60 protein-coding genes and 1 pseudogene (1 of these 61 running past the window's edge) are annotated in these 57,671 nt (G+C 43.0%); 46 read left to right on the forward strand and 15 right to left on the reverse strand.

Going from position 1 to position 57,671, the window contains the following annotated elements; all coding sequences use genetic code 11:
* Positions 1 to 119: 119 nt before the first annotated feature.
* Positions 120 to 1,592, reverse strand: coding sequence for an arginine decarboxylase (gene speA, locus Q5C82_RS16555; RefSeq protein ID WP_003221301.1), 1,473 nt, complete (start codon positions 1,590 to 1,592; stop codon positions 120 to 122).
* A 184-nt stretch (positions 1,593 to 1,776) separates the two neighbouring features.
* Between speA and Q5C82_RS16560 the strand changes: the two genes are divergently transcribed.
* On the forward strand, positions 1,777 to 2,043 hold the full coding sequence (locus Q5C82_RS16560; RefSeq protein ID WP_003221303.1) for a UPF0223 family protein: 267 nt from the start codon (positions 1,777 to 1,779) through the stop codon (positions 2,041 to 2,043).
* A 32-nt stretch (positions 2,044 to 2,075) separates the two neighbouring features.
* Here the strand turns inward: Q5C82_RS16560 and Q5C82_RS16565 are convergent, their stop codons facing one another.
* Positions 2,076 to 2,714 carry a YktB family protein gene (locus Q5C82_RS16565; protein WP_003221304.1) on the reverse strand — a complete coding sequence of 213 codons (639 nt, stop codon included), beginning with the start codon at positions 2,712 to 2,714 and terminating at the stop codon, positions 2,076 to 2,078.
* 239 nt (positions 2,715 to 2,953) lie between these two features.
* On the opposite strand from Q5C82_RS16565, the gene Q5C82_RS16570 reads away from it, so the two are divergent.
* The 3 genes from Q5C82_RS16570 (at position 2,954) to Q5C82_RS16580 (ending at position 4,531) form a co-directional block, all read left to right on the forward strand.
* Entirely contained in the window at positions 2,954 to 3,142 is a 189-nt protein-coding gene (locus Q5C82_RS16570; protein WP_003221306.1) for a hypothetical protein, read from the forward strand.
* Positions 3,143 to 3,279: 137 nt separating this feature from the next.
* Entirely contained in the window at positions 3,280 to 4,077 is a 798-nt protein-coding gene (suhB, locus tag Q5C82_RS16575) for an inositol-1-monophosphatase (protein WP_003221308.1), read from the forward strand.
* A 25-nt stretch (positions 4,078 to 4,102) separates the two neighbouring features.
* On the forward strand, positions 4,103 to 4,531 hold the full coding sequence (locus tag Q5C82_RS16580) for a hypothetical protein (RefSeq protein ID WP_003221309.1): 429 nt from the start codon (positions 4,103 to 4,105) through the stop codon (positions 4,529 to 4,531).
* A gap of 76 nt (positions 4,532 to 4,607) precedes the next feature.
* Here the strand turns inward: Q5C82_RS16580 and Q5C82_RS16585 are convergent, their stop codons facing one another.
* Both Q5C82_RS16585 and nprE read right to left on the reverse strand, forming a co-directional pair.
* Positions 4,608 to 5,522: a class I SAM-dependent methyltransferase gene (locus Q5C82_RS16585; protein ID WP_003221310.1), complete on the reverse strand. Its 915-nt coding sequence runs from the start codon at positions 5,520 to 5,522 to the stop codon at positions 4,608 to 4,610.
* Positions 5,523 to 5,953: 431 nt separating this feature from the next.
* Positions 5,954 to 7,519: a neutral metalloprotease NprE gene (gene nprE / locus Q5C82_RS16590; protein WP_003221312.1), complete on the reverse strand. Its 1,566-nt coding sequence runs from the start codon at positions 7,517 to 7,519 to the stop codon at positions 5,954 to 5,956.
* 287 nt (positions 7,520 to 7,806) lie between these two features.
* On the opposite strand from nprE, the gene Q5C82_RS16595 reads away from it, so the two are divergent.
* From Q5C82_RS16595 to Q5C82_RS16610, 4 genes are read left to right on the forward strand one after another with little or no spacing between them, the layout of a single operon-like run.
* Positions 7,807 to 9,744, forward strand: a complete 1,938-nt coding sequence (locus Q5C82_RS16595) for a hypothetical protein (RefSeq protein ID WP_079996352.1) — start codon at positions 7,807 to 7,809, stop codon at positions 9,742 to 9,744.
* Positions 9,734 to 10,003: a hypothetical protein gene (locus Q5C82_RS16600; RefSeq protein ID WP_003221316.1), complete on the forward strand. Its 270-nt coding sequence runs from the start codon at positions 9,734 to 9,736 to the stop codon at positions 10,001 to 10,003. Before Q5C82_RS16595 ends, Q5C82_RS16600 begins: the two co-directional genes overlap by 11 nt.
* Positions 10,003 to 10,524 carry an RNA polymerase sigma factor YlaC gene (gene ylaC, locus Q5C82_RS16605; RefSeq protein ID WP_003221318.1) on the forward strand — a complete coding sequence of 174 codons (522 nt, stop codon included), beginning with the start codon at positions 10,003 to 10,005 and terminating at the stop codon, positions 10,522 to 10,524. The genes Q5C82_RS16600 and ylaC overlap by 1 nt, the downstream gene beginning before the upstream one ends.
* Positions 10,521 to 10,814: an anti-sigma factor gene (locus Q5C82_RS16610; protein ID WP_003221320.1), complete on the forward strand. Its 294-nt coding sequence runs from the start codon at positions 10,521 to 10,523 to the stop codon at positions 10,812 to 10,814. Before ylaC ends, Q5C82_RS16610 begins: the two co-directional genes overlap by 4 nt.
* Positions 10,815 to 10,853: 39 nt before the next feature.
* Here the strand turns inward: Q5C82_RS16610 and Q5C82_RS16615 are convergent, their stop codons facing one another.
* Both Q5C82_RS16615 and Q5C82_RS16620 read right to left on the reverse strand, forming a co-directional pair.
* Positions 10,854 to 11,465: a hypothetical protein gene (locus tag Q5C82_RS16615; RefSeq protein ID WP_003221322.1), complete on the reverse strand. Its 612-nt coding sequence runs from the start codon at positions 11,463 to 11,465 to the stop codon at positions 10,854 to 10,856.
* A gap of 273 nt (positions 11,466 to 11,738) precedes the next feature.
* Positions 11,739 to 11,927, reverse strand: a complete 189-nt coding sequence (locus tag Q5C82_RS16620) for a YlaF family protein (RefSeq protein ID WP_003221324.1) — start codon at positions 11,925 to 11,927, stop codon at positions 11,739 to 11,741.
* A 112-nt stretch (positions 11,928 to 12,039) separates the two neighbouring features.
* Between Q5C82_RS16620 and typA the strand changes: the two genes are divergently transcribed.
* Together typA and Q5C82_RS16630 are read left to right on the forward strand one after the other, a co-directional pair.
* Positions 12,040 to 13,878 carry a translational GTPase TypA gene (gene typA / locus Q5C82_RS16625; protein ID WP_003221325.1) on the forward strand — a complete coding sequence of 613 codons (1,839 nt, stop codon included), beginning with the start codon at positions 12,040 to 12,042 and terminating at the stop codon, positions 13,876 to 13,878.
* Between the two features lie 55 nt (positions 13,879 to 13,933).
* Complete coding sequence (locus tag Q5C82_RS16630) at positions 13,934 to 14,251, forward strand: YlaH-like family protein (protein ID WP_003221327.1); 318 nt, start codon at positions 13,934 to 13,936, stop codon at positions 14,249 to 14,251.
* A gap of 58 nt (positions 14,252 to 14,309) precedes the next feature.
* Here Q5C82_RS16630 and Q5C82_RS16635 read toward each other — a convergent pair whose 3' ends face one another.
* Positions 14,310 to 14,519 carry a YlaI family protein gene (locus Q5C82_RS16635; protein ID WP_072183306.1) on the reverse strand — a complete coding sequence of 70 codons (210 nt, stop codon included), beginning with the start codon at positions 14,517 to 14,519 and terminating at the stop codon, positions 14,310 to 14,312.
* An 82-nt stretch (positions 14,520 to 14,601) separates the two neighbouring features.
* A complete protein-coding gene (locus Q5C82_RS16640) occupies positions 14,602 to 15,231 on the reverse strand; it encodes a YhcN/YlaJ family sporulation lipoprotein (protein WP_003221331.1) in 630 nt (209 codons plus the stop codon).
* A gap of 155 nt (positions 15,232 to 15,386) precedes the next feature.
* Here Q5C82_RS16640 and Q5C82_RS16645 point away from each other — a divergent pair, with 155 nt between their 5' ends.
* Positions 15,387 to 16,715 carry a PhoH family protein gene (locus tag Q5C82_RS16645; RefSeq protein WP_003221333.1) on the forward strand — a complete coding sequence of 443 codons (1,329 nt, stop codon included), beginning with the start codon at positions 15,387 to 15,389 and terminating at the stop codon, positions 16,713 to 16,715.
* Between the two features lie 2 nt (positions 16,716 to 16,717).
* On the opposite strand, the gene Q5C82_RS16650 is transcribed toward Q5C82_RS16645, so the two are convergent.
* Positions 16,718 to 17,203: a hypothetical protein gene (locus Q5C82_RS16650; RefSeq protein WP_003221335.1), complete on the reverse strand. Its 486-nt coding sequence runs from the start codon at positions 17,201 to 17,203 to the stop codon at positions 16,718 to 16,720.
* Positions 17,204 to 17,305: 102 nt separating this feature from the next.
* Between Q5C82_RS16650 and glsA the strand changes: the two genes are divergently transcribed.
* The 4 genes from glsA (at position 17,306) to pyc (ending at position 23,546) form a co-directional block, all read left to right on the forward strand.
* Entirely contained in the window at positions 17,306 to 18,235 is a 930-nt protein-coding gene (gene glsA / locus Q5C82_RS16655) for a glutaminase A (protein ID WP_003221337.1), read from the forward strand.
* Between the two features lie 97 nt (positions 18,236 to 18,332).
* Complete coding sequence (locus Q5C82_RS16660) at positions 18,333 to 18,614, forward strand: YlaN family protein (RefSeq protein ID WP_003221339.1); 282 nt, start codon at positions 18,333 to 18,335, stop codon at positions 18,612 to 18,614.
* A 199-nt stretch (positions 18,615 to 18,813) separates the two neighbouring features.
* Positions 18,814 to 20,025, forward strand: a complete 1,212-nt coding sequence (gene ftsW, locus Q5C82_RS16665) for a cell division protein FtsW (RefSeq protein ID WP_003221341.1) — start codon at positions 18,814 to 18,816, stop codon at positions 20,023 to 20,025.
* Between the two features lie 74 nt (positions 20,026 to 20,099).
* Positions 20,100 to 23,546, forward strand: a complete 3,447-nt coding sequence (gene pyc / locus Q5C82_RS16670; RefSeq protein WP_003221342.1) for a pyruvate carboxylase — start codon at positions 20,100 to 20,102, stop codon at positions 23,544 to 23,546.
* A gap of 440 nt (positions 23,547 to 23,986) precedes the next feature.
* Here pyc and ctaA read toward each other — a convergent pair whose 3' ends face one another.
* Positions 23,987 to 24,907, reverse strand: coding sequence for a heme A synthase CtaA (gene ctaA / locus Q5C82_RS16675; protein ID WP_003221345.1), 921 nt, complete (start codon positions 24,905 to 24,907; stop codon positions 23,987 to 23,989).
* 354 nt (positions 24,908 to 25,261) lie between these two features.
* Between ctaA and cyoE the strand changes: the two genes are divergently transcribed.
* The 6 genes from cyoE to ctaG all read left to right on the forward strand — a co-directional run bounded on the left by cyoE (position 25,262) and on the right by ctaG (position 31,269).
* Positions 25,262 to 26,179 carry a heme o synthase gene (gene cyoE / locus Q5C82_RS16680; RefSeq protein WP_003221348.1) on the forward strand — a complete coding sequence of 306 codons (918 nt, stop codon included), beginning with the start codon at positions 25,262 to 25,264 and terminating at the stop codon, positions 26,177 to 26,179.
* Positions 26,180 to 26,419: 240 nt separating this feature from the next.
* Positions 26,420 to 27,490 carry a cytochrome c oxidase subunit II gene (coxB, locus tag Q5C82_RS16685; protein WP_003221350.1) on the forward strand — a complete coding sequence of 357 codons (1,071 nt, stop codon included), beginning with the start codon at positions 26,420 to 26,422 and terminating at the stop codon, positions 27,488 to 27,490.
* Between the two features lie 32 nt (positions 27,491 to 27,522).
* A complete protein-coding gene (ctaD, locus tag Q5C82_RS16690; protein WP_003221352.1) occupies positions 27,523 to 29,391 on the forward strand; it encodes a cytochrome c oxidase subunit I in 1,869 nt (622 codons plus the stop codon).
* Positions 29,391 to 30,014 carry a cytochrome c oxidase subunit III gene (ctaE, locus tag Q5C82_RS16695; protein WP_003221354.1) on the forward strand — a complete coding sequence of 208 codons (624 nt, stop codon included), beginning with the start codon at positions 29,391 to 29,393 and terminating at the stop codon, positions 30,012 to 30,014. The genes ctaD and ctaE overlap by 1 nt, the downstream gene beginning before the upstream one ends.
* Before the next feature lie 2 nt (positions 30,015 to 30,016).
* Complete coding sequence (ctaF, locus tag Q5C82_RS16700; protein WP_003221356.1) at positions 30,017 to 30,349, forward strand: cytochrome c oxidase subunit IVB; 333 nt, start codon at positions 30,017 to 30,019, stop codon at positions 30,347 to 30,349.
* 26 nt (positions 30,350 to 30,375) lie between these two features.
* A complete protein-coding gene (gene ctaG / locus Q5C82_RS16705; RefSeq protein ID WP_003221358.1) occupies positions 30,376 to 31,269 on the forward strand; it encodes a cytochrome c oxidase assembly factor CtaG in 894 nt (297 codons plus the stop codon).
* A gap of 31 nt (positions 31,270 to 31,300) precedes the next feature.
* On the opposite strand, the gene Q5C82_RS16710 is transcribed toward ctaG, so the two are convergent.
* On the reverse strand, positions 31,301 to 31,663 hold the full coding sequence (locus Q5C82_RS16710) for a YugN family protein (RefSeq protein ID WP_014113688.1): 363 nt from the start codon (positions 31,661 to 31,663) through the stop codon (positions 31,301 to 31,303).
* Between the two features lie 139 nt (positions 31,664 to 31,802).
* Here Q5C82_RS16710 and Q5C82_RS16715 point away from each other — a divergent pair, with 139 nt between their 5' ends.
* The 8 genes from Q5C82_RS16715 to coaD all read left to right on the forward strand — a co-directional run bounded on the left by Q5C82_RS16715 (position 31,803) and on the right by coaD (position 36,545).
* Entirely contained in the window at positions 31,803 to 32,249 is a 447-nt protein-coding gene (locus Q5C82_RS16715) for a CBS domain-containing protein (protein ID WP_003221362.1), read from the forward strand.
* 84 nt (positions 32,250 to 32,333) lie between these two features.
* Complete coding sequence (locus Q5C82_RS16720; RefSeq protein ID WP_003221364.1) at positions 32,334 to 33,374, forward strand: CAP domain-containing protein; 1,041 nt, start codon at positions 32,334 to 32,336, stop codon at positions 33,372 to 33,374.
* A 258-nt stretch (positions 33,375 to 33,632) separates the two neighbouring features.
* Positions 33,633 to 34,031 (forward strand): YlbD family protein, encoded by a 399-nt coding sequence (locus tag Q5C82_RS16725; RefSeq protein WP_003221366.1) that lies wholly within the window; start codon positions 33,633 to 33,635, stop codon positions 34,029 to 34,031.
* Between the two features lie 14 nt (positions 34,032 to 34,045).
* Positions 34,046 to 34,285, forward strand: coding sequence for a YlbE-like family protein (locus Q5C82_RS16730; protein ID WP_003221368.1), 240 nt, complete (start codon positions 34,046 to 34,048; stop codon positions 34,283 to 34,285).
* Positions 34,286 to 34,404: 119 nt separating this feature from the next.
* Positions 34,405 to 34,854, forward strand: a complete 450-nt coding sequence (gene ricF, locus Q5C82_RS16735; protein WP_003221370.1) for a regulatory iron-sulfur-containing complex subunit RicF — start codon at positions 34,405 to 34,407, stop codon at positions 34,852 to 34,854.
* Positions 34,855 to 34,908: 54 nt separating this feature from the next.
* The gene (locus Q5C82_RS16740) at positions 34,909 to 35,181 is read left to right on the forward strand and encodes a YlbG family protein (RefSeq protein WP_003221373.1); all 273 of its coding nucleotides are present in this window, start codon (positions 34,909 to 34,911) and stop codon (positions 35,179 to 35,181) included.
* Between the two features lie 319 nt (positions 35,182 to 35,500).
* Positions 35,501 to 36,055, forward strand: coding sequence for a 16S rRNA (guanine(966)-N(2))-methyltransferase RsmD (gene rsmD, locus Q5C82_RS16745; protein ID WP_003221375.1), 555 nt, complete (start codon positions 35,501 to 35,503; stop codon positions 36,053 to 36,055).
* A 4-nt stretch (positions 36,056 to 36,059) separates the two neighbouring features.
* A complete protein-coding gene (gene coaD, locus Q5C82_RS16750; protein ID WP_003221378.1) occupies positions 36,060 to 36,545 on the forward strand; it encodes a pantetheine-phosphate adenylyltransferase in 486 nt (161 codons plus the stop codon).
* Between the two features lie 10 nt (positions 36,546 to 36,555).
* On the opposite strand, the gene spoVV is transcribed toward coaD, so the two are convergent.
* Positions 36,556 to 37,782 carry a dipicolinic acid transporter SpoVV gene (gene spoVV, locus Q5C82_RS16755; RefSeq protein ID WP_013307974.1) on the reverse strand — a complete coding sequence of 409 codons (1,227 nt, stop codon included), beginning with the start codon at positions 37,780 to 37,782 and terminating at the stop codon, positions 36,556 to 36,558.
* A 180-nt stretch (positions 37,783 to 37,962) separates the two neighbouring features.
* On the opposite strand from spoVV, the gene Q5C82_RS16760 reads away from it, so the two are divergent.
* Positions 37,963 to 38,745 carry a patatin family protein gene (locus Q5C82_RS16760; RefSeq protein WP_003221382.1) on the forward strand — a complete coding sequence of 261 codons (783 nt, stop codon included), beginning with the start codon at positions 37,963 to 37,965 and terminating at the stop codon, positions 38,743 to 38,745.
* A gap of 1 nt (position 38,746) precedes the next feature.
* Entirely contained in the window at positions 38,747 to 39,772 is a 1,026-nt protein-coding gene (gene ddcP / locus Q5C82_RS16765) for a protease DdcP (protein WP_003221384.1), read from the forward strand.
* A 16-nt stretch (positions 39,773 to 39,788) separates the two neighbouring features.
* On the opposite strand, the gene Q5C82_RS16770 is transcribed toward ddcP, so the two are convergent.
* Positions 39,789 to 41,036 carry a nucleotidyltransferase gene (locus Q5C82_RS16770; RefSeq protein WP_003221386.1) on the reverse strand — a complete coding sequence of 416 codons (1,248 nt, stop codon included), beginning with the start codon at positions 41,034 to 41,036 and terminating at the stop codon, positions 39,789 to 39,791.
* Positions 41,033 to 41,218: pseudogene (locus tag Q5C82_RS16775) on the reverse strand (hypothetical protein). Before Q5C82_RS16775 ends, Q5C82_RS16770 begins: the two are co-directional and overlap by 4 nt.
* 27 nt (positions 41,219 to 41,245) lie before the next feature.
* On the opposite strand from Q5C82_RS16775, the gene Q5C82_RS16780 reads away from it, so the two are divergent.
* From Q5C82_RS16780 to gerR, 3 genes are all read left to right on the forward strand, one after another.
* Complete coding sequence (locus Q5C82_RS16780; RefSeq protein WP_003221388.1) at positions 41,246 to 41,764, forward strand: DUF177 domain-containing protein; 519 nt, start codon at positions 41,246 to 41,248, stop codon at positions 41,762 to 41,764.
* Positions 41,765 to 41,785: 21 nt separating this feature from the next.
* A complete protein-coding gene (gene rpmF, locus Q5C82_RS16785) occupies positions 41,786 to 41,965 on the forward strand; it encodes a 50S ribosomal protein L32 (protein WP_003154457.1) in 180 nt (59 codons plus the stop codon).
* Between the two features lie 145 nt (positions 41,966 to 42,110).
* Complete coding sequence (gerR, locus tag Q5C82_RS16790) at positions 42,111 to 42,692, forward strand: sporulation specific transcriptional regulator GerR (RefSeq protein WP_003221389.1); 582 nt, start codon at positions 42,111 to 42,113, stop codon at positions 42,690 to 42,692.
* 56 nt (positions 42,693 to 42,748) lie between these two features.
* Here gerR and Q5C82_RS16795 read toward each other — a convergent pair whose 3' ends face one another.
* Positions 42,749 to 43,231, reverse strand: coding sequence for an N-acetyltransferase (locus Q5C82_RS16795; protein WP_003221392.1), 483 nt, complete (start codon positions 43,229 to 43,231; stop codon positions 42,749 to 42,751).
* Positions 43,232 to 43,390: 159 nt separating this feature from the next.
* Between Q5C82_RS16795 and Q5C82_RS16800 the strand changes: the two genes are divergently transcribed.
* The 12 genes from Q5C82_RS16800 to murG form a co-directional block, all read left to right on the forward strand.
* On the forward strand, positions 43,391 to 44,287 hold the full coding sequence (locus Q5C82_RS16800; RefSeq protein ID WP_003221394.1) for a 2-dehydropantoate 2-reductase: 897 nt from the start codon (positions 43,391 to 43,393) through the stop codon (positions 44,285 to 44,287).
* A gap of 70 nt (positions 44,288 to 44,357) precedes the next feature.
* Positions 44,358 to 45,977, forward strand: a complete 1,620-nt coding sequence (gene bshC, locus Q5C82_RS16805) for a bacillithiol biosynthesis cysteine-adding enzyme BshC (RefSeq protein WP_003221396.1) — start codon at positions 44,358 to 44,360, stop codon at positions 45,975 to 45,977.
* Between the two features lie 125 nt (positions 45,978 to 46,102).
* Positions 46,103 to 46,534, forward strand: a complete 432-nt coding sequence (mraZ, locus tag Q5C82_RS16810; RefSeq protein ID WP_003221402.1) for a division/cell wall cluster transcriptional repressor MraZ — start codon at positions 46,103 to 46,105, stop codon at positions 46,532 to 46,534.
* Positions 46,535 to 46,603: 69 nt separating this feature from the next.
* A complete protein-coding gene (rsmH, locus tag Q5C82_RS16815) occupies positions 46,604 to 47,539 on the forward strand; it encodes a 16S rRNA (cytosine(1402)-N(4))-methyltransferase RsmH (RefSeq protein ID WP_003221404.1) in 936 nt (311 codons plus the stop codon).
* A 38-nt stretch (positions 47,540 to 47,577) separates the two neighbouring features.
* Complete coding sequence (gene ftsL / locus Q5C82_RS16820) at positions 47,578 to 47,931, forward strand: cell division protein FtsL (RefSeq protein WP_003221405.1); 354 nt, start codon at positions 47,578 to 47,580, stop codon at positions 47,929 to 47,931.
* Positions 47,928 to 50,078, forward strand: coding sequence for a penicillin-binding protein 2B (gene pbpB, locus Q5C82_RS16825; protein ID WP_013307975.1), 2,151 nt, complete (start codon positions 47,928 to 47,930; stop codon positions 50,076 to 50,078). Before ftsL ends, pbpB begins: the two co-directional genes overlap by 4 nt.
* Before the next feature lie 133 nt (positions 50,079 to 50,211).
* A complete protein-coding gene (locus Q5C82_RS16830) occupies positions 50,212 to 52,152 on the forward strand; it encodes a stage V sporulation protein D (RefSeq protein WP_003221409.1) in 1,941 nt (646 codons plus the stop codon).
* A gap of 176 nt (positions 52,153 to 52,328) precedes the next feature.
* Positions 52,329 to 53,813: a UDP-N-acetylmuramoyl-L-alanyl-D-glutamate--2,6-diaminopimelate ligase gene (locus Q5C82_RS16835; RefSeq protein ID WP_003221411.1), complete on the forward strand. Its 1,485-nt coding sequence runs from the start codon at positions 52,329 to 52,331 to the stop codon at positions 53,811 to 53,813.
* A gap of 111 nt (positions 53,814 to 53,924) precedes the next feature.
* Entirely contained in the window at positions 53,925 to 54,899 is a 975-nt protein-coding gene (mraY, locus tag Q5C82_RS16840) for a phospho-N-acetylmuramoyl-pentapeptide-transferase (RefSeq protein WP_003221416.1), read from the forward strand.
* Positions 54,900 to 56,255 (forward strand): UDP-N-acetylmuramoyl-L-alanine--D-glutamate ligase, encoded by a 1,356-nt coding sequence (murD, locus tag Q5C82_RS16845; protein WP_003221419.1) that lies wholly within the window; start codon positions 54,900 to 54,902, stop codon positions 56,253 to 56,255.
* 60 nt (positions 56,256 to 56,315) lie between these two features.
* Positions 56,316 to 57,416, forward strand: a complete 1,101-nt coding sequence (gene spoVE, locus Q5C82_RS16850; protein WP_003221421.1) for a stage V sporulation protein E — start codon at positions 56,316 to 56,318, stop codon at positions 57,414 to 57,416.
* A 119-nt stretch (positions 57,417 to 57,535) separates the two neighbouring features.
* Positions 57,536 to 57,671, forward strand: partial view of an undecaprenyldiphospho-muramoylpentapeptide beta-N-acetylglucosaminyltransferase gene (gene murG / locus Q5C82_RS16855; RefSeq protein WP_003221423.1) — the beginning only. The gene runs 956 nt beyond the window's last position; only the first 136 of its 1,092 coding nucleotides appear in the window; it begins with the start codon at positions 57,536 to 57,538; its stop codon lies beyond the right edge, outside the window.

Below are 57,671 nucleotides of genomic sequence, written 5' to 3' on the forward strand. Positions count from 1 at the left end.
TATTCAAACGAAACTAAACAACCAATCACCGATAAACTATCGGCAATTGGCTGTTAAAAATGTGTTTTGATCCCTGTCTCGAAAACGGGGGTCAGTCCCTCAAGCCGCATGCTTTTTATTTATTGAATCGCTTTTTGTTCTTTAATGACCCGGATCATGTTTAAAGTTGAGTCTTCGGGTCCTTGAACAGGGAGACCTGCGTCAAGGTTCTTGAAAATGTAGCTGATGTTGTCTTCTGTAATAATTTCACCTGGAATAAAGATTGGAATACCAGGTGGATATACCATTACAAATTCAGCGATAATCCGTCCGGATGCTTCTTTTAATGGGATGACTTCCGTATTTGCGTAGAAAGCATCACGCGGAGTCATTGCCAATAAAGGAATTTCCGGGAGAAGAACTTCAGTTTGCTGATGTGTTACATCTTTTTCTGACATATGATGTGCAATCTCTGTTAAAGCCTCTACAAGCCGGTCTGCATCATTTTGGCTGTCACCAGGTGTGAAAATACACAAAATATTGTACAGATCAGAAAGCTCAACTTCAATATTAAAGGATTCACGAAGCCATTTTTCAACGTCATGACCTGTGAGTCCAAGACTTTTAACAGAGATAATCAATTTTGTCGGGTCATAGCTGTAAGCTGCTTTTGAAACAAGAATCTCAGAACCGACACAATAAATGCCTTCAATCTGATTGAGGCGATCTCTCGTCTGGTTGGCAAGCTTCAGTGTCTCCTCAGCAAGCTGATGGCCTTCTGTCGCAAGGCGTTTTCTGGCAACATCGAGAGAGGCCAGAAGCAAATAAGAAGTCGATGTTGTTGTGAGCATGCTCAGAATGGATTGCACTCTGTCTTTGGATACAAGGCCCTCTCTCATGTTTAAAATGGAGCTTTGCGTCAGTGATCCGCCCAGCTTGTGTACACTAGTCGCTGCTATATCTGCTCCTGCCTGCATGGCTGAAAGCGGCAATTCATCGTGAAAATGAATGTGAACGCCGTGTGCCTCATCAACAAGCACCGGCACATCAAACGAATGAGCGAGTTCTACGATGCTTTTTAAGTCGGCTGCAACACCGAAATATGTCGGGTTGATGACGAGAAGCCCTTTTGCATCTGGATGCTCGGTAAGCGCCCGTTTGGCAGATTCAAGTGTAATGCCATGGGAGATGCCCAACTCATTGTCAATTTCAGGATGAATAAAGATTGGGATTGCTCCGGAAAATACAATAGCTGTCATAATTGATTTGTGCACATTTCTTGGAATAATAATTTTATCTCCAGGTCCGCAAACAGCCATCACCATTGTCATAATGGCGCCGCTTGTTCCTTGAACAGAAAAAAATGTGTGGTCTGCGCCAAAAGCTTCAGCCGCCAGATCCTGGGCCTGTTTAATGATGCCTTTTGGCGCGTGCAGGTCGTCTAATGGTTCAATATTGATTAAATCTATGCTTAACGCGTTTTCACCGATAAATTGTCTGAACTCTGGGTCCATTCCTGCCCCTTTTTTATGGCCGGGAATGTGGAATTGAACAGGCTGTCTGCTTGCATGCTTTTTCAGTCCTGTGTATAAGGGTGTTTCATGTTGCGACAATTGTTTTCCCACCTTTGTAATCATACCTATGCATAATAGTGTGTATTAAAATCAGTTTCTCAACCGTTTTTTAGACGTAAAACAAATGAATTATATTATGAACTTGAAAGAATGTAAAGAACAATTTATGATCAAATGAAGATGCTTTCTCTTAAGAGAAGCAAATCTATAAGGAGTGAAGAAAATGGAATACCAATATCCGATGAATGAAGATTGGACAACCGAAGAAGCAGTTGATGTGATCGCGTTTTTCCAGCAGGTTGAGCTTGCATACGAAAAAGGTGCAGATCGTGAAGAACTGCTTAAAGCTTACCGCCGTTTCAAGGAAATTGTACCGGGAAAGGCTGAGGAAAAAAAGATATGCGGCGAGTTTGAAGAACAAAGTACATACTCTCCTTATCGCACGGTCAAACAGGCGAGGGAATCTGATCAGGCGAAGATTAAGATGTAAGAAAAAGAGCCGGGGATTACTCCGGCTCTTTTTTATGCTTGTGATACTTTTTGGGTGAAGCGGTACAGAAAAGCCAGTTGCTTAAAGGCATCATCGATACGCTGAAGGAATTCCTGGTTATTCATATTCAGGACTTCTTCTTTTTGAAGCTGGATGCCGCATAACAGCTCAGCTTTTTTTACAGTCTGCAAACGCTCAAACAGCGTCTTCAGCTGTTCCTTGTCCATTTCAGACTGCTTATGTACTCCCGGCTTTGTGTGATCTGCGGACCAAACGAAGCTGTCAGGGATATTCTTAGTGATGGTTTCCTGATTTGCTTCAAGCAATTTGCCATATTCTTCTTTGATAGGGGATTCATAAATAATCGCGAACCACACAAATACGTGGGTTTCCCATAAACCAATCTGAAAATGCGGCAGTTTTTTATAGCCTCTTTTGCTGTTTGCGAATGCGACCCAGCTGTCAGCAGGGGGATTGACGGATCTTCTTGCGTGCTTGGCTACATGAGGAAACATTTCGTCTCCGGTTAAAGCTGATAAAGTTGGGGCAAAATGTTCGCCTAGAGCTGTAAGTTTTGGACGGACCGTCTCTTTTAATACCTCCATGCGCGCGTCTAAGCCTTCTATTGTAAATGTGTTAAAGTCTTCTTCCGTAAAACGCATTTGTGTCATGGTTTTCCTCCTTCATTCTAAGTAAACATATTTTATCACAGTTCATACGAGCGTCAAAAAGATTGAGCGCGTTTGAAGAAAGGGGAAATGAGGTAATAAACGAATAGGTAAACACACAATTTTCAGAATCATGTTACGCGTAAATAGAACAATCATACGATATAAGAAGTAATCATTGTTGAATGGCAAAATGGGATGCTTTTTTACAAACAAATGATCTCTGGAAGGGGCGAAAGACAATGAGGCAAGTTGTAAAAGAGGGATTTAAGGAAGAGAAAAACAATCGTGTAGCTGTCTGGAGACTAGAGGTTGATTATGAATTGGCAACCCTATATGAAGCAATGCAAAAAGAAAATGATGAACAGATTGAACAAAGCAAAAACAAACTTGAGCGACTCAGAAAAGAATGGATTCGTCTTAACGGGTAACAAGCGATAGTGAAAACGAACCGCGTGAATGGTTCGTTTTTACGTGAGAAGGGATATTTTTCATTTTCCTTGCTTTTTCACCGCCGTTATCAGTATCCTATAAAATAAAGGTCTACATAGAAGAGAGGTACGCACGAATGGCAAATTGGACGGAAATTGATGAGATTGCAAAGAAATGGGTAAGAGAAGCAGGCACGAGAATTAAACAATCCATGAATGAAAGCCTGACAATTGAAACGAAATCAAATCCGAATGATTTAGTCACCAATATTGATAAAGAAACGGAAATGTTTTTCATTGAACGCATTCAAGAAACGTTTCCGGGTCACCGCATACTCGGCGAAGAAGGACAAGGAGATAAACTCCACTCACTGGAGGGAGTCGTCTGGATTATCGACCCGATTGACGGGACAATGAATTTTGTGCATCAGCAAAGAAATTTTGCGATTTCAATTGGAATTTTTGAAAACGGAGAAGGAAAAATCGGTTTGATTTATGATGTGATGCATGATGAGCTGTATCATGCATTTAGCGGAAGAGGAGCTTATATGAATGAAACGAAGCTGGCTCTTTTAAAAGAAACCACTATTGAAGAAGCGATTCTTGCCATTAATGCGACATGGGTAACGGAAAACAGAAGAATTGATCCAAGTGTGTTAGCGCCCCTTGTGAAAAGAGTCAGAGGCACACGCTCCTACGGTTCTGCCGCTTTAGAGCTGGCAAATGTCGCGGCAGGAAGAATAGATGCTTACATCACGATGCGACTTGCGCCATGGGATTATGCAGCCGGCTGTGTGCTATTAAATGAAGTGGGGGGCATCTATACGACCATAGAGGGAGAGCCGTTTACCTTTTTAGAAAATCACAGTGTGCTGGCCGGAAACCCCTCCATACATAAAATGATATTTGAAGAGTATCTTCATGCTCGAAAGTAGGCCATTTGAACAGGATGACCTCTGGTTGTTAGAGAAGCTCGCGGAGGCTCATCCTGTATGGAAAGAGGAGGAGTTTGGAGAGAAAGATGCAGAAAGCTATATGATCTCCTACTCCATGTACAACGGATCATGGCTTATATGGGAAAAAGACGGTCTGCCTGTTGCCGTCAGCTATCATCTCGAGTGGGCGCCTTCCAACGGAAAGCCGTGGCTTGGAACGGTGCTGATTGATCCGGCTGAAGAAAAAAAGGGGCATGCGAGGGTGATCATTGAACAGATCAGCAAATTGCTCGGAGCCAAACATAAAGCGATGTTTGCGGCAGTTCCCATTGACCGGAGTGAATGGATATTGTTTTTGAGCCAATGCGGATTTGAACAGCTGAAAACGGAGAAAGATGAGAAAGGCAAATCATTTATGATCCATGTGAAGCCTTTAGCAGAAGCTGCCGTATGATAACGGCAGCTTATTTTTTGTATGCCAGTACCATAAAGAGCCTCCCAAAAATCGAGAGGCTCTGATGAATAAAACATTATTTTTTTACTGCATGAATATAATGAATTGTTTCAAACGCTGACAAATCGTCTGTTCGATTGTTGAAAAATTGGTCATTAATATCGTCTGGTGCTAGATGTTCATAGATCAGTAAACCTGATGATTCTAACTGATTTTCAATTTCTTGATAAGTGAAACACGATTTCATCGGTTCTCCGCTGGCGGCAGCCATTTTCACCATATGTTCAACTCTATTTGACGTTCCTTTTGCTGTAAAGAGTGTTTCGTCAGCATAATCAAAAACGATAGAGCTTCCTGATGGGACATGAGAAAATAAATTTCTGATCAAGCTTGCATTTTCTTCTCTCGTTAAATAATAAGACACTCCCAGAAGGCTGAAGAATGTTTTTGTGTTTTCAAATCCTTCATCTATAAGAGGCTGATACGAAAACGCTTTGGTAAAATCCATAGGAACAAAGTGGAGATGCCCCGGAATTGTCAGATTTGCATCTTTCAGCTTATTTTTTTTGAATTGCTGTGTAGCCGGATGATCAATCTCGAAAACTTGTAAGCTGTTTTCCAATTCAGGATGCCGAAAACAGAAAGTATCCAGTCCGGCCCCAAGAATGACATACTGTTTTGCCCCCAGCATCAATTCGTTGTGTAAAACTTTTTCACAATACGCAGCACGTGCTAAGGGCGTAGGCGACAGCTGGATTTGGGTAACCCATTTTAATAGTTTTTCAGGATCATTTTGCAGATGTTCAGCCATCTCTTTGTTGAAAAACGATATTCCTTGAATCATATTCTCGCTGATGTTTGTAAACTCTTTTTCATTAATGAGGTCTTTTGCAATAAAATCATCAAAAATGAGAGGCGTGTCATATCGGCTATGATATGAACGGGCAAAAGCTGAAATCAAAGACGTTAAGCTGGACTCATTTTTCCTCATGAAATGATCCTCCCATAAAAAATAAGATTCCCCTGGCCAGGAGAATCTTATTATACTTATAAATATATTAATAGTAAATTATAGCACATAAAAAATTTTTTGTCAATATTTTTGCTCTTTCTTCGGTCGGATGATCTTTATTTATTTCACCTGAGCCAAGTGTCTGCCGGAAGAATCTCCCCTTAGCCCGGATCAATATTGTATGCTGCAGCGTTGGCTTACTGCTGTTTTTGATCTTTGCAGCTGAGCGGGGAAGACCGCGTATCGAGCTTCTCTGTACTACATGCTTACGACTGTGCTCCCATCTGTCGCAAATCAGCAACGGCTGCTGATTATCATCCTTTCGGGGTGAAAGATGATTCTTTCAACGAAGAGAAAAATCAAAACATGTAACGAAAAAAAGCCTGAGGGATCTCAGGCTTTTTCTAACATTACAAACCAACAGCATTCCAGGCTGCTTCCACTTTAGCGGCATCAGTTGAGCCGTAGAGGTCACGGGCAGACTGAATGAGAGCTGCCTTGGCATCTTTGAACGTGGAAGAAGGAGTGAGGTACGTTGTTAACGCACGGTAATAGATTTGCTGTGATTTAGAGACACCAAGCTTTGTAATAGTATTGTAAGCGGCTTTGTTTGGAATTCCGCTGTTTGTGTGTACGCCGCCATAATCGCCTTCATCTGTATTTGGGAGGTTTCTGTAATTGGCGTAATTGTCAGGCTGACCGTATTTTGTCGGATTGGACAAGCTGCGGAGAGCAGGCTGGCTGACTGTAATGTCTTCACCGATGTCCCAATCTTCTGTATCGTTAAAATAACCGAATACGTCAGAGAAAGATTCGTTTAATGCCCCCGGCTGATTTTCATAAATCAGGTTGGCCGTTTCTTGAGTGACGCCATGTGTCATTTCATGCGCTGTCACATCTAATGAGCCTGAAAGCGGAGAGAAGAATGAACCGTCGCCGTCACCGTAAATCATTTGGTCTCCTGTCCATGCAGCATTATTGTACCGAGTGCCGTAGTGAACGGAAGAAACGATTTTACTGCCTTTGTTATCATAGCTGTTCCGTTTAAATGTCGAATAAAAATAATCGTACACTTTACCGAGATTATAGTGGGCGTCAACGGCTGCCCGCTGTGATGAAGATGTAAATGTATTTGTTGTACTTGAGACAAGCGTTCCCGGAAGGCGGCTTTGTCTGTTTTGCAAGTCATATGTAATGATTTGAGTGCCTGTTGGTTTTGAAAGATCTCTTAGTACGTATTTTCCGCTTTCATAAGAGATGTTCAAAGGAACAGTTGCGCCCTTTAGTGTCGTTCCGCTTCCAGTGGCAGCAGCATGTTCTACTTTGTTTTGCTGTTTTAATATACTGCCTGTTTCAGCATCAACTAAGACTTCCCAGTTGGCAGGTTCAGGTTCGATATAGCGAATCGTCACGTCGTAAGCAAGACGATAGCTGCCGTCCTTTGTTTCTACAGCTTTTAACTCGGCTTTATTGCTGTTTTTGGCCTTTCCGTTGGAAACAGCGTCTGGTGATTTGCCGATGGCTTTGAAAGCGAGTGCCAGCGCTTTTTCAGAAGAGACTTTTTGGCTGTTTTCTGTTTTTGCAGCAGATTGATTGTGTAATTCACCATTGACCGCATAAACATTATCGGATTTATCAACGTGAACGATCACCTGTGAATCTTTAATAGGCACTCCATTAACCACAGGTGCATATCGAAAGTGCTTGTACCCAAGGGCATCAGTCGTGCTTTCAACAAGCTTTAGCCTTTTGGCAGGATCACCTTTGAAAATGTTGCTGTTCTTTTTCAAAAACTGTTTGACGGCCTTGTCATTTGGTGCAGAAAGCTCTGATTGTGCAATTGCATTTTTGGAGAGGAAATTTGTTTGATTCTCTTTAAGATGATGACTTTCAGCAGCCTGAACACCAGGAAGGCTGATTGACAAACTCATAAACGAAGCAGCGACAGCAACAGACAATTTCTTACCTAAACCCACAATAAATCCCCCTTTTTTGAAAATACTGAAAAATCTATATTGTTATATTAAACTAGCTTTCTCGAATACTCAACAAAAACTAACAAAACTAGACAAAATTGATAGAATTGTCCTGTGTTTATTTTTGTTGAATAATATCAAGATGAGTCAAGTGTCATGTGATGGGTCATTGCAAGTGTTGTGTCTATTTACATATCAAGGGAAAGATAAGACATGTTTGTTTCTTATTGAAACTTTTTGAAAAGCCGGCTGTCTAACCGAATGAGGCCTTAATAAGAAGTAAAGGATTGTTGTTCGTGTTGGAGTTATTCAGTCATTATGTATTGCATTTTGAACGTTATTTTATCTTAAGCAGACAAAGCACCTTGCTGATTCAATGGTCAATAGTTGTTCTGGCGGGTTTATATCTATTGGGGCGTCATCCTAAAATAAACCGGTACCGCACGATGTTCTTGGCAGGTGTCTTATTGCGGATTGTGTTGCTGGCCGGGGTGTCTGTTGAACTCATTCATCAGGTGCAGGCTACAAACTTTACCAGCGCTTACTTAAGAGAGGACGGCAATGAACTGCTGCCGCTGGTGCATTTTTTGTTATACGGGTATGTGCTGCTGACGGCTTTTCACTATATGCTGATGCCTCGTGATCATAGCGGAAAGGGCATGTTTTATACGTTCGATCTTGCCGTTGTCAGTTTGCCGATCGTACAAATGATATTCAGTTTCTTTTCCTATTGGAAGGAGTATCCTGATGGGGTCGAGCCAATTGAATTTATGTTCCTGTTTTTCATCATCATTTTTCCTATTGTTTTGAATGTACTGTTTTTCAAGCTGTATTGGAGAACAAATAAGATTTTACTAGGGTTATTTTATACGCTGATTATCGGACTGCTTGTCTTGCTGCTTGTCCCATTTTCCGGGCGAATCTCCATAGACTATGGTGCAGTAATGCCATATACGATTTATTTAACAATGGCGGGATTTTTGATGAGCTATCATTTGTTCCAAAAGTCAGGCAAAGTTTATGTGCGCGTGAATAAGTGGCTGACGATGGCTGTTATTGTGTTTTTTGTCTCGCTCTTAAATCCGATATATAACGCAGGAACCGCTGCTTTCGCTGTATCAAAGCCGATAAATGTCCAGGGTTCATTCAATTTTGTCGGGGAGCATATCTCATCTGAAAAAGCAGAACAGATTATAAAGTCATTTTTTCCTACGAATGAGACATTGTATTTGCATGATACAAAGATGGATGTGCATTATTTCTACTCATTTGAAAGCTTGAGCTATGAGGCAGAGGTGGATGAAGTATCACAGCTGATTAATAGCTATCAGTACTTGAAAAAGCCGCGGGGAAAAACACTGACTGATCAAGAGTACGTCCGGAAATCCGTTGCTTTCCTTGAACGGCATGGCCGTGTGTTAAACAAGGAGCACATCGAAACAAAGGTGTCTAAAGAAGACGGCCAGACAGCCGTTCGTATATATCTGAAAAATCAACTTCATAAAAAAGATAATGATGATGATGGAACGGTATTTTATTGGGAAAAGGAAACCTTAATGAGTTTTAGTGAAGACCCATCTATTTATCAGCTTGATTCTCTCCTGCATGTTCATATCACAGAACAAGACATACAAGGAAAAATGAAGAAAATGTTTACAGCTTTAAACATACCGAAACAGCCTTATCAGATTACAGATGTTGAAAGCAACGGCCTGCTTGGAGGCTTAGTGCATGTTGAAACAAAAGACGGAATTGTTGTGGAATTTGAAAGCGAATCCGGCAGTTTACAAAGTATTTCGCTTCCAATGAAAAAGAATATTTCACTGACAAACAACCAGCTGCAGCGGCAAATATTATCGGTCTTCGATGCTGATGTATCAGAAATAAAGATAAAGAGCAGGCAGGGTGATAAGGCGGTGTATTCTGATTCCTCTCATACGTATGAGTTTTTTGAAGATCAAGGGCAGCTAAACGTTTATGTTTACAGCGCACTCGATAAGTCATTCCCGTACACGTACAGTAATGGAAAATTGGCGTATGAAAAAGTAGCTTCTGTATACCGAGATGTCATTTACAAAAAACGTATGCGCCCGATTATCGTTCAAAGGGGGAATGAACGCCATTACGCATGGCTGATCATTATTCAGCCGTTTGGATCAAACCGCCATGATGCTTATGTGGTGGATGGAGAAACACAAGAGGTGATAAGTCTTTATGAATCATAAAGAAAAAGAGTCTGTTTTTTTAGATTTATATGACCTATATAAAGAAGGAGAGCTAGAGGATGAATCAATGGAATGGATGAAACAGCACGAGCCGTTATATCAAAAGAACGCGGAAAGGTTGAAGAGTGAAGTTTATTTAAAGAGAAGCCCTGGTGCTGAAGAAAAGAGCCAAATCAGACACATGAAAGTATACATGTCTTCCATGTACATCTGTTTCATTTTATTGGCCATTTGGATGACGGTGTGGTTTTACTTTTAATGAAGCATAGGGATTCTATTGAGGACTTGTATCGACAGTATTACAAAGAAATTTTGAATTATTTATTTAGAAGGACTCATCATCTTGAAACAGCCAAAGACTTAGCGCAGGACACATTTGTGAAAGCACTTAACGGCCTGGCTTCGTTTAGGGGGCACTCTTCCATCAGAACGTGGCTTTACACCATTGCACATCACACCTTTGTCAATTGGTACCGCAGGGATGTCAAATACCAATTTACTGATATCAGCAAAAATGACGGGTTAACGCAAACAACTTATGAGCAGCCTGAACAGTATCTGTCGCGGACGGTAAAAAGCGAAACCCTAATGCAGGAGCTTCTGCAGTTAAAAGATCAGCATCAATCCGTATTGATTTTAAGAGAATTCCAAGAGCTTTCTTATGAAGAAATCGCTGAGATATTGGGCTGGAGTCTTTCGAAGGTGAAAACCACACTTCACCGGGCCAGATTAGAGCTAAAGAAAAACATGACGAAAAGAAGAGAGGAGGAGCGGATATGACCTGCTTTCTAGTAAGAGACCTGCTCCCTCTGTATCTTGAAGATGATTGTAAAAGCGAAACGGAACACGTCATTGAAGAACATTTAAAGACCTGCAGCAGCTGCAGAGAAATGTATGACATGATGTCTGAGCCTTTTTTATTGGAAGGTGGACAGGCCGTTGAGGAGGCTTTTCTGCCGGAAGAAGAAATGCGGTTTAAACAGAGGTACTACGGTTTGCTAATCGTTAAAGCTGCCTGTTGGTTTGGAGCGGCGGTTGCCGTGATGCTGATCATCAAACTGCTGATATAAGAAAAGCGCTTGTCCGATTCCGGCAAGCGCTTTTTTAGATTAAGCTTGAGGGTGAATCATGTCATAGACTGCGGCAAGCTGTTCTTGTGACAGAGCACTGAAGAGTTTTTCATAAACGTCAGCTTGTAGAGGTGTCGCCCCTGCTTGTACCGCTGCATCTTTATCATAGCTATATACACCGTCTTGTAATACAATTGCTGCTTGAAGAATGTGAATCTTTAGGGAAACAGCGGAGAAAAATTGTTCAAGTGCGAGAGCTTCTTTTTCTGAGAAGCCAAGTTCAACTGCTTTTTCTGAATCAAATTTGTAATTTCCATCCTCGACATACACACATTGTGAAACAACGCTGAAAAATTCTGATGTCGACTCCCAGAGTGTTGCGATTACTCGAGCCTCTTCTTTTGTCATTCCTAACTCGACAGCTTTTTCGCTGTCAAAATAATACACACCGTCTTGTTCGTATATACATTGATTTAATAAATCAAAGAATGTATTGAGATCTTCGTTTGTGATGGTTTGATGCTGCACATGAACAGTGGTGTTATCAACCATTGTTTTTGCGCTGGCTGCATCAGGGCCAAACGTTAATAGAGCAGCTGAGGTCATTGCGGCAGTCGTTAGCATCGCTTTTTTTACAAATGTTTTTTTCATGTTTCTTCTCTCCCTTTTGTGAATTGTGCTACGAATTCCATTATAGGGAGAGATTGGCGTCGGAAAAATAGGTTTTATGGTATTTTATGTATATCGTTACCGTACTACTTTTTGCCGATCACATGTGTCATCGTTAGAACGATTGTCTATGTATGAATGCTGTTTTGCATCTTCCTGACTAAGAAACAGGGGAGATAAGACTTAATGAAATGAAAAACACCGCTTTCTTAGCGGTGTTTTTTTGATTACAATGTCTCCAGACGGGCAATGCTTTTAATCAAGCAAGCCTTGCTCGCGCATTTTCTTTTTTAATGTAAATCCGCCGCCCATTACGGCGCAAACAAGTACGATGCTGGCGATAATGCCTGCAGCGCTTTTTTCAGCGATAAAGACGCCGATCAGCATAATACTGAAAACCGCTGCAAATGCAAATAATAGTAAAAGCCAATTCATTTTTTTCATATTTTCCATCCCCTTTTACGTCTTATCATAAGTTTACAGAAAAACGTGACGCTTTTAAAGAGGATGTGTGGTATAATGTGAAAGTTATCTAATTTTATTAGGAGATGAAAAAGTGAAACTTCGAAATGATCTTCGCAACATCGCGATTATTGCCCACGTTGACCATGGGAAAACGACTCTAGTCGATCAGCTTTTACACCAGGCTGGTACGTTCCGTGCCAACGAACAGGTTGCTGAACGCGCAATGGACTCTAATGATCTTGAACGTGAACGCGGCATTACAATTTTGGCGAAAAATACTGCGATTAATTATAAAGATACACGCATTAATATTTTGGATACCCCTGGACACGCAGACTTTGGGGGAGAAGTAGAACGGATTATGAAAATGGTTGACGGTGTACTGCTTGTCGTTGACGCATATGAAGGCTGCATGCCTCAAACTCGTTTCGTTCTGAAAAAAGCTCTTGAGCAAAATCTGAACCCGGTTGTTGTTGTAAACAAAATTGACCGTGACTTTGCCCGTCCTGAGGAAGTTATCGATGAGGTTCTTGATCTGTTCATTGAGCTTGATGCCAATGAAGAGCAGCTCGAGTTCCCAGTGGTGTATGCTTCCGCGATTAATGGAACAGCGAGTCTTGATCCGAAACAGCAAGATGAAAACATGGAAGCTTTATATGAAACCATTATTAAGCATGTTCCGGCACCTGTTGAAAATGCAGAGGAGCCGCTTCAATTCCAAGTTGCCCTTCTTGACTACAACGACTATGTAGGCCGTATCGGGATCGGACGCGTATTCCGCGGTACGATGAAAGTCGGTCAGCAGGTTTCTCTTATGAAACTTGACGGAACGGCTAAGTCATTCCGTGTAACAAAGATTTTCGGTTTCCAAGGCTTAAAGCGTGTGGAAATTGAAGAAGCAAAAGCAGGAGACCTCGTAGCGGTTTCCGGCATGGAAGACATTAACGTTGGTGAAACGGTATGTCCTGTAGACCATCAAGATCCGCTTCCAGTGCTTCGCATTGATGAGCCGACACTTCAAATGACATTTGTCGTGAATAACAGTCCGTTTGCAGGCCGTGAAGGCAAATATGTAACGGCCCGCAAAATCGAGGAGCGTCTTCACTCTCAGCTTCAGACGGATGTGAGCTTGCGTGTTGAGCCAACAGCTTCTCCTGATGCTTGGGTTGTTTCCGGACGCGGTGAGCTGCACTTGTCAATTTTAATTGAAAATATGCGCCGTGAAGGCTATGAGCTTCAAGTTTCAAAACCTGAAGTTATCATCAAAGAAATCGACGGCGTACGCTGTGAGCCTGTTGAGCGTGTACAAATCGATGTTCCGGAAGAGCATACAGGCTCAGTTATGGAATCAATGGGTGCCCGCAAAGGCGAAATGATTGATATGATCAACAACGGAAACGGCCAAGTTCGTCTCATCTTTACAGTTCCTTCCCGCGGATTGATCGGTTACTCTACAGAGTTCTTATCATTAACACGCGGATTCGGTATTCTGAACCATACGTTTGACAGCTACCAGCCGATGCAGGCGGGCCAAGTCGGCGGACGCCGCCAGGGTGTGCTAGTATCAATGGAAAACGGAAAAGCGACATCTTATGGAATTCAAGGAATTGAAGACCGCGGTGTCATCTTCGTTGAGCCGGGTACTGAAGTATACGAAGGAATGATCGTTGGAGAGCATAACCGTGACAACGACCTTGTTGTTAACGTCAGCAAAATGAAACAGCAGACGAACGTCCGCTCTGCAACAAAGGACCAGACAACTACAATTAAAAAAGCGCGCATCATGTCTCTTGAGGAATCTCTAGAGTACTTAAACGAAGATGAATACTGTGAAGTAACTCCTGAATCTATCCGTTTAAGAAAGAAAATCCTCAATAAAAATGAACGTGAAAAAGCGGCTAAAAAGAAAAAAACAGCAGGATTGTCTTAATCTCTTGCAGAATTTGAAAAGATAGAACCCGCACTTTGCAGGGGAGGGAATCTTTTTGAATGACGTAAGCGAACGCCTGTCGTTCTTCGCCGCTCTATATCAAGTAGACCGGCAGCCTGCGGCAGGCATGTGGCTGCTGTACGGCACGATTTTTGTGTTGGCCGTTATTGTATTTAAGCTTGGATTTGCTAAACGGCTTCCGGTATTAAAATCAGCAGTGGTGTATGTATTTCTGGCTTTGGGCTGCACTGTTTTGACCTTTTTAGGAGTGTTTTTGCCCGTGGCCGAGGGATTGATCGTCGCTGCGCTGATTTTAATCATTTACAAAATTCGGCTGTATCAGTCGAAAAAGGGACAGTCTGCAAAATCATAAAAAGACTCAGCTGAGAAGCTGAGTCTTTTTTTGTGTTTTGTATGGTAAAGCGGCCGCTTTATTTTTTGACTTTTTCTTTTTTTTGCTGTCCCGGGTGAAAAGTGAATTTTCCCGTTTTCAGCCGTTCTTCTGTTTTTTGGGCAATCCGGTCGTGGCATTCCTGGCACATATATGTATGGATTGGGCGGTTTCGAAGCCGTTTCGCGATCAGGGTATCATCATCAATTGTTTCAATTTTATCGCAAATAGAACATTGGACCCTCATCATATCACCTCTTTCACTACCATGTATTATAGCACGGATCAGAAGCTGTCCAAAATAAGAAAAAGCTAAAGCGCGATGCTATAGCTTAATCATTGGTATTCTTTTTCATATGATGATCAGATTGATCGTTTTGCTCCTGTTCCATTTCCTGCTGCTGCTTTCTGTTTAATTGGTCATTTTGCTGCTTTGTTTGCGGCTCGTCTTCATTGTCAATCACATCGTTAGGCACTTCCGGAAGCACTCGGCCGACAATCGCAGCTAATTCATCTAGTATGCCTGTTACCGGACGGCCTTTACTGATTTCTCTGCTCATTTCATTCAGGCGGCTGACCGTATCTGGGTCAGCAATGACAACTGCGTTGGCGCCGTATCGATCATTTTTTAGAGCCTGCGCCACAGAATATTTAATCGTTTCCACTTTGCTTCTGTCCAAAGTATCATCGACATCAATCCCAACAACGGCATAACCTCCAAGCACAACGGCTGTTGCATCTTTGACATCTGGATTTTTTTCAGCAACGCTGACAAGATGCTTAGCAATATCTGTTCTTGTTCCCTTGTCTTTTGTCTCCTGAGTTGTGTCCTTTACGTGAATCGGTTTGGTTTCCTGCTGTCTTGTTGATTCTTTTTCAACATTCTGATCCTGTTTTCCTTGTTGGTAGGCACATGCGGACAGAATAAGCGTCAGCTGTATGAGAATGAAAAGAATTCGCACTTGCGGGTTCCCTCCTTGAAATGCATTCATTAATTTTATTGTTGAATTAACCTTCTATCTTTATGCACAAAAACATATATTTTAGCAGGCATTCACCTTTTTTCATCGTAAGAGAAGCAGGAAGAACTTTGACCCTTATATCAGGAGGCTGAGACTTGAGTAAAATTTATGTGTTAGATACGAATGTGTTATTACAGGATCCTAACGCGATATTTTCTTTTGAAGAAAATGAGGTTGTCATCCCTGCTGTCGTATTAGAAGAGGTTGATTCAAAGAAACGGTATATGGACGAAGTTGGGAGGAATGCAAGGCACGTATCTAAGCTGATCGATGCGCTAAGGCAAAAGGGCAGGCTGCATGAGCATGTTCCGCTCCACACGGGTGGCACACTGAGAATTGAACTGAATCATCGTTCGTTTCACCAGCTTCAAGAGATCTTTATTGAAAAGACGAATGATAATCGCATATTAGCCGTTGCGAAAAACTTAAGCCTCGAGGAAGAAACGAAGGAAAATGGCAGGCCGGTTATCCTCGTCAGCAAGGATGTACTTGTCAGAGTGAAAGCGGACGCAATCGGACTGCTCGCCGAAGATTTCTTAAATGACCGGGTTGTGGACAATGATGAAATGTACAGCGGCTATAAGGATTTATATATCAGCCAGCAGCTGTTCAGCTCTTTTTACGGGAAAAATCAAATTTCAGTAAATGATATAAAACAGCATGCGTTTTATCCGAATCAATTCGCATTAATGAAGGATGAGCTGGGAGGATCCTCCTCGGCAGTCGGAATTGCAGATAAAACCGGAACGGTATTAAAAAGACTCGTATTTGATGATGAACATATTTGGGGAATCAGACCGAAAAATGTACAGCAGACAATGGCATTAGAGCTTTTGCTGCGTGAAGATATTCCGCTTGTCACCCTGATCGGAAAAGCGGGAACCGGCAAGACGCTTTTAGCGTTGGCGGCGGGACTATTACAGACAGAAGACTTAGGAATATACAAAAAGCTGGTCGTGGCGAGACCGATTGTTCCTGTTGGCAAAGACATCGGGTACTTGCCGGGCGAAAAAGAGGAAAAGCTAAAGCCTTGGATGCAGCCGATTTTTGACAACTTGGAGTTTCTATTTAATGCGAAAAAACCAGGGGAGCTTGAGGCTATTCTGGCGGGTATTGGCTCAATCCAGGTAGAGGCGCTGACTTATATCAGGGGAAGAAGCATTCCAGACCAATTTATTATTATTGATGAAGCGCAAAATTTGACCAGGCATGAGGTAAAAACACTGCTGACGAGAGTCGGTGAGGGGAGTAAAATTGTCTTAATGGGCGATCCTGAACAAATTGATCACCCATATTTAGACAGTCTTAACAATGGTTTGGCCTATGTGGTTGAGCGGTTTAAAGGACAACCCATCTCAGGCAGCGTGAAGCTGTTAAAAGGTGAGAGATCAGGCCTCGCCCAGCTTGCCGCTGACTTACTGTAATACTAAATAATTTCGATTTCTTTTATATCGGCGATCGGCTGTTCGTGATCAACTGGATCTTCAAAGTAAACATGAACGGGGCCGCCTTCTTGAATCGGCTTGCCTGCCTCACTGAAATGGACAATACTGTTCAGAGCGATTTCCAGAGGAACGGCCGCCTTTTCCGAACTTGTGATAAATACGCATTGTGCCGCAGAGCTGAGCGGCTCGGCATTTTTCAGCACAGTCCCAAGTTTCATTGCAAAACTGCCGTTCATCAGTTTTTGCCTCTCGTATTGTTTTTCCGTCTTTAATGTCGGCGGCGCAATCCGTCCCTCTCTGATAACGCGTTCAGGATCAAGATCGGATTCATCCCCGGCTGATTGTAAATGTGAGTCTTGACTGTCCCCTTTGCGGTCAAACGAAAATTTGCGATCATCAAAAATCCATACGCTTGGATCAATGGTGATCGGATATGTAACATTGCCTTTTACTTGTATAACGCTCATGATATAACCCCCTTCTCTCAAAATTATAAAAGTTTTCGCATGAATTGTCACTTTGTGTACAAATTATGTGTATTGAAATGCTCAGGGAGCGAGGGTGGTTGCATGGTATGCCGGCATAATGACGAGCTTGAAGCTTTAGTGAAAGAGGCGAAAAAGGTGACGGACAAGGGGGAGGTAGCTAGCTATATTCCCGCCTTGGCAAAAGCCGATAAACACGATCTGTCAGTGGCGATTTATTATTCCAATAATATTTGTCTGTCAGCAGGTGACGTAGAAAAAACATTTACACTTCAAAGTATATCAAAAGTCCTCTCACTTGCTTTGGTATTAATGGAATACGGCAAAGATAAGGTCTTCAGCTATGTTGGACAGGAGCCGACCGGTGATCCGTTTAATTCAATTATCAAGCTGGAGACAGTGAATCCGAGCAAGCCGTTAAATCCTATGATCAATGCCGGGGCTTTGGTAGTGACAAGCTTGATTAGAGGGGAAACGGTGAAAGAGAGACTTGATTATTTACTTTCTTTTATTAGAAGGCTGACAAACAACCAAGAGATAACTTACTGCCGGGAAGTGGCTGAATCCGAATACAGCACATCAATGATCAATCGGGCAATGTGTTATTATATGAAGCAGTACAGCATTTTTGAGGATGATGTAGAAGCGGTCATGGATTTATACACGAAGCAATGCGCGATTGAGATGAACAGTCTGGATTTGGCGAAAATCGGATCTGTATTTGCGCTGAACGGCAGACAACCTGAGACTGGGGAGCAAATCATCCCAAAAGATGTCGCCAGAATTTGCAAAACATTTATGGTGACGTGCGGAATGTACAATGCTAGCGGGGAATTTGCAATTAAGGTCGGAATTCCTGCAAAAAGCGGCGTATCCGGAGGGATTATGGGCCTTTCACCCTACGATTTCGGGATCGGCATTTTTGGCCCAGCATTGGACGAAAAAGGGAACAGCATTGCAGGTGTAAAGCTTTTGGAAATAATGTCTGAGATGTACAGGCTGAGTATTTTTTAATTTATGTCATCTGCTTAAATCCTCTTGCATTTTCTGCTGATACCCTTTATGATAAATAGAAGAATTAGGTACTCGCCTGGGGAACGGAGGGATACTTTTGGCTTCAGAGATGATAGTTGACCATCGGCAAAAAGCTTTTGAACTCTTAAAAGTAGACGCTGAGAAGATTTTGAAGCTGATCCGAGTACAAATGGATAACTTAACGATGCCTCAATGTCCTCTATATGAAGAGGTTTTAGATACTCAAATGTTCGGGCTTTCGAGGGAAATCGATTTTGCTGTCCGCCTGGGATTGGTTGATGAAAAAGACGGTAAAGACCTTTTATACACATTGGAGCGCGAATTGTCTGCTTTGCATGACGCGTTTACAGGTAAATAAATGATAAAACTCAAACTTATTAACAGTTTGGGTTTTTTTATAACCGCTAATTTTCTCTCACTAAAGACGGTCTTTTTTTACACATTCCTTCCGAATCGTATAGAGATTCTTCGTCTCATTTGATAAATTGTAGTAAAATAAAAAAGATAAATACATAAAACCATAGATAATGGAAGTTGGAAGCAGGGAAGAGGATGTTATGTTAAAAAAAATGCTCAAATCTTATGATTACTCACTGATATTCGCAATTGTTTTACTATGCGGATTCGGTTTAGTGATGGTATACAGTTCAAGCATGATTACGGCTGTTTCACGATATAACGTAAGCAGTAATTTTTTCTTCATGCGGCAGCTGTTTGCTTTAATTGCAGGTGGCGCTCTTTTTATTCTCATGGCTGTGTTTCCTTACAAAGCACTGGCTCATCAAAAGTTTCAGAAGGGAATACTGCTTGTTTCTGTTCTTGCGCTTATCTCGCTGTTTGTATTCGGTCATGTTGCCGGAAACGCGCAAAGCTGGTTTAAAATCGGCGGAATGAGTATCCAGCCGGGGGAGTTTGTTAAACTGGTAGTGATTTTATACCTTGCAGCCGTATATGCCAAAAAACAAAGCTATATCGACCATCTGTTAACAGGAGTAGCTCCTCCGGTAGTCATGACGCTTGTGATTTGCAGTTTAATTGCCATGCAGCCAGATTTCGGTACAGCCATGATTATAGGGCTGATTGCGACGTGCATGATCTTGTGCTCCGGTTTCAGTGGAAAGACGCTGATGAGGCTTGTTTTGCTGGGCGGAATTGTTTTAATTTTAATCAGTCCAATTATCTATTTAAATCAAGACAAAATTTTAACTGAAGGCCGTTTGGCACGTTTTGAGAGTCTTGAAGACCCATTTAAGTATGCAAATTCATCAGGTTTACAAGTGATCAATTCTTACTATGCGATCGGCTCAGGCGGCATTTTCGGTCTGGGGCTCGGTGAAAGTATCCAAAAATACGGATATCTGCCTGAATCACACACTGACTTTATTATGGCTGTCATTGCTGAAGAGCTAGGTATTTTTGGGGTATTGTTTGTGATTTTCCTATTGGGCTTTATCGTAATAAAAGGGTTTTATATAGCCAGAAAATGCGAGGACCCGTTTGGGAGTCTTCTAGCGATCGGCATTTCGAGCATGATTGCCATACAATCGTTTATTAACCTTGGCGGAGTCAGCGGATTAATTCCGATTACAGGGGTTACGCTGCCATTTATCAGTTACGGGGGCTCTTCTTTGGTGCTGCTGCTGGCGAGTATGGGGATATTAGCGAATATCAGCATGTTTGTGAAATATTCAGAGAATAAGAAAAAGAGAGAGCCCTTGGGGCCGAAGGGAATGAAAAAGAAACAGCTCAAAAAAACTGTTTATCTGTAAAAAACAAGTGTGTACAGGGGAAGGGTATTCCGCTATGATAGATTATATTCCATTCGGGTAAGGGGGAGAAAAGTTTGTCACAGCAATCGATACAAAAAGTATTAGTAGCAAACAGGGGAGAAATTGCAATCCGAATATTCCGGGCGTGTACCGAGTTGAATATTCGTACAGTTGCGGTCTATTCAAAAGAAGATTCCGGTTCCTACCATCGGTACAAAGCGGATGAAGCATACCTGGTCGGTGAAGGGAAAAAACCGATTGATGCTTATCTGGATATTGAAGGTATCATTGATATTGCGAAAAGAAACAAAGTCGATGCGATTCATCCGGGATACGGTTTCTTGTCTGAAAATATCCATTTCGCGAAACGATGTGAAGAAGAAGGCATCGTGTTCATTGGTCCAAAGTCCGAACATCTAGATATGTTTGGTGACAAGGTAAAAGCGCGTGAGCAGGCAGAAAAAGCTGGAATCCCTGTGATTCCCGGAAGCGACGGCCCTGCAGAAACGCTTGAAGCAGTCGAACAATTTGGACAAACGAATGGTTATCCAATTATCATTAAAGCTTCATTGGGCGGCGGCGGCCGCGGTATGCGGATTGTCAGATCTGAAAGTGAAGTTAAAGAAGCATATGAGCGTGCAAAATCAGAGGCAAAAGCAGCCTTTGGCAATGATGAAGTGTATGTAGAAAAATTGATTGAAAATCCGAAACATATTGAGGTTCAGGTGATTGGTGACAAGCAGGGCAATGTCGTTCACCTTTTTGAGAGGGACTGTTCTGTTCAAAGACGCCACCAAAAAGTCATTGAAGTGGCGCCGAGTGTCTCTCTGTCACCTGAATTAAGAAACCAAATTTGTGAAGCGGCAGTTGCGCTTGCGAAAAATGTAAACTATATAAACGCGGGTACGGTAGAGTTCCTTGTTGCAAACAACGAATTTTACTTTATTGAAGTAAACCCTCGCGTACAAGTTGAACATACGATTACAGAAATGATTACAGGTGTCGATATTGTTCAAACACAGATCCTTGTTGCTCAAGGGCACACCCTTCACAGCAAAAAAGTAAATATTCCTGAGCAAAAGGACATTTCTACAATCGGCTATGCCATTCAGTCACGGGTTACGACTGAGGACCCGCAAAATGATTTCATGCCTGATACAGGAAAAATCATGGCTTACCGCTCAGGCGGCGGTTTTGGCGTCCGTCTTGATACCGGAAACAGCTTCCAAGGCGCCGTGATCACGCCATATTATGATTCACTTCTCGTTAAGCTTTCAACTTGGGCTTTAACGTTTGAACAGGCGGCGGCCAAAATGGTCCGAAACCTTCAGGAGTTTAGAATCAGAGGCATTAAAACAAACATTCCGTTCCTTGAGAACGTTGCAAAGCATGAGAAGTTCCTGACAGGGCAATATGATACGTCTTTCATTGATACAACACCTGAATTATTTATTTTCCCTAAACAGAAAGACCGCGGAACAAAAATGCTCACTTACATAGGCAATGTGACAGTGAATGGCTTCCCTGGAATCGGGAAAAAAGAAAAACCTGCGTTTGACAAACCGATAAACGTAAAAGTAGACATAGATCAGCAGCCTGCCAGAGGAACAAAGCAAATTCTCGATGAAAAAGGTGCTGAAGGGCTTGCAAATTGGGTTAAGGAACAGAAATCTGTCCTTTTAACTGATACGACATTCAGAGACGCTCATCAATCCTTATTGGCGACGAGATTCAGGTCTCATGATTTGAAAAAAATCGCGAATCCAACGGCTGCGTTATGGCCTGAGCTATTCAGTATGGAAATGTGGGGAGGCGCGACCTTCGATGTAGCCTACCGATTCCTGAAAGAAGATCCGTGGAAGCGTTTGGAGGAGCTTCGCAAAGAAGTGCCGAATACCTTATTCCAAATGCTGCTTCGTTCATCAAACGCGGTCGGCTATACGAATTACCCGGATAATGTGATTCAAGAATTTGTGAAGCAATCTGCTCAATCCGGTATTGATGTGTTCCGTATTTTCGACAGCTTAAACTGGGTAAAAGGGATGACGTTAGCCATTGATGCCGTTCGGGATACCGGAAAAGTGGCAGAAGCTGCGATATGTTACACGGGAGATATCCTTGACAAGAACCGTACGAAATATGATCTTGCTTATTATACGTCGATGGCGAAAGAGCTTGAGGCTGCCGGAGCCCATATTCTCGGAATTAAAGATATGGCAGGGCTGTTAAAACCGCAGGCCGCATATGAACTCGTTTCTGCTTTGAAAGAGACGATCGACATCCCGGTTCACCTTCATACGCATGATACGAGCGGCAACGGTATTTATATGTATGCAAAAGCTGTTGAAGCCGGCGTTGATATCATAGACGTGGCGGTCAGCTCAATGGCAGGATTAACGTCTCAGCCAAGCGCGAGCGGATTTTATCATGCGATGGAAGGGAACGCCCGCCGTCCGGAAATGAATGTCCAAAACGTTGAAATGCTGTCCCAATATTGGGAGTCAGTTCGTAAATACTATAGCGAATTTGAAAGCGGAATGAAGTCTCCGCATACTGAAATTTATGAGCATGAAATGCCTGGAGGCCAATACAGCAACCTGCAGCAGCAGGCGAAGGGAGTAGGCCTAGGCGACCGCTGGAATGAAGTCAAAGAAATGTACAGACGCGTCAACGATATGTTCGGCGACATCGTGAAGGTCACGCCTTCCTCTAAAGTAGTCGGAGATATGGCGCTCTACATGGTGCAAAACAATCTGACTGAAAAGGACGTTTACGAAAAAGGCGAACAATTAGATTTCCCTGATTCTGTCGTGGAGCTTTTCAAAGGAAACATCGGCCAGCCTCATGGCGGATTCCCGGAAAAACTACAAAAGCTGATCTTAAAAGGGCAGGAGCCGATTACGGTCAGACCTGGAGAACTGCTTGAACCGGTATCCTTTGAAGCGATCAAACAGGAATTTAAAGAGCAGCATAACTTGGAGATTTCAGATCAAGATGCTGTGGCGTATGCCCTTTATCCTAAAGTCTTCTCTGACTATGTGAAAACAGCAGAAAGCTATGGAGACATTTCGGTATTAGATACGCCGACATTTTTCTATGGCATGACATTAGGTGAAGAAATAGAAGTGGAAATTGAGCGCGGAAAAACGCTGATCGTTAAGTTGATTTCAATCGGTGAGCCTCAGCCTGATGCCACTCGCGTCATTTATTTCGAACTGAACGGGCAGCCGCGTGAAGTTGTCATCAAAGATGAAAGCATTAAGTCTTCCGTTCAGGAAAGACTGAAAGCGGACCGGACAAACCCAAGCCACATCGCAGCCTCTATGCCTGGAACGGTTATTAAGGTATTGACTGAAGCAGGTACAAAAGTCAATAAAGGTGATCATTTGATGATCAATGAAGCGATGAAAATGGAAACAACGGTTCAGGCGCCTTTCTCAGGAACAATCAAGCAGGTTCATGTAAAAAATGGCGAGCCGATCCAAACGGGAGATCTGCTTCTCGAAATTGAAAAAGCATAATAAACCGGAGTGTATATCATTTGATATACACTCTTGTTTTTTAGGAAAAAAGCGTAGGGAAATGAAAACTGTGAGGCTTGAAGACAATACAGCACTGTCACAAGCCATTTCATATTTAAAACAAAAACAGGCTTATCTGCTGCCAAACTCTCAGATACTTTGTAGTCTGATATGAGCCATAAATATTTTCTTTAAGGCACGATCTGTTTTTTGATATGAAGCATGGCAAAAGGGTTCTATATGCACATTTTTATCATGAAGCAATACTTATGCTTCGCAGGCTGTGATGAATCCATATGTTAATCACGATGACAAAAAATACGGAGCGCAGCGAGCCGCTCAATGATCATCAAGTCCAGCGGAGGCCATTGAAACGTATGAAGCGGCAAAAAACAGGAGACAAAAAAGACCAAAGCGCAGAAAGCTTTGGTCTAGAGTTATTATGATTGTTTTGATTCATAACGGAAGCGTGTAATCAATAATAAGAAGTAGCATAGAATGCCGAACAGGCAGGCAATAAAGAACGAGTGGGCAAGTGCAAAGCCCAGAGCCATTTCAGAGTATACGATCATAATACCGGACAGCGCCTGTAATGTAATAAAAATAAGACATGAGATCCATCCCCAAAAGATCTGCTTTTGATCTTTATAGGAAGTAATAGCATGAACAGCGGCCACAATAATCCATACAAACAACAGCAAGGCTGCTGCTCTATGGCCCATTTGCACCCATTCATGGAATTGAGTCGGAAGTCCATTGTTCAGCGGACTGCATAGCGGCACATCAGGACATGCCAGACTTGATTCAGTATGTCTTACATATGCGCCTGTATACACAACGATATAGGAATATATTAAAATCCCTATCATGTGAAATTGCATTTTTTTGCCGATTTGAAGCGGCTTAACCAGTTTTCTAACTGATTTATCTGCTTCAAATATGAGCAATGTCAAAATGAGCACTGAAGCAAAAGAAATCAATGAGATGCCAAAGTGAAGCGCCATAATCAACGCGTTTGAACCGAATACGACAGCCAATGCGCCAAGCAGTGCCTGTAAAAATAAAAAGATAATAGACATGATCGCGAGAAACGTTGTTTCACGGAAAATCGGCGTGATTTTTCTCCATGACCAAAACGCAAGGCTTAACACAAGGATAATAGAGATCCCGCTTGCGAATCGGTGGCTCCATTCAATAATTGAAGCCGGATTCATTTCAGGGAAAAAACGGCCGTGACACAGCGGCCACTGTCTGCCGCAGCCTTGGCCGGAACCTGTTTTTGTAACGAGAGCTCCCCCGATTAAAACAATAAGCATGACAAATGTTGTCAGAACACCGAGAGCTTTTAATGCTTTATTCATACAATATTCACCTTCTCAACATACTGCTGCAATTTTATATACGTTCCAAGTGTAAGCGAATATGTGTTTTGTGGCAATTCTTAGAGCCTTTTGTTCACAAAAATATAATAGAATGACGGCTTCCGGAAAATGTACACTTGATTATTCATGCTGGGTCTGATAGAAATAAGGTAAACGCACTGCCGATTTGGTGATTGCCTTCATCTTTGATAAAATTCATAAAAAGTTCACAAATAAATTCCGGTTTGTCGTTTAATATTTAATAGGATGTTTTTTTACAAGATGTTATCTTGTATGATAGAGTTGCAGGTTTTTTTATTCTCCTGCGTTAGGTTTGTAAGGGAGGTTTACGTTATGGCTAACTCCAGAATCTTAAATGATACAGCTATAGACGGACAAATTGAAGAAACAACGGCGTGGAAAGATTTTCTGTCCCTTATTAAAATAGGGATCGTGAATTCTAATCTCATCACGACTTTCACTGGAATGTGGCTTGCACTGCATATTTCCGGTTTGAGTTTTTTAGGCAATATAAACACCGTTCTTCTTACATTAATCGGATCTTCTCTGATTATTGCGGGCTCATGCGCGATCAATAACTGGTATGACCGGGATATTGACCATGTTATGGAGCGTACGAAAGTAAGACCGACGGTCACGGGTAAAATTCAGCCGAATCAGGCGTTATGGTCTGGAATTTTGCTGGTTGCTTTAGGATTGATCATGCTGCTGATGACAACTGTTATGGCTGCTGTTATTGGTTTTATCGGAGTCTTTACGTATGTTGTATTGTACACAATGTGGACGAAACGCCGCTATACGATTAACACAGTAGTAGGAAGTGTTTCCGGTGCAGTACCGCCGCTTATTGGATGGACGGCAGTGGAAGGAAATATCGGTGTCGTAGCATGGGTATTATTCATGATTTTATTTATTTGGCAGATTCCTCATTTCTTAGCATTGGCTATTAAGAAAACGGAGGATTACAGAGCTGCAAATATTCCGATGCTTCCTGTCGTATACGGATTTGAAGTGACAAAAAGACAAATTATTGTGTGGGTTGCGTGCCTGATGCCGCTTCCGTTTTTCCTTGGAAGCCTTGGCCTTCCGATTGTCATCCTCGGCTTGCTGTTAAATATTGGCTGGCTGATTCTCGGCTTAATGGGCTTTCGCTCCAAGAATATCATGAAGTGGGCAACGCAGATGTTCGTTTACTCGCTTAACTACATGACAATCTATTTCGTTGCCATGGTTGTCTTAACTCTTTTCTAAAAAATAGATACGTTGCTTGTTTTATTACTTCAAAATAAACGATGACAACTAGTAAATGCCGCCTTGACCTCTTGTTTAATCAGGCGGCTTTACTTTTATACATAGATGGCATTTTGAGTAAAAAAACTCATAATTTAAGAGAAGAGGAAATGTAAGTGCTTTATTGGTGATAGGCTGGATTGCGATAGATTTTGAATCTGCTTTCCGCCTTTGTATTGACCAGAAAAGGGGTTGGGTGAAATGGTAAAGCATTGGCGTCTTATTTTATTATTAGCCTTAGTGCCGCTTCTATTAAGCGGATGTGGAAAACCTTTTTTATCCACGCTCAAGCCTGCTGGCGAGGTGGCTGATAAACAGTTTGACCTGACAGTGCTCAGCACATTGATTATGGTGGTTGTTGTTGCAGTAGTATCTGTTATCTTCTTTTATGTAATTGTGAGATTCAGAAGATCACGGGTCGGTGAGAACACGATACCGAAACAGGTAGAGGGGAACAAAATTTTAGAAATCACATGGACCGTGATCCCGATTTTGCTGCTCATTATTCTTGTGATCCCTGTCGTATTATATACGCTTGAGCTTGCGGATACATCACCAATGGATAAGAAAGGTCGAAAAGCCGAGGATGCGCTTGTAGTCAATGTCCGGGCAAATTTATATTGGTGGGAATTTGAATATCCTGATTACGGCATTATCACAAGCCAGGAGCTGATTGTGCCGACAGACCAGCGTGTGTATTTTAATTTAAAAGCTTCAGATGTAAAACATTCCTTCTGGATTCCTTCTGTAGGAGGAAAACTTGATACGAATACGGATAATGAAAATAAGTTTTTCCTGACATTTGATTCAAAACGAAGCAAAGAGGCAGGAGATATGTTTTTTGGAAAGTGTGCAGAGCTTTGCGGCCCTTCACACGCGCTGATGGATTTTAAGGTAAAGACGTTGTCTGCAAAAGAATTCCAGGGCTGGACAAAAGAAATGAAAAACTATAAGTCTACAACAGAGAGCGATTTGGCTAAGCAGGGCGAAGAACTGTTTAAAGAGAAGAACTGTCTGAGCTGCCATGCAGTAGAGCCGAATGATAAGCGTGCAGAAGCAGCGAGAACGGCCCCTAATTTGGCGACCTTCGGTGAAAGGGCAAAAGTGGCAGGGGTGAAAGACGCCAACGAAGAAAATGTGAAAGCTTGGCTGAAGGATCCTGAGAGCGTAAAACCGGGTAACAAAATGACAGGAACCTATCCGAAGCTCTCAGACAGTGAAACAGATGCGCTTTATGAATACTTAAAAGGCTTAAAAACGGAAAGCAAGTAGGGAAGAAAGGGAGATATTGGGGGAGGTCACATATGTTGAATGCGCTTACAGAAAAACGGACGCGCGGATCTATACTTTGGGATTATTTGACGACGGTGGACCATAAAAAAATCGCAATTCTTTACTTAATCGCCGGGGGATTCTTCTTTCTTGTCGGTGGAATTGAAGCGATGTTTATCAGAATTCAGCTTGCAAAACCGGAAAACGCTTTTCTCAGTGCACAAGCGTACAATGAAGTAATGACAATGCACGGGACGACAATGATCTTTCTGGCTGCGATGCCGCTTTTATTTGCTTTGATGAATGCGGTCGTTCCCTTGCAGATTGGGGCTCGTGACGTTTCGTTTCCATTTTTAAACTCGCTCGGTTTTTGGCTCTTCTTTTTCGGGGGCATTTTCTTAAATCTAAGCTGGTTTTTGGGCGGAGCGCCAGACGCGGGCTGGACGTCATACGCCTCACTTTCGCTTCATTCTCAAGGGCACGGCATAGACTTTTTCGTCCTCGGACTGCAAATATCGGGGCTCGGAACGCTGATAGCCGGGATTAACTTTTTGGCCACGATTATCAACATGAGAGCTCCAGGCATGACTTACATGAGGCTGCCTTTGTTCACATGGACGACATTTGTAGCCTCGGCATTGATTTTGTTCGCATTTCCTCCGCTTACGGTCGGATTGGCTCTGATGATGCTGGACCGGCTGTTCGGCACCAATTTCTTTAATCCGGAGCTTGGCGGAAATACGGTCATTTGGGAACATTTATTTTGGATCTTTGGCCATCCGGAGGTTTATATCTTAATTTTGCCTGCATTCGGTATTTTTTCAGAGGTCATCCCTGTGTTTGCCAGAAAGCGTTTGTTTGGGTATTCATCAATGGTTTTTGCCATCGTGCTCATTGGCTTTCTGGGCTTTATGGTTTGGGTGCACCATATGTTTACGACAGGTCTCGGCCCGATTGCAAATGCGATTTTTGCGGTTGCCACAATGGCTATCGCGATACCGACCGGGATTAAGATTTTTAACTGGCTTTTGACGATCTGGGGAGGAAATGTGAAGTATACGACAGCAATGCTGTACGCCGTCTCATTTATTCCGTCCTTTGTTCTCGGCGGTGTGACGGGTGTCATGCTGGCAGCAGCAGCTGCTGATTATCAGTTCCATGATACGTATTTTGTGGTGGCGCACTTTCACTATGTCATTATTGGCGGCGTGGTATTCGGCCTTTTAGCCGGTGTTCATTTCTGGTGGCCGAAAATGTTCGGTAAAATTCTGCATGAGAAGATGGGGAAAATTTCATTTGTATTGTTTTTTATCGGCTTTCACCTCACGTTTTTCATTCAGCATTTTGTCGGTTTAATGGGGATGCCGCGCCGGGTTTATACGTTTTTGCCAGGCCAGGGTCTTGAAACAGGCAACTTGATCAGTACAATCGGGGCGTTTTTTATGGCGGCAGCTGTTATTCTTCTGCTGGTCAATGTCATTTGGACATCAGTAAAAGGCGAATATGTCGGAGCTGATCCATGGCAGGACGGACGTACCCTTGAATGGACCGTTTCTTCACCGCCGCCTGAGTATAACTTTAAACAGCTTCCTTTTGTCAGAGGGCTTGATCCGTTTTGGATCGAGAAGCAGGCAGGACACAAATCAATGACACCGGCTGAACCGGTTGATGATATTCATATGCCAAACGGCTCAATCCTGCCGTTCATTATTTCCTTCGGCCTCTTTGTCGCAGCGTTCGGGCTGCTGTACAGAACCGATCATGCTTGGGGGCTGCCGGTGATCTTTATCGGACTCGGCATCACATTTATTACGATGCTGCTTCGTTCAGTAATTGATGATCACGGCTATCATATTCATAAAGAGGAACTGCCGAACGATGATAAAGGGGTGAAGGCATAATGCAAATTGAAGAAAAATTCACCGCAGAAACCTTTCCAGCTTCTCCCGAAAAAGTAACACTGGAAGGGAAAAATAAATTTTTAGGCTTTTGGCTTTTTCTTGGGGGAGAGACAGTTTTGTTCGCGTCTCTCTTCGCAACGTTTCTTGCGCTCCGGAATTCAAATGCCGGTGATCCGCCTACGACGGAAATGTTCGATGTAACACTTGTGTTTATTGCCACAATGCTGCTATTAACAAGCAGTTTAACAAGTGTGTACGCGATGTACCACATGAAGAACTTTTCTTTCGGCAAAATGCAGCTTTGGCTGGGAATTACGATTTTATTGGGGGCTGGCTTTTTAGGACTGGAAATCTATGAGTTTAAGCATTACACCCATGAGTTTGGTTTTACGATCACAAGCTCTGCGCTCGGTTCCGCGTTTTACACGCTTGTCGGTACACACGGCGCTCACGTGGCATTTGGGCTTATGTGGATCAGCACGCTGATGATCCGTAATGCCAAGAGGGGACTGAACCTATATACGGCGCCTAAGTTTTATGTTGCCAGTCTTTATTGGCACTTTATTGATGTCGTGTGGGTCTTCATCTTTACCGTTGTATATTTAATGGGGATGGTGGGATAAACATGGTCGGTAAAAAAAACAGAGGGCATATCAACAGCGACCTTGAATTTAAGAAAAAGAAGCACGCTCAGGAGATGAAATATCAGGTTCTGTCTTTTGGTTTAATGATCGGTCTTACGATTGTTGCATTTCTGACAGTGGCAACAGACGGTGTAGGCAGCTGGTTTACGATTCCTTTCATTATTTTGCTTGCTGCAATTCAAGTCATCTTCCAGCTGTATTATTTCATGCATATGAATCAAAAAGGGCATGAGGCGCCGGCAATGTTTTTGTATTCAGGCATGTTTGTCGCGTTCATCACTGTGCTTGCGTTTGTCACAATTATATGGTGGTAATTTGAACAGCCGCCGGAGGTGAAGAGATGAATCAGTTAGACGTGTTTGGGTTTCGCGCGATGTGGAGCCCTTATCTTTTTTGTATCCTGTTGGGCATTACAGTACTTTATCTCTATTTTTACAGGCGAATGTCTTCAAAGCCAAATCGAATAACGGGTAAAGAGATGGTGTGCTTTCTATCGGCAATGCTGTTTTTATATGCAGCCGAGGGAAGCCCGGTTGACCTGCTCGGACACATTATGTTCAGCGCCCATATGGTGCAGATGGCTGTCCTGTATTTGGTCGTTCCGCCGCTATTGATCGCGGGAATTCCTGCATGGCTCTGGGAGAAAGTCATTTTCAGGCCTGCCATTAAACCGGTTTTTTCATTTTTCACGAAGCCTTTAATTGCTTTGCTTTTGTTTAACGGCATTTTTTCTTTATATCATGTTCCGCTTATATTTGATACTGTCAAAACAGATTCGTTATATCATACATTAATGACTTGGGTTATCTTTGTGCTTGCGTTTTTGATGTGGTGGCCGCTTGTTCATAAGGTCGAGCGTCTTCGGCAGCTCAGCGGCTTGATGAAGCTGGGATATATTATGGCGGACGGTATGCTGCTTACGCCTGCTTGCGCGCTGATCATGTTCAGCGGCGCGCCGTTATATGCCACCTATACAGATCCGTCTGCGTGGGCTGAGGCTATGAAGCTTTGTGTACCTGCCGATATGATGGGGCAGGTTCCATTAACAGGACCGGAGATGTTCAATACACTGCCTTTGTTAGAAGATCAGCAGCTCGGAGCAGTTATGATGAAAATCATTCAGGAAATTGTGTACGGTACTTTTTTGGCGATTGTTTTTTTCCAATGGGTGAAGAAAGAAAGGGAAAAGGACGGGCAGGAGGAGCCGCCGTATATTCAGCAAACGATATCATAAAAGGTACAGCGTAAAATGCTGTACCTTTTCATTACATTTGAACCGTTTTTAACATGTCGGATATGTCCTGAATTAGTGCCTTGCTTTTTGTCACAACCTGTACGGGAAACTCTTCTGTTTCTCCATATTCTACTCCGTGCGGGTAGTAATGCTTGCCTAAGAGAGGGGACATTAATTGAATCACGGCACGGCCGCTTCCAACATCGCCCTCTGCTGCAATGCCCTGTATCCGCAGGTAAAACGTACCCTCAATCGTCGAAAACTTCTTGTCATAGGTGACTCTTTCGTAATCCCATTGACCCGCTCTGACGAGGCCTTTGCTTTCCATTAAGTCGTCTAGCCAGCTGAGCTCAGCCTTTACCCCTTCAAGTCCGCTTTCAGTAAACTTCAACACTGACCCCTCCTTATAAAAATTACCTTTCCTGACAATCATAGTATGAAAGCGTTAAACTTTCAATGAATCTTCTTCTTTTGAAAGTATGCAAAAATTAAATTTTGACGACAATAGCACTAGACTAAAGGAGGTTATACGGATGACAAAAATAAAAGATCTGATGACAGCCGACTTGCAATATTGCACGGTATTAGATAATGTATATGAAGCTGCGGTAAAGATGAAAGACGCGAATGTAGGGGCGATTCCGGTAGTTGATGAGGATGGAGAAACACTGGTCGGCATCGTGACCGACCGTGATCTCGTGTTAAGAGGAATCGCCATAAAAAAACCAAACTCGCAAAAAATCACTGACGCGATGACCGAAAAACCTGTCAGCGTAGAGGAAGATGCTTCAGTCGATGAGGTTCTTCATTTGATGGCATCCCATCAGCTCAGAAGGATACCTGTTACAAAAAACAAAAAGCTGACTGGAATTGTCACGCTTGGTGATCTTTCTTTATCTGAGCAAACGAATGAACGTGCCGGCAGCGCCTTATCGGATATTTCCGAGGGTGATAATAGAGAAGAAGGTTTTTTTCATTAACACATAAATCTTTGACATGTTAAATAGGCTGTATTGTAATGGGATGTAAGGCAAGACATTGTGATTCGCCACGGGGGTGATAGATTGAAAAATATTTTGAGAGCGATGGTTATCCTCTTGATTATCTGCGGAACATATGTTCTGTTTATTCAATATGGATCTGTTCCTGAAAAAAAATCAAATGACAGCGAGCCCCAAGTGTCTAACGAGGAAGCGCAAAGCGGCAAACGAATACATATGCCGACTTCAGGATTATTATCCTTTATGGGCAAGTCCGCCGATGACGTAATGAAAAAGCTTGGGGAACCTGAACGCATTGACCCTTCAGCTTATGATTACGATTGGTGGGTGTACAATCAAGGAAAGGACCAGTATGTCCAAATCGGGGTATTGAACAATAAAGTGGTCACATTATTTGCTACTGGGAATGATATTAACGCGAAGCCTTTTAAAATTGGTGAAACAACCGGAGAAGTATTCAAGACGACCCAGGTGGCACCGTTTGTGAATGTAGAGTATAAAGGAAATTCCTATCGGTTTGAGTTTTCTGAAGAGGATATCAATACCAGGCCGACTGTTAAGGTAGGAAAGATGTATGTCCAGCTGTATATGGACAAATTTGAGGGGAAGCTATCGAGCATCAGGGCGTTTGATGCGCAAACCTTTGTAAAACAAAGACCATATGAGGTTGTGTACCGCGGTGAATTAATGAAACCGGAAGCTGTTTCAGATGATAAGTGGAAAAAGATCCAAACGACGAGCGAAAAGCAAATACTTGATTTGACGAATGTCATACGAGTCAAACATGGGCTTGCGAAGCTTGAGTGGGATCAGCCGACGGCGGAAGTGGCCTTTGGACATAGCCAGGACATGAAGGAAAATAATTATTTCTCCCATGTCTCTAAAAAATACGGCACGCTGAAAGACCGCTTAGAAAAAGGGAATGTTGACTTTCAGCAAGCGGGAGAAAATATTGCATATAATTATGTGGACGGCCCGGCTGCTGTAGAAGGCTGGCTGAATAGTGAGGGCCATCGAAAAGCGCTTCTGAATTCAGATTATACGCATCTCGGTGTCGGAGTAGACCGAAAATATTACACTCAAAATTTTATTAAGCAATGGTAATGAAAAGCCGCGGACGAATGGTTCCACGGCTTTTTTAATTTTTACAAAAGCTTAATGATCTGAATGCATGTGTCGTTGTATGCATAAGAGCTGCAGCGGGATAAATGTGATGTGAAGGCAGATTCCCATTCAATAAGTCTTTTTCGCGAGTGTATGGGGCAAAGCTGAAAATTTATTCGGGAAAGAATATAGGCGAACACAATGCCTGACAAAACGATACATTGTAGTAGGTATCGATTTTCGGAGGGGGTGAGGATTGTGGCGAATCAACATGCCAATCATTCAATCAATGACTTTAAACAATTCGTCAAAAAGCATCCCAAGCTGATAAAAGAAGTACGCAAAGAACAAAGAAGCTGGCAGGACGTATATGAAAATTGGGTCCTCTTCGGGGAGAGCGACCCGATTTGGGATCCGTATCGGGAACCGGAAGAAGCTGCGAAAGCTGTGCCTGAAACAGAGCAAAAAAATGATTTTGTCTCTAAAATGGTGACTGCGGTGAAAAAGATGGATGTCAATCAAATGAACGAACAAATCAATAAAATGAGCCAGTCGATCTCATCGTTGCAAAGTCTTCTTAATACATTTTCCGGGAGCGGCCAGAAACAATCTCAGCCAGGCTCTGGACAGCATCCTTTTTCTTTTCGAAAGGATTAAAAAGGGGAGCTCATATGCGCAAAGAGGTTCAGGAATTTATTTCAGCAAACGAAGAACGGAAACGATTCATCAGAGAACAGCCGATATGGTACCGCAGACTTTCGAGAAAACCGGATGATCTGTCCTCCTTTCAGCTTGAGATGATGAACTTTTATGAAAAAACCATACCGCACCGGGTGAACCAATTTACGAACGGGATTCAAATGGCGCAAATGATGATGCAAATGTTTCAAGCGATGCGGACAAAAGATTAAAAGGCCCGAAAGAGGGTCTTTTTTCATGCTGTAAATGCAGGGAGATTGTTTTCGGGCTGCGGTTAAGCATTTTCCAATTGGCTGGTTTCGTGGTAAACTAACAACTGGAGGTGCGTGCTATGTATGCGACGATGGAATCCGTGCGGCTTCAAAGTGAAGCTCAGCAGCTTGCCGAGATGATTCTGCAGTCGGAGACGGCTGAGAACTACCGCAATTGTTACAAGCGTCTCCAAGAAGATGAAGAGGCAGGGCGGATTATTCGTTCTTTTATCAAAATAAAAGAGCAGTATGAGGATGTGCAGCGTTTTGGCAAATATCATCCTGACTATAGAGAAATATCCCGGAAAATGAGGGAGATCAAGCGGGAGCTGGACCTGAATGATAAGGTGGCTGACTTCAAGAGAGCTGAAAATGAGCTCCAGTCTATTCTTGATGAGGTTAGCGTCGAGATTGGGACTGCTGTTTCGGAGCATGTTAAAGTTCCGACTGGGAACCCTTATTTTGACGGTTTGTCTTCATGCGGAGGCGGCTGCGGTTCAGGAGGAAGCTGCGGATGCAAAGTGTCCTGACGAGACTGGCCGTCTCGTCTTTTACATATAAGAAAAATCAGGCAGGTGATTGTATTGGAGAATAGGCGCCAGGGCATGATTGTGTATCTGCATTCCCTAAAGCAAAGCAAAATGCTGAGGAAGTTCGGAAATGTGCACTATGTATCAAAACGCTTAAAATATGTCGTGCTGTATTGCGATATGGACCAAATTGAAAAAACAATGGACAAGATTGCGTCTTACTCTTTTGTGAAAAAAGTAGAGCCTTCTTATAAACCGTTTTTAAAATTGGAATTCGAGTCAAAGCTTGATAAAGCAAAAGAATACGATTATAAAATCGGCATATAGCTGTATAAAAAAATCCCCGCAGACTTCTGCGGGGTCCTTCTATTCCTTAACATGTTAAGGAGAAGGCAAAGGGAGAGGAGAAACCGGAGGAAGAACTTATGGGGAAACGTAAGTCTTCTCCGCGGTTGGCAACAACATCCTCTAGATGCTGTTGCTTATAGTATGGACAAGGATCAGTCTGCCTATACACCTGTTTATCAAGATTAGCGTTCATTGTTTGAAAGAATGCTTTATGTTAAGATAGGATTGATTTTTTTCTATGTACATAGCGGCGTCTGGCCGAGAAACAAAATAGCTTTTAGAAAAAGTGGTGTGGAACATGAGAGTAATTTCTGGATCAAAAAAAGGCCGTTCACTAAAGGCTGTGCCGGGAACATCAACAAGACCGACAACCGACAAAGTGAAGGAATCCATATTCAATATGATCGGCCCTTATTTTGAAGGGGGCAGGGGACTTGACTTATTCGCAGGGAGCGGAGGTCTTGGAATCGAAGCGCTTTCACGTGGGTTTGAGCATTGTATATTCGTTGACCGTGATTTTAAAGCGATTCAAACGGTAAAATCAAATTTAAAAACGCTTGAGCTTACAAAAAATGCTCAGGTATACCGGAATGATGCGGAACGGGCTTTGCACGCTGCTGCAAAAAGAGAAACAGGCTTTCGCGGAATTTTTCTTGATCCTCCGTATAAGGAACAAAAGCTAAAAGCGCTTTTAACTTTGATCGATGAATATCAAATGCTGGAAGAAGACGGCTTTATCGTTGCTGAGCATGACAGAGAGGTCGAGCTTCCCGAAACCGTAGGAGATCTTTTGATGACAAGAAAAGAAACCTATGGACTTACAGGTGTAGCGATTTATAAAAAGAGGGGGTAGTGATGTGGCGAGTATAGCTGTCTGTCCCGGCAGTTTTGATCCGGTGACCTACGGGCATCTGGACATCATCAGACGCGGGGCGCATATTTTTGAACAAGTGTATGTATGTGTGCTGAATAATTCTTCGAAAAAGCCTTTGTTCAGCGTGGAAGAGCGGTGTGAGCTTCTGAGAGAAGTGACAAAAGACATTCCGAACATAACAGTTGAAACGTCGCAAGGACTGTTAATTGATTATGCAAAAAGAAAAAAGGCGAAAGCGATTTTAAGAGGCTTGAGAGCGGTATCAGATTTTGAATACGAGATGCAGGGGACATCCGTAAACCGTGTGCTTGATGAATCCATTGAGACGTTTTTTATGATGACAAACAATCAGTATTCGTTTTTAAGTTCAAGCATCGTAAAAGAAGTGGCTAGATACAATGGATCGGTATCAGAGTTTGTGCCGCCTGAAGTAGAGCTGGCGCTTCAGCAAAAATTCAGACAAGGATGAGGTTTTTGACTCATCCTTTTTTTGTTCCGTTTGTCAGTCTGTAAGAAAAAATGATAATGTACGTAAACAGCGCGAATAATGTGACAGCAGGTCCAATCTGCACAAGCAGATTCCAGCCGTTTATAAATGCAGTTGGCAACTCGCTGCTATTAAGAGATTTAAATACATACTGATACGGATCATGCCATGCCGTGTAAAGCGGTTTCCATAAGAGCATGACGAAGACGGCGGCATAAACGCCCTGCAGCAATCGTGCGATAAAGAATGGTTTAAATCTGATATCCGTTTCCGATAAAATACCTGCCACCTGAGCTTGAACGGAAAAGCCGCTAAACCCGAGAATAAAGCTGACGACAATGGCTTTTTGCAGAAGAGAAACATCTGTCTCACTGACAAGCTTGCTTCCTAATGTGATTTCAAACATCCCTGATAAAAGGGGGATGTCCAATTGTGCCGGAAGCTGAAACAAGGTCAGCACGCCTTTTGTGATAACAGATAGAATATCAGTCAGCTGCACCACAGACAACAGCCGGTTAAAGACAGAAAATAAAATAATAAAGCCACCCACCATAAGAAGCGTTTGAACAGAAGAGGTCACGGCGTCTCCTAAAATCTTGCCCAGAGGTCGTTTTTCCGCGAGTCTGGCGGTATGCAGAGCGTGTAAAGCATCTTTAATCGAAGGAAAAGGTATTGTTTTCTTCCCTCTGAGATGCTGCTCTTCCTTGCGGCCATAGGAACGCATCGTTAAACCGACAGCCAGATTCCCCAAATAGTGTGCAGAAGCCAATAAAATGCCCAATGACGCGTTTTGAAAGAAACCGACGGCAACAGCGCCGAAAATAAAGAGCGGGTTTGAAGAATTGGTAAACGACGCAAGCCGTTCTGCTTCTACTCTTGAAATCTGTTTTTCCTGCCGCAGACGGGCAGTGAGTTTTGCTCCTGCTGGGTTTCCTGATGCCATTCCCATAGCAAGAACGAAGCCGCCAACACCAGGCACCCGAAAGATTGGCCGCATAAAAGGCTCAAGCAAAACACCGACAAACCGCACGATGCCAAAACCGATTAGAAGTTCAGACAGAATAAAAAATGGCAGCAATGACGGAAACACAACCTCCCACCACATAGAAAGCCCGGTTTTAGAGGCTTCGAATGAGGCCTGCGGATGTGAGATAACAGTCGCTGTTAAAAAAAGAAAAAACGAAGCAATCAAAAGTGTATTAATCTTCGACAAGTTCATTCTTACCTCCCCGATGCTAAAAATGCCCAATGACATGTATATCATGATAAAATAATGTATGACACGAAACGGCCAAGCAGTACCTGTCCTCTTGATTCTTTGTACTAATATACGAGCATAGGGGTTCAGTTTAGACCATAGAATTCGATATACAGGGAATTCAGGCAGGAGGTTAACGCGTTGGCCAAACCTAAAATCGGGTTAGCGTTAGGATCGGGAGGGGCCAGAGGGCTCGCTCATCTCGGTGTGCTTTCCAGTTTACATAAGCACCAAATTGAAGTAGATATGATTGCGGGGAGCAGCATGGGCGCTTTGGTGGGCAGTTTCTATGCCGCCGGCCATGATGTGGCAACGATGAAAAAAGTCGCCAAAGCCTTTAAGCGGCGGCTTTATGCTGATTATACGATGCCGAGACTCGGTTTTTTAAAAGGTGACCGCGTCAGGCAGCTTGTGCATGCTTATACATTCGGAAAACCAATCGAAGAGCTTCAAATCCCGCTGGGCATTGTTGCGTGTGATTTACAGACGGGAGAAAAGATTGTGTTCCGCAAAGGATCAGTGTCAGATGCGGTGCGGGCCAGCATCAGCATACCGGGTATTTTTATTCCGCAGAGGCTGGACGGACGGCTTCTTGTAGACGGCGCGGTCGTCGACCGAATTCCGGTTTCTGTTGTAAAAGACATGGGGGCTGATATCATCATCGCCTCGGATGTCTCCAGGGTTCGAAAAACCGAAACAGCGGCGCATATTTTTGATGTGATTATGCAAAGTATGGATATATTGCAAAATGAATTGGTGCGACATCAAACGATCGCCGCAGATATCATGATTCGCCCTTCTCTTGAAACATACAGCTCAAGCTCGTTTGCCAATATTGAAGCAATGATATCGGCAGGCGAGGAGGCGACAAACCGAATGATCAGCAAGATAAGAAAAGAAATAGAGAATTGGGAGGGCTCATAATTTGCTACGTAAAAAACATTTTAGCTGGATGCTTGTCATCCTCATTCTGATTGCCGTTTTATCATTTATAAAACTTCCATACTATATTACAAAACCGGGAGAAGCAACAGAACTTGCTTCACTAATAAAAGTGGAGGGAGGCTACCCGGAAACAGGGAGTCTGTCCTTAATGACTGTCAAAGTAGGACCGGCTAATCCGTTTACATATGTGTGGGCAAAGATGCACCCTTATTATGAAATTGTTCCTGATGAGAGCATCAAGGAAGAAGGTGAATCAGATAAGGAGTATATGAAAAGGCAGCTCCAAATGATGCAAAGCTCGCAAGAAAACGCGGTTATAGCGGCCTATCAACAGGCAGGAAAAAAAGTCAGCTATTCCTTTAACGGCATATACGCAAGCTCGGTTGTAGAAAACATGCCTGCAAAAGGGAAAATAGAAGTAGGTGATAAAATCATCAGTGCAGACGGCAAAAACTATCAGTCTGCTGAAAAGCTGATTGATTATATCAGCAGCAAAAAAGCGGGAGATAAAGTCACGTTAAAAATCGAAAGAGAAGAAAAAGTAAAGCGTGTCACCCTTACGTTAAAACAATTTCCTGATGAGCCGGATCGGGCAGGAATCGGAGTTTCGCTCTATACGGACAGAAACGTCAAAGTGGAACCTGATATTGATTTTGAAATCGAAAATATCGGCGGCCCGTCAGCAGGGTTAATGATGTCACTTGAAATCTATAATCAGCTGACAAAAACAGATGAAACAAAAGGCTACGATATTGCGGGAACAGGTACGATTGATGTTGACGGAAAAGTAGGCCCGATCGGCGGCATTGATCAAAAAGTCGTCGCCGCAGACAAAGCCGGAAAAGACATTTTCTTCGCGCCAAATCAAAACGGCGCCAGCAATTCCGATTATAAAAACGCAGTAAAAACAGCGAAAGATATTGATTCTGATATGAAGATTGTGCCTGTTGATACGATGCAGGATGCGATTGGTTATTTGAATAAGCTGAAAGCGAAAAGCACCTGATACTCAGGTGCTTTTTCTATATATTTAAAAAACGTTGTTCATCCTCGTCATATCGAATCGGTGCATGTCCGTATTCTTGCAGGTCAAACTCAGTTCTCAGCGGCTCTTCTATCGGCAGGCTGTAGATTCTGCTTGCTTTTATGTCCAGGTCGAGAGCTGGATGGGAGAATGAGGACAGTTTGCTGACAAGCGGAACAGACAGCGCTTTTTTCTTTTCCGATAAATAAGCCTGTCCTTTTTTTGTCATGCCGAGAAGCCTGATATAAGGCACTTCTTCGTCTTTAAGCAGCTTGTGCATATCCTGTTTCTTCGTTCTGGTTAAAATGTGTGTGTTCATCCGCTGGAGTCTTGTCCACGTATAACGTTTTGTTTTCAGCAGCTCCATAAATTCCTGATAGGAGCTGGCTTTTCTGATCGAACGTAGAATTCTGTGCTCTAAGCCTTCCTCCACCTCGTATACTTGCTGTAATTCCTGTGCTGTTACAGTTGAAAGGCTGTATTTCAGGTAAGAAAAATAGCTTTCAGATGTATGCCACAGTCCGAAAGATTTGCGGTAATGTGCTAATTCACGTGCAGATGCAGCAGGAAGAAAACGAAGGCAGGCATCAAGATTCTGTTCAATCATCGCTTTTCTGATGCTTGTGGCACTTGCGATATGGTTTTCGCCTTCAGGAAGGTCGGCATCATGATAGTCCGAGGAGATGCGTGCTGTAGTACAAGGTTTCATCGAATATCCCCCGGAAAGAATAGAAGTCACATAATGGTATCCCAGAATGTTATTTGGTTTTGACAAATCAAGTGTACTTTCGGTATGTAAAATGGAGCTGAATGCGATAGCTGCTGCGGCTGGATAATTGGCACCCTTTTTAAGTTCTTCTTTAATACGCTGATCAAATGTATGTTTATGCTCATCAATAAGCTTTGCTGTTTCTAAAAACGGCTCAATATCACCATTTTCACTCCCGAAAAACAGCGCTTCGCATCCTAGTTTGTTCAGGATGGAAACACTGCCGCGTGCAAATATCTCCGCTTTTTGCACCGAATAAAGATATGGCAGCTCAATGACAAGATCGACTCCGTTTTGCAGCGCCATTTTTGTTCGGGCCCATTTTGATACTACAGCCGGTTCTCCGCGCTGTAAAAAATGTCCGCTCATTACCGCGACAGCCGTGTCGCATCCGGTTTGCCGCTTTGCTGTTTGGGCATGATAAAGGTGACCGTTATGAAAGGGATTATATTCAACCACCAATCCGACAGCTTTCATATTTTTTCCGCCTTTCTTGCTATGTTTAAAAACGTATGGTACATTTGCAAATGAAAACTCTTACGTCTTATTTTTATTTTAAGTGTATGCATCGCCTATTCCGCTGTCAACGATACTTGAATGGCAGCATTATGCTGTAAAGAAAAAATATTGACAAAAACAATCTTAAAAGCTATAATCATGTTTGTTGCTTTCATGAGGTGATACAAATGAAATGGACGATTTATCAGCTGCATCAAATGCCGAAACAAAGTTTTGAGTTTGATGAAACAGTTGAGTTAAATGAGCTGACAAAGCTGAATTCTGACATTCGCCGCATTTCTCCCGTTCGGGTGAAGGGCAGAGCGGATATCAAATCCAAACAGGTTTCGTTTGATTTTACAATTTCAGGCGAAATGATTTTGCCATGCTCAAGAACACTCGTTGATGTTCCGTATCCATTTGAAATTTCAACAAAAGAACTGTTTATATTTCATCAGACGGATGATATAGAAGATGATGACGTTCACATTGTTGAGGACGATACTATCGACTTAACTCCGATCGTGAAAGAAGAAATTCTTTTAGAAATCCCTATGCAAATCTTTTGTGAATCTGAACAAGAAAAAGGAGCTGCTCCTCAAGAAGGAAAGGACTGGCAAGTCATTTCGGAGGAAGACAAGAAGAATCAAGTTGATCCTAGACTTGCAGCCCTAGAAAAGCTCTTAAAACAAGATGATGAATCTTAACTCTTTAAGGAGGTGGGAATAATGGCTGTACCTTTTAGAAGAACTTCTAAAATGAAGAAAAGATTGCGCCGTACACATTTCAAACTTAATGTACCTGGTATGACAGAATGTCCGTCATGCGGAGAGATGAAATTGTCTCACCGTGTATGCAAAGCATGCGGATCATACAACGGCAAAGACATAAATGTAAAAAGTAACTAATAAGAAAAGCGCAGGGTGAAAGCCCTGCGCTTTTTCTTTTTCTCTCCCTGCCAGCTTGCGGAAAATTTGTGAGTGCAAATAGTCTATCTAATCTATTACCGGCATATGTATGAGATAAATAAGCTGACATGGAGGGAGATTGAATTTGACCATTACAAGACAAGATGCTTGGACTCAGGATGAGGATTTGCTGCTGGCAGAAGTGGTGCTTCGTCATATTCGAGAGGGAGGAACACAGCTTTCCGCCTTTGAGGAGGTTGGGAGGGCGCTGACCAGAACCGCGGCAGCCTGTGGTTTCAGGTGGAACTCGTATGTGAGAAAACAATACCAGTCAGGCATAGAACTTGCGAAAAAGCAGAGGAAAGAACTGAGAAAGCAAATCGGCGTTCATTCGGTCAATATGCCGAATTCCGTCAAGCAGAGTGCCGCGGCAGCGTCAGAAGGAAAACGAGATTTGTCCATTCAGGATGTGATTCAATTTCTCGAACAATTCAAAGAAGCGCCGTCTGCACAAGAATTTCAGCTCGAAAGGGAAAAATTGAAGGAGCAAATCCAATCGCTGCAAAAAGAGCTTGAGGATTTACGGAGTGAAAATCAAACATTGAGGAACCAGCTAGAGATGACAGAAGAGGATTACAAGGCATTGATCGATATCATGGATCGGGCCAGAAAAATGGTTGTTTCCAAAGAAGACGGAAGAATGAAAAAAGCGGCTCAAGAAACGTAATGAAACGCCTGAAATGAACCGGCCCTAGAGTAAGAATAGGCCGGTTGTTTTTATTTCTATGCAGACTCTCCGGGTGTCATTTCATGATCCATATCGGGATGCCAGATGAGCGGGTTTTCCCCTTTGTCCCGCGCCATATCATATTTAACAGTTTCAAAGTTCATTTTACTCCAAAATTCCGCTGATTTCATTCGCGGATTTGTCCGAATTGGCATTTTGAATGATTTAGCGAATTCAACCAACGCTGTCCCATATCCTCTGTTCTGGTAGCCCGGAAGAACCTCAAGCTTCCACAGCTCCAAGTAATCCTGGCGGTTGTCGAAATAAGGATTCGATTTGCCGTTAACTTGATATAGACTCATTCGCGCTACAAGCTTATCTCCGAAATAAATCCCGTAAAAAGGCGAGGTGCTGTCATTTTCAATAATATTATCTTGAAGATCTTCAAGCATTGAAAGCTCCTGAATGCCGTATTCTTTGAATTTCTTGAATTCTTCAAGTGTTTTATAGTTGTTGAGCAGACGTTCTACCTTTACCAAACCAATCTCCCCCTTTGTTGTTTCTATATATATTGTAAACGCTTTATTTAAAAAATCCAAATATTTAAACTTTAATTTTAAGCACACGAAGTCTTTGAGAAGTAATTTCTTCGTACTTCTGCTATGATAATACGTAAAAGCTAAATTGGGTGTGACATCATGAAAATTGGAATTATCGGCGGAGGTTCCGTCGGTCTTTTATGCGCCTATTATTTGTCACTTCATCACGAGGTGACTGTTGTGACAAGGCGGAAAGAACAGGCTGCGGCCATTCAGTCTGAAGGGATCCGGCTTTATAAAGGCGGCGAAGAATTCAGCGCTGATTGCAGTGCGGACACGAGTATCAATTCGGATTTTGATCTTCTTGTCGTAACAGTGAAGCAGCATCAGCTTCAGTCTGTTTTTCCGTTGCTTGAACGGATCGGGAAAACGAACATATTATTTTTGCAAAACGGCATGGGACATATCCACGACCTAAAAGACTGGCGCGTTGAACATTCCATTTATGTTGGTATCGTTGAGCACGGAGCTGTAAGAAAATCAGATACAGCTGTTGATCATACTGGTTTAGGTGCGATAAAATGGAGCGCGTTCGGCGATGCTGAACCAGATCGGCTGAACATCTTGCTTCAGCATAACCACTCGGATTTTCCAATTCGTTATGAGACGGATTGGTACCGCCTGCTGACGGGCAAGCTGATTGTAAATGCTTGTATCAATCCGTTAACCGCGTTATTGCAGGTGAAAAATGGAGAACTGCTGACAACGCCAGCTTATCTGGCTTTTATGAAACTGGTTTTTCAGGAGGCGTGCCGCATTTTAAGGCTTGAAAACGAAGCAGAGGCTTGGGAGCGGGTTCGGACTGTTTGTGGGCAAACGAAAGAAAATCGCTCTTCTATGCTGGTTGACGTCATTGAAGGCCGGCAGACAGAAGCTGATGCCATTATCGGATATTTATTGAAGGAAGCAAGCCTTCACGGCCTTGATGCCGTCCATCTGGAGTTTTTATACGGCAGCATTAAAGCTTTGGAGCGAAATACAAACAAAGTCTTTTGAGCTTTTTCTGTAACATGCTATACTCATTTCGGATAACTAACTATTTATTGGAGAAAGGAAGTTCTAGAAGATGCAGCTAACTGAACTTTCCATCAAAAATCAGAATGTGTTTGTACAGCACTATATAGATGGCAAAGAAGAAATGTCTTCTTTTTTTGATTACAGCATTCATCATAAGGACATGTGGCGCGAAAGACTGAAAGACTTATCCTCCCGGTTTTTCGCAAGAGAGGAATTGGCGGCGTACTTATCCTCTTACCATAACAAATTCGGTTCAAGCGTCATGCAGTCTGCTATTGAGAAGCTGAAGGACCCGTCAAGTGTCGCTGTTGTCGGCGGACAGCAGGCCGGACTTTTAACAGGACCGCTTTACACGATACATAAAATCATTTCAATCATTGTGTTAGCAAAGGAACAAGAAAAACAACTGCAAGTGCCTGTCATACCGGTCTTCTGGGTGGCCGGAGAAGACCACGATTTGGATGAGATTAATTTTGTTCATACATCTGAAGAGAACGGGCCTGTGAAAAAAAAGCTGCCTCAGTCTTATTGGAAGAAATCTTCGGCAGCGAGCACATCGCTTGATCAGGAAAAATGTGTCGCGTGGATAGATGATGTATTTGCCGCTTTTGAGGAAACTGACCACACGAATGCACTTCTCGACAATGTAAAACGATGTTTAAGGGAATCTGTTACATTCACTGACTTCTTTGAACTGCTGATTGCGGATCTGTTCCAAGAGGAGGGTTTAGTTTTATTGAATTCTGGAGATCCAGGGATTAAAAAGCTGGAAACGGCCATGTTCCAAAAGATTCTTCGGGAAAATGATGAACTCGCCCGCGCGGTTTCAGATCAGCAGGCCTTCATGCGTGAAGCAGGCTACAAGCCGATTATCGAGTCCGGAAAAGAGCAGGCGAATCTGTTTTATGAATATGAAGAAGAGCGTTTTTTAATTGAAAAAGACAACGGCCGTTTTGTCGTCAATGAGCTTGATCTCGGATGGACGATGGATGAGCTTTATACACATATGGAAGAACATCCTGAGCGCTTCAGCAATAATGTTGTGACGAGGCCGTTAATGCAGGAATACCTCATTCCGACTTTAGCATTTATTGCAGGGCCCGGAGAAATCAACTATTGGGGTGAGCTCAAACAGGCCTTTGCGGTGATGGGGTTTAAAATGCCTCCTGTTATGCCAAGGCTGAACATTACGATACTTGAACGGCATATTGAGAAAAAACTGCTTGAACGGAATATCTCATTACAAGACGCGATTGAACGCGGAACGGAGAATCAAAGAGAGACATACTTTGAGCGCCAGATTCCGGAAGAGTTTACCGCAGTGATGGATCAGGCGAAAAGCCAAATTGAAGCGATTCACAAAACGGTCCGGCAGGAGGCGTTAAAGGTTGATCAAAGCATGGAACCTTTACTCATGAAAAATGCCGCCTTTATTCAGGATCAGCTTCAGTTCTTAGAGCGTACTGTAACGAAGCGAATTGAAGAAAAAGAAGGCTACGTCCTGAAGGATTATGAGAGAATTCAAAATAGCATTAAACCGCTGCTTGCGCCGCAAGAACGCATTTGGAATATTATGTATTATTTGAACAGGTACGGTCCAAAATTCTTCACATCATTCAAGAATCTGCCATTTTCTTTTCAAAATCAACATCAAGTTGTCAAACTTTGAAATAAAGTTTTAAAGAACCCTGAATAGTTCAGGGTTTTTTTTTATGGGTAAACAGTGTAAAATGAAGTTGTGGAGAGAAGTGGTGGATAGTGGTGAGTTAAGGAGAGAAAGTGGGGCAAGAGATCATGTTTATGGGTGAATATCAGCATACCATCGATGCGAAGGGCCGCATGATCGTACCCGCTAAATTCAGAGAAGGCCTCGGTGAGCAGTTTGTGTTGACTAGAGGGCTTGACCAATGTCTCTTCGGCTACCCTATGCACGAATGGAAACAAATTGAAGAGAAACTAAAAGCACTTCCTCTCACTAAAAAAGATGCCCGCGCGTTTACCCGTTTCTTCTTTTCAGGGGCGACCGAATGCGAACTGGACAAGCAAGGCAGGGTAAATATCGCATCATCTCTATTGAATTATGCCAAACTGGAAAAAGAATGTGTTGTTATCGGGGTTTCTAATCGAATTGAATTGTGGAGTAAAGTAATTTGGGAACAATACACAGAAGAGCAAGAAGATTCATTTGCTGAAATTGCTGAAAACATGATTGGGTTTGATATATAATGATTCTTCGTGTATAACACTCTAAAAACAATTTCAATTCATCCTGATAAAAGGTGGGACCAACACATTATGTTTCAACACAAGACAGTACTTCTTCGTGAAACCGTAGACGGGCTCAATATTAAACCGGACGGTACATATGTAGACTGCACACTCGGCGGAGCTGGGCACAGTACATACTTATTGCAGCAGTTATCCGAGAAGGGGCGTTTAATCGCTTTTGACCAAGACGATATGGCATTACAGCATGCGAAAGAAGCGTTGTCCGATTATAAAGGGCAGCTCATTCTGATTAAAAGCAATTTCAGGTATTTAAAAGAATGTTTGAAAGAACAAGGCATTACTGAAGTAGACGGTATTTTATTTGATTTAGGGGTGTCTTCTCCGCAGCTGGATACACCGGAACGCGGATTCAGTTACCATCATGACGCACCGTTGGACATGAGGATGGACCAGTCGGCCACACTTACGGCGAAAGAAGTCGTTAATGATTGGCGCTATGAGGATCTCGTTCGTATTTTCTTTAAATACGGCGAAGAAAAGTTCAGCAAACAGATCGCCAGAAAAATTGAGGAGGCAAGAATCAAATCTCCTATTCAAACTACGGGCCAACTGGTCGATCTAATAAAAGACGCGATTCCCGCTCCAGCGAGAAGGAGCGGAGGACATCCTGCTAAACGCGTATTTCAGGCAATCAGAATTGCAGTGAACGATGAACTTAAGGTGTTTGAAGAGGCTTTGGAGCAGGCAATTGAGGTTCTGAAGCCAGGGGGAAGGGTATCAGTCATAACCTTCCACTCGCTTGAAGACAGAATTTGCAAATCCACTTTTAAAGAAAAGTCGTCACTTCCGGAACTTCCTCCGGGTCTTCCAGTCATACCGGAAGAGTTTGAACCGGAGCTGAAGCTCATCACACGAAAACCGATTACGGCATCTCAAGAAGAGCTTGAAGAAAACAACAGGGCTCGTTCCGCGAAGCTTCGGATTGCCGAAAAAAGAAAATAACGAAACGCGAAAGCAAATTAAAAGGAGGTCATCAGCCTATGAGCAATTTAGCTTACCAACCAGAGAAACAGCAGCGGCATGCGATCAGTCCTGAGAAAAAAGTGATTGTCAAGAAAAGGGCTTCCATTACTCTCGGGGAAAAAGTGCTCCTTGTCCTCTTTGCTGCGGCAGTGCTCAGCGTATCGCTTTTGATTGTATCGAAGGCGTATGCGGCATATCAAACCAATATTGAGGTACAAAAGCTTGAGGAGCAAATTTCAGCCGAAAACAAGCAAATTGGTGACCTCGAAAAAAATGTTGCTGATTTAAGCAAACCGCAGCGCATTATGGACATTGCGAAAAAGAACGGCTTGAATTTAAAAGATAAAAAAGTGAAAAACATACAGGAATGATTCAAATGCCAAAAAAGAATAAATTTATGAATAGAGGAGCAGCGATTCTAAGTATTTGTTTCGCTCTCTTTTTCTTTGTCATCCTGGGGAGAATGGCATATATTCAAATAACCGGAAAAGCGAATGGCGAAGTGCTTGCGACAAAAGCGACAGAGCAGCATGAAAAGAAAAGGACCATCGAAGCAAGCCGCGGCTCGATTTTAGACCGAAAGGGAAAAGTGATAGCAGAGGATACAGCGACATATAAACTGATCGCCATTCTCGATGAAAAAATGACCACTGATAAAAAGCATCCTCAGCATGTCCAAAACAAAGAAAAAACGGCGGAAGCGCTATCTAAAGTGATAAAGATGGACAAGGCTGACATCCTTGATATCTTAAATAAAGGTGCAAAACAAGTCGAGTTCGGCTCAGCAGGCCGGGATATTACGTATTCGCAAAAGCAAAAAATCGAAAAGCTAAAACTCCCGGGCATTTCATTTTTACGGGATACAAAACGCTACTATCCTAACGGCGTTTTTGCATCCAATTTAATCGGCTATGCCGAGGTTGACCAAGAAACAAATGAAATTTCCGGTGCGATGGGATTAGAAAAAGTGCTGGATAAGTATTTGAAGGAGCGGGACGGATATGTGACATATGAAAGTGACAAATCCGGATGGGAGCTCCCGAACAGCAAAAATAAAATTACAGCACCAAAAAATGGTGACAATGTATATTTAACCATTGACCAGAAAATTCAAACCTTTTTGGAAGACAGCATGACAAAAGTGGCGAAAAAGTATAATCCGAAAAAAATCATGGCTGCAGTTGTCGACCCAAAAACGGGCAAAGTGCTTGCCATGGGGCAGCGCCCAAGCTTTGATCCGAACACGCGCGATGTGACGAACTACTATAATGATTTAATTTCATATGCATATGAGCCTGGATCAACGATGAAGATTTTTACACTTGCTGCTGCCATACAGGAGAATGTGTATAACGGCAATGAAAAGTACAAGTCCGGAACATATAAAGTAGGCGGAGGAATAGTAAGAGACCATAATGAAGGGGTGGGCTGGGGACCAACATCATACCATGATGGTGTAGTAAGGTCTTCTAATGTGGCTTTTGCCAAATTGGCTAATGAAAAGCTGGGCTATACCCGCCTTGATGAATATCTTCATAAATTCAATTTCTATCAAAAAACAGGTATTGACTTGCCGAATGAAGTATCAAGTAAAATAAACTTTAAATATGAGTTTGATAAAGCATCGACTGCATATGGTCAAGCTTCTGCTGTTACACCAATTCAACAGCTGCAGGCTGCGACTGCAATAGCGAATGACGGTAAAATGATGAAACCCTATGTCATAGACCATATTGTTGATCCTGATACGAAGAAAACCATTTATCAAAATAAACCTCAGTCAGCTGGTACGCCAATCTCTGCGGACACCGCTAAAAAGGTTCGTAATATTTTAGGTGATGTTGTAACATCTGATATCGGTACTGGACAGCCTTATAAAATTGAAGGTTTTGATGTAGCTGTTAAAACTGGAACCGCACAAATTGCCGGACAAAACGGTTATCTATCTGGCCGCGATAATTACGTATTCTCTGTAATGGGAATGGCGCCTAAAGATGATCCTCAACTGTTGATCTATGTTGCAGTGCAGCAGCCGCAATTAGAGAATGATGAAACGGGTTCAAATCCAGTTTCTGAAATCTTCAACCCAACAATGAAAAACAGCCTGCACTACCTGAACATCGAACCAACTGAAAAATCTAACTCAGATAAGGAAGAAACGAAAGCGCAGACGATGCCTGATTTAACAGATCAAACGGTTACTGCTGCTCAAAAGAAAGCAAAAGAAGAGAATCTCACACCGATTGTCATCGGCAGTGATATCGCTGTAAAAGAACAGTATCCGAAAGCGGATGAGGAAGTTCTTACCAATCAGAAGGTCTTTCTGAAAACGAGCGGTAAAATCAAAATGCCTGATATGACAGGCTGGTCGAGAAGAGAGGTTCTTCAGTACGGCGAGCTGGCGGGAATTCATATTGAAGTAAGCGGACAAGGCTATGCTGTCAGCCAAAGCATCAAGAAGGACAAAGAAATAAAAGGGAAAAACGTTATCAAGGTTAAGTTTAAAAACCCTGATTAAAAAGAAAGAAAGCTTGCGGGGATTTTCCCCATTATGCAGGCTTTCTTTTTTTATACCTTCAGAGGAGCATCGTTCTACCTGTCCAATTACAGGCATAAAATGAAACAAGCCTAAATAAGGAGTGAACGGTCTCTTGCGCGTCTCGAATGTAACGGTTAGAAAACGTTTATTATTTGTTTTGCTTTTTGGCGTGATCGTGTTTCTGATCATTGATACTAGGCTGGGGTATGTTCAGTTTGTGATGGGCGAGAAACTGACTTCGCTTGCGAAAGATTCCTGGAGCAGGAACTTGCCGTTTGAGCCGGAGAGAGGCGAGATTCTGGATCGGAACGGTGTGAAACTCGCAACAAACAAAAGTGCGCCGACCGTATTCGTCGTGCCGCGCCAAGTCCAGAATCCAATGAAAACGAGCAAGCAGCTTGCGGCGGTTTTAAACATGTCAGAAGAAAAAGTATATAAGCATGTGACAAAAAAAGCGTCAATCGAAAAGATAACTCCTGAAGGAAGAAAGATTTCAAATGAAAAGGCGAAAGAAATCAAAGCGCTTGATTTAAAGGGAGTGTATGTAGCGGAGGATAGTATCCGCCATTACCCGTTCGGCAGCTTTTTATCTCATGTTCTTGGATTTGCAGGCATTGACAACCAAGGGCTCCTTGGACTTGAAGCCTATTACGACGATGATCTCAAAGGGGAAAAAGGTTCTGTTAAGTTTTATACAGATGCCAAGGGGAAGAAAATGCCTGATGAAGCGGATGACTACACGCCGCCTAAGGACGGGCTTGATATGAAGCTGACAGTTGATTCAAAGGTTCAGACGATAATGGAAAGAGAGCTTGATAATGCCGAGGCCAAATATCACCCTGACGGTATGATTGCTGTGGCCATGAATCCGAAAAACGGAGAAATATTAGGGATGGCTAGCAGGCCTGACTTTGACCCGGCTGATTATCAATCGGTCGATCCGTCCGTCTACAATCGGAATCTGCCGGTATGGAGCACGTATGAGCCGGGATCTACCTTTAAAATTATTACACTTGCAGCAGCACTTGAGGAGCAAAAAGTAAATTTAAAACGTGATCAATTTTATGATAAAGGGCATGCAGAAGTGGACGGAGCGAGACTGCGGTGCTGGAAAAGAGGCGGACACGGGCTGCAGACGTATCTAGAAGTTGTACAGAACTCCTGCAACCCGGGGTTTGTTGAATTAGGGGAACGCTTAGGAAAGGAGAAGCTTTTCAAATATATCAAAGGCTTTGGTTTCGGCCAAAAAACGGGAATTGATCTGCAGGGCGAGGGAACAGGAATCTTATTCCCGCTTGATAGAGTAGGTCCGGTGGAGCAAGCGACTACGGCTTTCGGACAGGGGGTATCTGTCACTCCGATTCAGCAGGTTGCAGCCGTATCTGCCGCTGTAAACGGAGGAACGCTCTACACACCTTATATCGCAAAGGAATGGATCGATCCTGTAACGAAAAAAACGGTTAAAAAACAATCACCAATCGCAAAGAAACAAGTTATTTCTGAGAAAACATCCAAACAAATCCGCTATGCTTTGGAAAGCGTCGTCGCAGAAGGCACGGGCCGCAACGCTTTTGTTGAAGGGTATCGTGTCGGCGGAAAAACGGGAACTGCACAAAAGGTTAAAGATGGAAAATACCTTGAAAACAACCACATTGTATCATTTATCGGTTTCGCGCCGGCTGACGATCCGAGCCTTGTCGTCTATGTCGCGGTAGATAACCCGAAAGGGACGATTCAGTTTGGCGGAACGGTTGCAGCGCCAATTGTCGGGAATATTATGAGAGACAGCCTGCCGGAGCTTGGTGTGAAGCCTCGGAAAAATCAAATCGAGAAAAAATACCAATGGAACGACACAAAAACAGTAGAAGTTCCGAATGTTGTAGGGATGTCTGTCTCAGATCTTGAGTCACTTTTGGTGAATCTCAATGTGGATGCTTCCGGGAAAGGAAGCAAAATCGTTAAACAATCGCCAGCTGCCGGAACGAAAGTAAAAGAGGGCTCAAAGATACGCGTTTATTTGACTGAAGAAGATGAAAAGGAGGCAGCCGATTAATTTCGGGCTGCCTTTTATATTATTGCAGAAAAATTGCTGATATCTTTCAAGATTAGCTGGATGTATCCTTTTATTTACGCTAAAATATGAACTGTATGCTTAAAATCATTATCACATCAGTTGACGTGACTTCAATGATAAAAAGAACGAACTAGAATGTTGAGAGGTTTGATACGATGAAACTTACAAAGCTGCTTACATATTTAACAACCGAACCTTCTGTAAACGACTCACAAGACCCTGAAATAACTTCAATTGAGATGGACTCCAGAGAAGTAAAGAAAGGGAGTCTTTTTGTATGTGTAAAAGGGTATACGGTGGATGGCCATGATTTTGCGCAAAAAGCAGTAGAAAGCGGCGCAGCGGCTATTGTGGCAGAAAGAGAGCTCGATGTGGATGTGCCTGTCATTATTGTCCGGCGGTCACTGCGTGCGCTAAGCGTTTTGTCTGATGCGTTTTACGGACAGCCGACAAAGAAGCTTCAGCTAATCGGAATCACAGGCACAAACGGCAAAACATCAACGACCCATATGGTCGATGAGATTCTGAAAAAAGCGGGAAAACGCACAGGCTTGATCGGTACCATGTACATGAAAATCGGTGATGAAACACTTCCCGTTAAAAACACGACTCCGGAAAGCGTCACGCTGCAGAAAACGTTTAAGAAAATGAATGACAAGCAAGTAGACACTGCCATCATGGAAGTTTCTTCTCACGCTTTGTCTTTAGGACGTGTTCATGGGTGTGATTATGATATTGCCGTGTTTACGAATTTAACGCAGGACCATCTGGACTATCATAAAACGATGGATGAGTACCGACAGGCAAAAAGCCTGCTCTTTTCTCAGCTTGGCGGGGCTTTCAACCACGAACATCCAAAGCGTGCCGTACTGAATGCTGATGATGAGGCGAGCGCTTATTTTGAAAAGGTGACCGCAGCGCATATCTCTACATACGGAATTAAAAACAACGCTGATGTGATGGCGAAGAACATCACGATCACTGCACAGGGAACAAGCTTTGATCTTGTGACAAACAAAGGCACTAAGCACATTACAATGTCGCTTGTCGGACAATTTAATGTGTATAATGTGCTGGCAGCTGTTGCAACATGTATCGCAGCAGGCATACCGTTTGAAACGATCACTGCAGCCGTTGAAGAATTGCATGGCGTAAGAGGCCGATTTGAGTTGGTTAATCAGCAGCAGGAGTTTCCGGTTATCGTTGATTACGCGCACACGCCGGACAGCCTTGAAAATGTGCTGAACACTTGCAGAGACATGACGGAAGGAAAGCTTTTTGTCGTTGTTGGCTGCGGGGGAGACAGAGATAAGACGAAACGCCCGAAAATGGCTAAAATCGCTGTGGAGCTGGCTGACGAACCGATTTTCACTTCAGATAATCCGAGAAGCGAAGACCCCCGCGCGATTTTAAGAGATATGGAAGCTGGCGTAGAGAACGAATACTACCACAGCATTGCAAACCGCGAGCAGGCGATCTTTTTCGCGATTGCCAATGCCAAAAAAGGTGATGTTGTTCTCATTGCCGGAAAAGGGCATGAAACCTATCAGCAGATTGGAAGCGAAACTTTCGATTTTGACGATGCTGAAGTGGCGGCGAGAGCCATTGTCGAACTCAATAAAAATAAGACGAATTCATAGGAAAGAGATGTTATGGAATAATGGAGCTTGAAAAGATGTTTCATATGGAAAAAAATCATGAATATGATAACTACGTATGTCGTTTGAAAGAAACAGGAGGAGAAAAGGACAATGCTTGAGCAAGTCATTCTGTTTACAATTTTAATGGGGTTTTTAATTAGTGTTCTGCTCTCTCCGATTCTTATTCCGTTTTTAAGAAGATTAAAATTCGGCCAGAGTATTAGAGAAGAAGGACCGAAATCACATCAGAAAAAATCAGGGACGCCGACAATGGGCGGGGTCATGATCATACTTTCTATCATTGTGACAACAATTGTTATGACACAGAAGTTTTCAGAAATAAGCCCGGAAATGGTGCTGCTTCTGTTTGTTACGCTCGGCTACGGTTTGCTTGGCTTTTTAGATGATTACATCAAGGTCGTCATGAAGCGCAACCTTGGATTGACGTCAAAGCAAAAGCTGATCGGACAAATTATCATTGCGATTGTATTTTATGCCGTGTACCATTACTACAATTTTGCGACGGACATTCGCGTGCCTGGAACTGACTTATCATTTGATCTTGGCTGGGCTTACTTTATCCTAGTGCTCTTTATGCTTGTCGGCGGATCAAATGCAGTTAACCTGACTGACGGTCTTGACGGTTTATTATCCGGTACGGCTGCGATTGCTTTTGGCGCCTTTGCTATCCTGGCATGGAATCAGTCTCAATATGATGTAGCGATTTTCTCAGTTGCCGTTGTCGGTGCAGTGCTGGGCTTCCTCGTATTTAATGCTCATCCGGCCAAAGTCTTTATGGGAGATACGGGATCGCTTGCATTGGGAGGAGCTATCGTTACCATTGCCATTTTAACGAAATTAGAAATCCTGCTGGTTATCATCGGCGGTGTATTCGTTATCGAGACATTATCCGTTATTCTGCAGGTTATCAGCTTTAAAACGACAGGTAAACGAATCTTTAAAATGAGCCCGCTTCATCACCATTATGAGCTTGTCGGCTGGTCTGAATGGAGAGTAGTCGTGACGTTTTGGACTGCGGGACTTTTGCTTGCCGTTTTAGGAATTTACATCGAGGTGTGGTTATAAGTGGAAAACGATCAATTTTTACAGAATCAGCATTTTTTAATCCTTGGGCTCGCGAAAAGCGGGTATGCGGCGGCATCCATTCTTCATGAAAAAGGCATTTATGTTGCAGTCAACGACCAAAAGCCTTTTGAAGAAAACGAACCAGCGCAAAAGCTTTCTGAAAAAGGAATCGAGGTTGTTTGCGGGGAGCATCCAGTTTCTCTGTTCGATCAGCATCAAATCACAGTTCTGATCAAAAACCCGGGAATTCCTTATGAAAATATTATGGTTCAGGAAGCAGAAAAAAGAGGCATTCCGGTTTGGACGGAAATTGAGCTCGCTTACTACCTGACAAACGCCAAGTTTATCGGGATTACCGGATCGAACGGAAAAACGACAACGACAACGCTGATTTATGAAATGCTCAAAGCTGACTCGCAAAAGGCACTGATTGCCGGAAACATCGGCACAGTTGCAAGTGAGGTTGCCTATCATGCTGATGGGGATGAATGGATCGTTACTGAACTGTCTTCGTTTCAGCTGATGGGAACACACGCTTTCAGGCCGGAAATCAGTCTGATCTTAAACTTGTTTGACGCTCATTTGGATTATCACCATACGCGAGAAAACTATGAAAAAGCGAAACAGAAAGTGTATCTTCATCAGGCTGCTTCAGATAAAGCCATTGTCAACCAGGATGATGAAACTGTCGTGCGTCTGGCTGAAGCAGGAAAAGCCGAAAACATCCCATTTTCGGTCAGCAAAACGCTTGAACAGGGCGCTTATGTAAAAGACGGTATGATTATGTTTAACGGCGAAGCCATTATTCCTCTGGAAGAGGTTGTGCTTCCCGGCGCTCATAATTTGGAGAACATATTAGCTGCCATTGCAGTTGTGAAAACGGCAGGAGCGTCCAATGAAGCAGTCAAAAAGGTGCTGACAAGCTTTACTGGCGTGAAGCATCGTCTCCAATATGTCACAACAGTGAAAGACCGCAAGTTTTATAATGACAGTAAAGCGACAAACATTTTGGCGACAAGCAAGGCGCTTTCAGCTTTTGACAAACCGGTCATTTTGCTTGCGGGCGGACTGGATCGCGGAAATGGTTTTGACGACTTAAAACCGTATATGAAACACGTCAAAGCAGTGCTTACATTTGGCCAGACAGCGCCGAAACTCGAGAAGCTCGGCAATGAGATGGGAATACAACATGTCAAACGTGTCGATAATGTTGAACAAGCAGTATCTGCGGCGTTTGCGCTCTCAAATGAAGGAGATGTCATCCTGCTGTCACCTGCGTGTGCGAGCTGGGATCAATTCAAAACATTTGAAGAACGCGGTGACATGTTTATAGATGCCGTGCATATGCTTAAGTAAGGGCTTGTCTTGGAGTAAATCGACAGCCCTAATGACTTTAAGCTTGGGGTGTCGATTGCTTTGACTACTAAAAAAACATCGCCTGATTTGTTATTGGTCATCATTACGTTATTATTATTAACAATCGGATTAATTATGGTGTACAGTGCGAGTGCGGTATGGGCGGATTATAAATTTGACGACTCATTCTTTTTCGCTAAACGGCAGCTGCTGTTTGCGGGAATCGGCGTCATTGCCATGTTTTTTATCATGAATGTTGATTATTGGACTTGGAGGACATGGTCCAAGTTGCTGATGGTTATCTGCTTTTTCCTTCTGGTGCTTGTTTTGATACCAGGCGTCGGCATGGTGCGAAACGGTTCAAGAAGCTGGATCGGAGTCGGGGCATTCAGCATACAGCCTTCAGAGTTTATGAAGCTTGCGATGATCGCATTCCTTGCTAAATTTCTCTCTGAAAAACAAAAAAACATCACATCGTTCAGACGGGGGTTCGTCCCGGCACTTGGCATCGTGTTTTCAGCATTTTTGATTATCATGTGCCAGCCTGACCTCGGAACGGGAACGGTGATGGTCGGAACTTGCATTGTCATGATTTTTGTAGCCGGCGCGCGAATCGCCCATTTTGTCTTTCTTGGGCTGATTGGCCTCAGCGGATTTGTTGGGCTCGTACTATCGGCTCCATATCGGATTAAGCGGATTACCTCCTACTTAAATCCATGGGAAGACCCGCTCGGAAGCGGTTTTCAAATCATTCAATCGCTTTATGCAGTGGGGCCCGGCGGATTGTTCGGAATGGGCCTTGGACAAAGCAGACAGAAGTTCTTTTATCTGCCTGAGCCGCAAACAGACTTTATTTTCGCCATCTTGTCAGAGGAACTTGGCTTTATCGGGGGATCACTTATTTTGCTTCTCTTTAGCGTTCTGCTGTGGAGAGGGATCAGAATAGCGCTCGGTGCCCCTGATCTGTACGGAAGCTTTGTCGCAGTCGGCATTATTTCAATGATTGCTATTCAAGTCATGATTAATATCGGCGTAGTAACGGGCCTTATTCCGGTAACAGGCATCACGCTCCCGTTTCTGAGCTACGGAGGCTCATCATTGACTCTGATGCTGATGGCTGTCGGCGTGCTGCTGAATGTGAGCCGCTACTCGAGGTATTAATGAATGTATTGTCAGGCGTCCTATGAACAGGAAGCTGGGAAACAATTGATGCGATAACCCTGTCCAACAAAACAGGGTTATCGTTATGTTATAGAGAAACTTAGACTGGGGGAAGAGATATGCGAATTGCAATAAGCGGAGGCGGTACAGGAGGACATATTTATCCTGCGCTTGCTTTTATTAAAGAAGTGCAGCGCCGTCATCCTGATGTGGAATTTTTATATATCGGAACAGAAAACGGATTGGAGAAAAAAA

The sequence above is a fragment of the uncultured Bacillus sp. genome (assembly GCF_958411575.1).
GTDB classification, from domain to species: domain Bacteria; phylum Bacillota; class Bacilli; order Bacillales; family Bacillaceae; genus Bacillus; species Bacillus spizizenii.

Coding starts and splice junctions, on each gene's coding strand:
- Q5C82_RS16715 (WP_003221362.1), top strand. CDS start 31,803: ATGACAAAAATAAAAGATCTGATGACAGCCGACTTGCAATATTGCACG.
- spoVV (WP_013307974.1), bottom strand. CDS start 37,782: ATGAACTTGTCGAAGATTAATACACTTTTGATTGCTTCGTTTTTTCTT.
- mraZ (WP_003221402.1), top strand. CDS start 46,103: ATGTTTATGGGTGAATATCAGCATACCATCGATGCGAAGGGCCGCATG.
- Q5C82_RS16770 (WP_003221386.1), bottom strand. CDS start 41,036: ATGAAAGCTGTCGGATTGGTGGTTGAATATAATCCCTTTCATAACGGT.
- Q5C82_RS16560 (WP_003221303.1), top strand. CDS start 1,777: ATGGAATACCAATATCCGATGAATGAAGATTGGACAACCGAAGAAGCA.
- coxB (WP_003221350.1), top strand. CDS start 26,420: ATGGTAAAGCATTGGCGTCTTATTTTATTATTAGCCTTAGTGCCGCTT.
- ctaE (WP_003221354.1), top strand. CDS start 29,391: ATGCAAATTGAAGAAAAATTCACCGCAGAAACCTTTCCAGCTTCTCCC.
- Q5C82_RS16565 (WP_003221304.1), bottom strand. CDS start 2,714: ATGACACAAATGCGTTTTACGGAAGAAGACTTTAACACATTTACAATA.
- bshC (WP_003221396.1), top strand. CDS start 44,358: ATGCAGCTAACTGAACTTTCCATCAAAAATCAGAATGTGTTTGTACAG.
- ctaA (WP_003221345.1), bottom strand. CDS start 24,907: ATGAATAAAGCATTAAAAGCTCTCGGTGTTCTGACAACATTTGTCATG.
- ftsL (WP_003221405.1), top strand. CDS start 47,578: ATGAGCAATTTAGCTTACCAACCAGAGAAACAGCAGCGGCATGCGATC.
- Q5C82_RS16635 (WP_072183306.1), bottom strand. CDS start 14,519: ATGATGAGGGTCCAATGTTCTATTTGCGATAAAATTGAAACAATTGAT.
- Q5C82_RS16615 (WP_003221322.1), bottom strand. CDS start 11,465: ATGAAAAAAACATTTGTAAAAAAAGCGATGCTAACGACTGCCGCAATG.
- rsmD (WP_003221375.1), top strand. CDS start 35,501: ATGAGAGTAATTTCTGGATCAAAAAAAGGCCGTTCACTAAAGGCTGTG.
- pbpB (WP_013307975.1), top strand. CDS start 47,928: ATGATTCAAATGCCAAAAAAGAATAAATTTATGAATAGAGGAGCAGCG.
- glsA (WP_003221337.1), top strand. CDS start 17,306: ATGGTATGCCGGCATAATGACGAGCTTGAAGCTTTAGTGAAAGAGGCG.
- rsmH (WP_003221404.1), top strand. CDS start 46,604: ATGTTTCAACACAAGACAGTACTTCTTCGTGAAACCGTAGACGGGCTC.
- Q5C82_RS16610 (WP_003221320.1), top strand. CDS start 10,521: ATGACCTGCTTTCTAGTAAGAGACCTGCTCCCTCTGTATCTTGAAGAT.
- Q5C82_RS16570 (WP_003221306.1), top strand. CDS start 2,954: ATGAGGCAAGTTGTAAAAGAGGGATTTAAGGAAGAGAAAAACAATCGT.
- Q5C82_RS16620 (WP_003221324.1), bottom strand. CDS start 11,927: ATGAAAAAAATGAATTGGCTTTTACTATTATTTGCATTTGCAGCGGTT.
- Q5C82_RS16835 (WP_003221411.1), top strand. CDS start 52,329: ATGAAACTTACAAAGCTGCTTACATATTTAACAACCGAACCTTCTGTA.
- suhB (WP_003221308.1), top strand. CDS start 3,280: ATGGCAAATTGGACGGAAATTGATGAGATTGCAAAGAAATGGGTAAGA.
- Q5C82_RS16650 (WP_003221335.1), bottom strand. CDS start 17,203: ATGAGCGTTATACAAGTAAAAGGCAATGTTACATATCCGATCACCATT.
- ctaF (WP_003221356.1), top strand. CDS start 30,017: ATGGTCGGTAAAAAAAACAGAGGGCATATCAACAGCGACCTTGAATTT.
- Q5C82_RS16730 (WP_003221368.1), top strand. CDS start 34,046: ATGCGCAAAGAGGTTCAGGAATTTATTTCAGCAAACGAAGAACGGAAA.
- ctaG (WP_003221358.1), top strand. CDS start 30,376: ATGAATCAGTTAGACGTGTTTGGGTTTCGCGCGATGTGGAGCCCTTAT.
- Q5C82_RS16780 (WP_003221388.1), top strand. CDS start 41,246: ATGAAATGGACGATTTATCAGCTGCATCAAATGCCGAAACAAAGTTTT.
- ftsW (WP_003221341.1), top strand. CDS start 18,814: ATGTTAAAAAAAATGCTCAAATCTTATGATTACTCACTGATATTCGCA.
- Q5C82_RS16600 (WP_003221316.1), top strand. CDS start 9,734: ATGAATCATAAAGAAAAAGAGTCTGTTTTTTTAGATTTATATGACCTA.
- cyoE (WP_003221348.1), top strand. CDS start 25,262: ATGGCTAACTCCAGAATCTTAAATGATACAGCTATAGACGGACAAATT.
- ricF (WP_003221370.1), top strand. CDS start 34,405: ATGTATGCGACGATGGAATCCGTGCGGCTTCAAAGTGAAGCTCAGCAG.
- Q5C82_RS16585 (WP_003221310.1), bottom strand. CDS start 5,522: ATGAGGAAAAATGAGTCCAGCTTAACGTCTTTGATTTCAGCTTTTGCC.
- ctaD (WP_003221352.1), top strand. CDS start 27,523: ATGTTGAATGCGCTTACAGAAAAACGGACGCGCGGATCTATACTTTGG.
- Q5C82_RS16800 (WP_003221394.1), top strand. CDS start 43,391: ATGAAAATTGGAATTATCGGCGGAGGTTCCGTCGGTCTTTTATGCGCC.
- ylaC (WP_003221318.1), top strand. CDS start 10,003: ATGAAGCATAGGGATTCTATTGAGGACTTGTATCGACAGTATTACAAA.
- rpmF (WP_003154457.1), top strand. CDS start 41,786: ATGGCTGTACCTTTTAGAAGAACTTCTAAAATGAAGAAAAGATTGCGC.
- mraY (WP_003221416.1), top strand. CDS start 53,925: ATGCTTGAGCAAGTCATTCTGTTTACAATTTTAATGGGGTTTTTAATT.